We start from the raw sequence: 57,671 nt of genomic DNA on the forward strand, positions 1-57,671 counted from the left end.
GCGATTACTCGCGCGCCGAGCTGCGCCGCCGCCTCGGCCTTGTCTTGCAAGATCCGTTTTTGTTTTACGGGACGGTCAAAGAGAACATTCGCATGTATAATCAGGAACTGGACGACGAAGCCATTCAGGAGGCCGCTCGGCTCGTGCAGGCCGATGCGTTTATTGAGCAATTGCCCGATCGTTACGACCATGTGCTCGCCGAGCGCGGGGCGACGTTATCAAGCGGTCAGCGCCAGCTTCTTTCCTTTGCTCGCACGATCGCTGCTGATCCGAAAATTTTGGTGCTCGATGAGGCGACCGCCCATATTGACACCGAAACAGAGGAAGCGATTCAAGATGCGCTCATGCGCATGCGGAAAGGGCGGACGACGATCGCCATCGCCCACCGTCTATCAACGATTCAAGACGCTGATCAAATTTTCGTCCTCCACTGCGGCGAAATCATCGAGCGCGGTACGCATCAGCAACTGCTGGCGCAAAAAGGGCTTTACTACCAAATGTACTTGCTGCAAAACGGCCTCGTCGATGTCCAAGCGCAACATCCAAAGAACGGACTGTTCGCCCGCCATGAGATGAGATGACCGCTTGCGCAGGCGGCGGGGGCGTGCCGGAAAGAAAAAGCGCCGTTTCCCGTTTAGCGGGAGGCGCTTTGTTTTCGTTGTCGTACTTGTTCGCGCTGATAGGCGTTGAGCAGCGTGTCGAGTTCTTTGCTTACTTTCATTGCGGCTTCAGAGTTTAAACCCGTTTTGGCTACAGTGTCGACAAGTTCCATCCGCTTTTGTTCGATTAAGGTCAACAGATTGCATTTTGGCACGAATAAACCGTCCTTTTCATGAAGTATCGTGTACTGTATTTTATATTATTTTACCAATGAATGCAAAAATGGAAAATAGAAAAATTGACCAAGAAACAGCGGGAAAAACGTTACGGGGAGGAGGATTTTTGCTAAAATAAAAGTAAAAAACAGAGCAGGGGCTGATCCAACAGTGAATGATCTCAATCTCTTTTTAGCGTTCGGCGCCGGGTTTTTGTCGTTTATTTCCCCGTGCTGCCTGCCGCTTTATCCGGCGTTTTTGTCTTATATTACCGGCGTGTCGGTCAGCGAGCTGAAAGAAGAAAACGCCATGCTCAATCGCCGCAGTTTATGGCATACGCTTTGCTTCTTGCTAGGATTCTCGCTCATTTTTATCTCCCTCGGCTTCGGGACATCGTTTCTCGGCCGGCTGTTTGCCGATTATCAAGATGTGATCCGGCAAATCGGCGCGGTCGTGATCGTCGCCCTCGGCCTTGTTGTCGCCGGGCTGTGGAAGCCGGCGTTTTTGCTGAAAGACCGGCGCATTTCGTTTCGTGAGCGGCCGTCCGGCTATTTCGGCTCGGCGCTGATCGGCATGGCGTTCGCCGCCGGCTGGACGCCGTGCATGGGGCCGATTTTGGTGGCGGTCATCGCTTTGGCTGCCGCGAACCCGGGCTCGGGGATGATGTATATGCTCGCGTATACGCTCGGCTTTGCCGTTCCGTTTTTCATTCTCTCGTTTTTTATCGGCAAACTGCAATGGATCCGCCGCCATAGCGCCCCTATCATGAAAGTGGGCGGGTATGTCATGGTGGCGATGGGCGTCGTTTTGTACTTTGACTGGATGACGAAGCTGATCGCTTATACGACGAGCTTGTTTGGCGGGTTTACTGGTTTTTAGCGGCTGTTGTTCGAGGAATATCGTTGAAGAGAGGATGATGAAAAAATGGCGTCCATTTTAACATCTTTCCGAAAGAAGTCTCCCACTTCTAAACGAAGTGAAAGTGGGAGATGAATTTTGGTTAGGTATAGCCTAAAATTGTCTCTTTTCCGTGAAAATCCCCACCACTTGGTGAGTGCGGTATACGCTCCTGATCCGTGAGGGTATACTGAAAATGGCCAAAAAAGGCAATAGGAAAGCAGAGGTGCCCGATTTTAGGCATCTCGTATAACCTGTCTGCCTTTTGGCTAGACTAAATAAGTTGTGGTTGGCGGAACGGCTCTTTGCGGGAGATCATGCAAAAGATGATCACCAACATCCGCCGAGCAATGGCGATGAGGGCTTTTTTCTTCCCGCACCGGGCCGCCAACGACCAAAACTTTCGGGACAAGGGATGCGTCTTGGATCGAGCTGCTGACCATGCCGCCTCGCATAACGCTGATCGGAGATGGGGATTGCCTTTTGTCGTGCGCGTGCTCTTTCGCTTTCCGGCGCTTTCATGGTTGCCGGGGGACAATCCAGTCCATGAAGCCGCCCGTTCCGGCGTTTCAAAGACGCTCATGTCGGTTCCCATCTCGGCGATGATGACGGCGGCGGTTTGTTTTTTCACTCCGGGCATGGTCATCAGCAGGTTCACTTCCTCGCGATACGGCTCGAGCAGGCGGTCGATGTGTTGGTCGACTTCTTCGATGAGCCGCTCCAATTCCTCAACGTGTTTCCACAAGAGGCGAAGGAGACGGAGCTCGTGTTCGGTCAAGGTGCCGAGCAGCGAATCGTACACCGCTTGCTTTTTCTTTTTGAGCCTTCCGCGCAGGCATTCATCCAACTCGTCCTTGTCCACGTATCCCTTCTCCAGCAGCCGGGCGAGGATGTCTTTTCCGGAAACGCCGAAGAGATCGGAGAGGACCGAGCCGAGTTTGACATTGGAAGACTCGAGCACTTTTTGAATCCGGTTTTTCTCCGAAGTCAGCTGTCCGACCCACTTTTTGCGGAGGCGGGTAAAATCCCGCAATTCGCGAATATCCGCTGGGGGGACGAAACTTTTTTCAACGAGTCCATGGCGGAGCAGCTTGGCGATCCACTCGGCGTCCGAGACATCGGTTTTTCTTCCCGGGACATTTTTGATCCGCTGCGGATTGGCCAGTGTCAAGTCGACATAGCCCTCGAGGAAGGCGAAGACCGGTTTCCAATACACGCCGGTGGATTCCATGGCGACATGGGTGACGCCATGTTCTTCGAGCCACTCAAGCAGGTCGCCAAGTCCCTTCGAGAACGTGGAGAAGGTTTGAATGTCCTTTTGAATGTGTCCATCTTCTTCCCATAGCGCGCAGGCGACGATGGTTTCGGCATGAACATCCAATCCTGCGCAGCGAGGATAGATGACATCCATGATGAAAATCCTCCTTTTCGATGATCGAGTGCGCAAACAGTGAATCCACGGGAGACATGCGGCAGTTTTCCGTTCGTCGTCACCTTTCCTCTATCACAGGAAAGGGCGGACAATGGGTGGTGCACCCAGTGGATTCAAACACTTTTCCGTACAGGGTCTAAGCCACCATTAAGCATAACGTCCTGTTAAACTGTTTGCGCCTATTCTTCATTATGGGAAGAAAAGGGGGATTTTCATCCCTGGGTGGAGGGCAAAGCGTGCTGCCCATGGATCTTTTCCGTGAAAATCCCACGTTGGTGAGTGGTGATTTTCATGCCCGAGCGGAGGGCAAACCATTGCCCATGGATCTTTTCTGGCCGCGCTGGATTTCCCAAGTTCAAAAACCGCAAGGCGAAACAGTCGTACACCACAAATGCCGCGTTTTTTGTTATAATGATAGCGTTGTCCATGAATTTTGCCGGAAGAAGGTGATGGCTTTGGCGTTCATTACATCGCTCATCGCCGTTGTAATGGCGTTTTTCATCTTTTTTGTGCGCATGAAGGCGTCAGAAAAGCCGACGAATGCCAAAAAAATTATTTTGCCGCCGCTGTTTATGAGCACTGGGGCGCTCATGTTCATCGATCCAGTCTTTCGCGTCACACGCGGGGAGCTCATTGAGGCGGTCATTCTCGGCCTGTTCTTCTCGCTGTTTCTCATTAAAACGTCGAAATTTGAAATCCGTGGCAACGATATTTATTTGAAACGCTCAAAATCTTTTATTTGGATTTTGCTCGGGTTGATTGTCATTCGTCTTGGCTTGAAAACGTATTTAGGTCGAACGATCGACTATCGCCAGTTAAGCGGCATGTTTTATTTGCTCGCGTTTTCAATGATCGTCCCATGGCGGATTGCGATGTATGTTTCGTATAGAAAACTGGCAGCGCAGCTGAGACCGCCGATTCTTACGTGAAAAGGCGTCCGAGAGAATGTAGACGCCTTTTCTTGCGCCAAGTGCATAAAACGGCCGCGAGGCGTCAAACGTTGCGTTTTCGTTGAGATCCGCCTCTTGTTTGCCGCGCAGCGGCCGCAGCGAGCCGCGAGGCGAAATGGTGAAAAAGCCGCCGTCTCATCTGTCGGTTCGGATGAGCGTCAGCGGCTTTCCAACAAATGTTGATATGGGGCGAGATCGATGTTTTTCGCTTGCAACGTCCGGATCAAAAATTTATGATCGCGCTTGGGGGTTGCGATGATGTAGCCGCGAATGAGCAAATCGCGTGTGATGCGCGGCGCCTGCTCCTTCAAGGCAAGCTCGCCGATTTTGCCGGCGATTTTTTGCCGGGCCACGTCGCGAAACAGTTCGGGCACAGGGCGGACAAGCTCCTCAAGCAGCGCCTTTTCTTCATCCCCCCATAAATGGCGCGTCTGCTCAATATAATACTCCTGCCAGTCGAGTTCCGATTTTCCATCTTCTTTCGGCAGTCGTTTCAAAAATTTGCGGAACATAAAAAAGCCGCCGATCGACATCATGACAAGCAAAAAGACAACCCAAACCAAAATAAACCAAAGAAACCATCCGGTCAGCACGATGACCACCCCAACTACTGATCGAGAGTTTGTCTTCTGCTGTCCGCAACAAGCAGGGCGGCAGAGGACAAGTTTCGTCTATTATTATGTCGAAAAGCGCAAGGCTTGGCAAGCATTGAGAGCGCGTCCAGCATTCTGTTACGGTCCGTAACGCAACTGTAACGCAACTGTAAAGATGCCTGCCCCGTCCTAGAGCGTCAACGGTTTTGAAATAGGCTACCCGCTCGTCTGGAAATGAAAGACAGTGACGCGCCTAGTTTTGCCTGTTAATCTAGTAAGAAAAGAGAAACAGGAAGAACGATGGAGGCAAGGTGGATGATGGAAATGAAGAAAACAATTGCAGCGCTGGCCATAACTTGCAGTCTGGCGCTTGGTTCACAATCGGTGCTGGCGGAAGCGGCGGGCTCCTATACATACTACCAAGTGAAAAAAGGCGATACGCTGTCGAAAATCGCCAAACAATATCATACAACGGTGGCTTCACTAAAATCGCTGAACAGTTTAAAAACGGATACGATCCGCATTGGCGCGAAATTGAAAGTCCCGGCGGCTGCGAAGCGTCCCGCCTTGGCATCAGCCGGCAAAAAGGCGATTTCGCTCACCGCCGCCGACCGAAAGCTGCTTGCTCAGCTCGTGCAGGCGGAGACCGGCTCGCTCGAGCCGTTTGCCGGCAAGGTGGAAGTGGCGCTTGTCGTTTTAAACCGTACAACGCACCCAGAGTTTCCAAAGACGGTGCGCGGCGTCATTTATCAAAAAACGAAATCCGGCTATGCGTTTGTGCCGGTGAAAACGGGGAAATTGACCCGCATTCAGCCGACCAAGCAAGATTACGAGGCGGTCGACAAGGCGCTGGCCTTATTCCCAAACGACCGCCGTGGCTCGCTTTATTTCTACAATCCGAAAATCACAAAAGACAAGTGGATGTTATCGCGTCCGGTGACGATTCGCATCGGGCACCATGTCTTTGCGAAGTGAACAGAGCCGGGACAGGCTCTGTTTCTTTTTGGACGTATGGCTCCATAAGGCAATCGCCGCCGCCAAGCAGGGGAAACTATCCGAAGCGCGCCGGCTGTTGGAGCAGGCTGGGGCAGAACGGCAAGCCGCTCACGAGCTGCAAACGTCGTTGCGACAGCCGGAAGGCAGTCTACGGCTGTGACGCTGCTGATGGTGCGCTCCCAAGACCATTTGATGACAGCGATTGCCGTCAAAGAGTTGGCGGCTGAATTCGTCGATTTGTATGAACACATTCAATCGTAAAGGCCAACCCGCCCGTTTCACTCGGACGAGTTTTGGCAACCAATGATGTAACCATAATTTAATTATGTAAACAAAACGGCATCAAAACAGTTGCTCCAACGTTTGCTGCCGGTTGAACGAGGCGGTGCTCCCCGCTCCTTCTTGGCAAACGGAACGGGGGGCACGCCGCCCTTCAGCCGAGCGGTTTACATATCATGGCTTGTGTTATGTTTTTGCCGCGTGTGATTGCGGTTCTTCACTTTTTTCGAACCGTCAAGCGGCTCCGGCTGCCCAGGATTGTCGCCTTTTGGGGCGTTTTTGCGCATATCTTTGCCGTCGTTTTTGTTCGTCATTTGTTGTCCCTCCTTTATCCGTTAGCATGCGGCGTTGTGCTTTCGCTTATTCGGCGCATAATTTGCGCCCGGTTTGAAACGATAAGTAGTGAACGACCGCGATGACTGCGAAGGAGGGACGAGCCATGGTTTACCATAAAACGAAGCAAGAGGCGTTTCAAGCAGCGCAAAAGGCGACGATGGAAGCGAAAGAATGGCACGATCACTTGGTGCGTGATCAAGCCGACTACGGCCACCAGCTGGCCCATCTTCGGCAAGAAGTAAACGAGGCGTTCGCCCAAATTGAAAACGCGCTCGAAGTTGCCTCGGAAACGCAGCGCGTGCAGCTCGAAAAATTCCGCAGCGATTTGCAGGCGATCGTTGACGAAGTCAATGAAAACGAGTAAGGGAATGCCGGCGGCGGACATTCCCTTTTTTCATGCTATGGCAGTCCGGGATGGAGGAATGGCCGCCACGCTATTGGTTCTTTTTTCGTTTTTTGTTGTTTTGGCGCTGTGCTTCTGTCAGTGGTTCATTGGAAAACTCTTCGTTGTAGCCGGCCCCCATTCCTTGCGCTTTGGCGGCGTTCATGCCAGGGATCACGTGGTTTGCTTTTCGCTTTGCCATTCGTTTCACCTCCGCTTCTAGTTTGCGACGAAACGGGCGCCTTATTCCTCTTTTGCCGCCGTTAAGGAAGCCAGCCCGTGAGACACTGGAAATCATTATTTACAACTTGTGCTGTTCTATAATAAGATAAAGTCGTGCCGAACTTTATGGGGATTGGGAGAATTCATGCTATTTTTTCGACTTTTGTGCGAAAAAATAGTATAGTATTATTGTGAAGTGAAGGGGGTTATACATATGGCGAAACAAGATGTGTTCAACGCCCGTTCTTCATTCGAAGTCAACGGTAAAAAATACAATTATTACCATTTGCAAGCGCTTGAAAAAGCGGGAATCGGCCAGGTGAGCCGCCTGCCGTACTCGATCAAAGTGTTGCTTGAATCGGTGCTCCGCCAAGTCGACGGGCGCGTCATTACGAAAGAGCACGTCGAAAACTTGGCGAAATGGGGAACGCCCGAGATGAAGGACATCGACGTGCCGTTTAAGCCGTCGCGCGTCATTTTGCAAGACTTCACGGGCGTGCCGGCTGTCGTTGATTTGGCTTCGATGCGCAAAGCGATGGCGGATCTAGGCGGCGACCCGTACGAAATCAACCCGGAAATTCCGGTCGATCTCGTCATCGACCACTCGGTGCAAGTCGACCGCTACGGGTCAGACGATGCGCTGGAGTACAACATGGATTTGGAATTCAAACGGAACGCCGAACGGTACAAGTTTTTGAAATGGGCGCAAAAAGCGTTTAACAACTATCGTGCCGTTCCGCCGGCAACGGGGATCGTCCACCAAGTAAACTTGGAATATTTGGCAAGCGTCGTTCACGCGGTCGAAGGGGAGAACGGCGAGTACGAGGCGTTCCCGGATACGCTTGTCGGCACGGACTCGCATACGACGATGATCAACGGCCTCGGCGTCCTCGGTTGGGGAGTCGGCGGTATTGAAGCGGAAGCCGGCATGCTCGGCCAGCCGTCGTATTTCCCGGTTCCGGAAGTCATCGGCGTCCGTTTGACAGGCAAGCTGCCGGACGGAGCGACGGCGACTGACCTGGCGCTTAAGGTGACGCAAGTGCTGCGGAAAAAAGGCGTCGTCGGCAAATTCGTTGAATTTTTCGGACCAGGAGTGGCGACTTTGCCGCTTGCCGACCGGGCGACGATCGCCAACATGGCGCCGGAATACGGGGCGACGTGCGGCTTCTTCCCGGTTGACGCCGAAGCGCTTGACTACTTGCGTTTGACCGGCCGCGACGAACATCACGTTCAAGTCGTCGAAGCGTATTGCAAAGCGAACGGTCTGTTCTACACGCCGGATGCACCGGAGCCGGTGTTTACGGATGTTGTGGAAATCAACTTGTCGGAAATTGAAACGAATTTGTCTGGCCCGAAACGGCCGCAAGACTTGATTCCGCTCTCGAAAATGAAACAGTCGTTCCGCGATGCGGTGAAAGCGCCGCAAGGCAACCAAGGCTTTGGTTTGACGGAAGCGGATTTGGAGCGGGAAATTACGGTCGAGTTAAACGGCGAACAAGTGAAATTGAAAACGGGTGCGGTCGTCATCGCGGCGATCACGAGCTGTACCAATACATCCAACCCGTACGTTCTCGTCGCCGCCGGCTTAGTGGCGAAAAAAGCGGTCGAGAAAGGCTTGCAAGTGCCGAAATACGTGAAAACGTCGCTTGCGCCGGGCTCGAAAGTCGTCACCGGCTATTTGCGCGATTCGGGCTTGCTTCCGTATCTTGAGCAGCTCGGCTTCAACATCGTCGGCTACGGCTGCACGACATGCATCGGCAACTCAGGTCCGCTTGCGCCGGAGCTTGAAAAAGCGCTTGCGGAAAGCGACTTGCTTGTCACAAGCGTCTTGTCCGGCAACCGGAACTTTGAAGGCCGCATCCACCCGCTTGTCAAAGGCAACTATTTGGCATCGCCGCCGCTTGTTGTCGCCTATGCGCTCGCCGGCACGGTCGACATTGACTTGCTTAACGAGCCGATTGGCAAAGACAAAGACGGAAACGACGTCTATTTCCGCGACATTTGGCCGTCGATGGAAGAAGTGAAAGACGTCGTCAAACAGGCGGTCGATCCGGAACTGTTCCGCAAAGAATATGAGCGCGTGTTCGACGGAAACCCGCGTTGGAATGCGATCGAAACGACGGACGAACCGCTCTATCAATGGGATGAAAACTCGACGTACATTCAAAATCCGCCGTTCTTTGAAGGCTTGTCGCCGGATGTGCGCAAAGTTGAACCGCTCACCGGCTTGCGCGTCGTCGGCAAGTTCGGCGACTCGGTCACGACCGACCACATCTCGCCAGCTGGGTCGATCGGCAAAAACACGCCGGCAGGTCAATATTTGATTTCAAAAGGCGTCGAGCCGAAAGATTTCAACTCGTACGGTTCGCGGCGCGGCAACCATGAAGTGATGATGCGCGGCACGTTTGCGAACATCCGCATCCGCAACCAAATCGCGCCGGGCACGGAAGGCGGCTATACGACGTACTGGCCGACCGGCGAAGTGATGTCGATGTACGATGCGTGCATGAGATACAAACAAGACGGCACTGGGCTTGTCGTCATCGCCGGCAAAGACTACGGCATGGGCAGCTCGCGCGACTGGGCGGCGAAAGGGACGTTCTTGCTCGGCATTAAAACGGTCATCGCCGAAAGCTTTGAGCGCATCCACCGCTCGAACCTCGTTTTGATGGGCGTCCTGCCGCTGCAATTTAAAGAAGGCGAAAATGCGGAGACGCTCGGCTTGACGGGTAAAGAAGTGTTCGACATTCACATCGATGAAAACGTCAAACCGCGCGATCTCGTCAAAGTGACGGCAACGAACCCGGATACGGGTGAGAAGAAAGAATTTGAGGTCATCGTCCGCTTTGACAGCGAAGTCGAAATCGACTACTATCGCCACGGCGGCATTTTGCAAATGGTGTTGCGCGAAAAATTGGCGAAAGTGAAACAATAACGACAAAAAGCAGGCTCCCATATCGGGAAGCCTGCTTTTATTTTGTGTTGAGCTTTTTCGCTGCGTTCTCAAGCTTGCTTTTTGGATCCGGGGTGAACGTTCCGTCTTGGCCAAAGCCTTGCGGGTTGACGCCCGGCGCCTTCGTGCCGCGGTTTCGGCCGCCGTTTTTGGTCATTGCTCTCACCTCCGCTCTTTACGGATAGTATGGCCGCCCTTGGTCAAAATATAATCAAAGGAGGAAAGCTTCACTGTTTTTCGCTAAGAGCAATCGTTGCGGCTACGATGGGATGTTCCGCTTTTCCCGCCACCGTCTGCCCCAGAGGCGCATGCTTGGCAGTTCGGCGAAAATCATGCCGGCCAAAATCGCAGCGCCGCCAAGCCAGGCCGATGGCGACAGCCGCTCTCCAGCCCAAAGGTAGGCGGTCAAAGCGGCGAACACCGGCTCCATGGCGAAAATCAGCGCGACATGGGCGGGAGTCGTATATTTTTGCACCGCCGTTTGGATGAGAAACGCCGCGGTCGTCGCCAACAACGATGTCACAGCGAGCGCCCCCCATACTTCCGGGCGGCGGAGCACCGCCATATTCCACATTTGCGCGGCGTCTTCAAACCAAAAGGCAAAGAAGAAACAGAGGATGCCGACGGCAAAAATTTGCACCATGGTCAACAGCATCGTCGAATGCTGAGAGGAATAGCGGCCGGTGACGATAATGTGCATGGCAAAGGAAACAGCACAAAGAAAGACAAAGAAATCGCCCTGATTGAACGACAGCTCCGCTCCCCCTGTCAGCCAATATAGGCCGAACGCGGCAAGTGCCGCTCCAACGACCGCATTCACAGACGGTTTTTGCTTTAAAATCAAAAAGGAAAACAATGGAACGAGCACAACGCTCAGTCCGGTAATAAAGCCAGCTTTCGAGGAAGTGGTATACAACAGTCCGATCGTTTGGAATGCGTAGCCGCAAAACAGCCATAGCCCCATCCACGCTCCAGCGCCGATGACTCGCCATGACAACTGGCCGAAGAGTGGGCGGGAAGCGGTAGCCATCCAAGCGAGAAGCAACAAGCCGGCCAAACTGAAGCGAACGGCGTTAAACGACAACGGCTCCAAAAACGAAATGGCATTTTGGACGACGACGAACGTCGCCCCCCAGACGAACGTCACCATGAGCAGACTCAGATCGGCTATGGTTTGACGCTTCAATTCGAATCCTCCCTCTTCATATGCTTGCGCCTCATCTCATTTTGGGTGCTAGCCGCTAGTGTACCACAAGTAGGCCGAAAAAGATAGATATTTTGGAAAAAAGATGGGCGCCTGCGGCAAAATGGTTGATACAAGAAGAAATTGCGCATAATATTAGGTAATGAACAAGGGCGCAAGTGTGGTAAAATAAAAACCAGCTCCGATCATCGCCACGCGGAAGGGTGATAATGCGTTGGACGTACAAATCCACTGGACGTATATCACGCCGAAAAAACAAGAGGCGTTTCTTGTCTCCGATTGGGTCGATGCCAAAAAGGCGCTCGCTTTGGCGGATGATTTTGCAAAAACCGGGCGAACGAAAACAGTGGAGTTCGTCGATCGAAACGGCACGGTGTGGTCAAAAAAAGAGCTGCAAAAGCTGCTTGAGGAGATCGCCGGCGAGCCGCATGAGATCGTTGTGTATTTCGACGGCGGCTTTGACCATGAGACGTCCCAAGGCGGCGCCGGCGCAGTCGTATACTATAAGCAAAACGATCATCGCTACCGGTTGCGCGCCAACCGCCGGCTCGGCGAAATCAAATCCAATAATGAGGCAGAGTATGCGGCGTTTTGGTTTGTCATGCAGCTGCTCGAGGAACTTGGCGTCCATCATTTGCCGGTGACGTTCCGCGGCGACTCCCACGTCGTGTTAAAGCAGCTGTCCGGCGATTGGCCGTGTTTTGAGGATGATTTCAACATCTGGCTTGACCGCATTGAAGCGAAAATGCGCGAGCTTCACATCGAACCGGCGTACGAGCCGATTTCGCGCAAACAAAATAAAGAGGCGGATTCGCTCGCCCGCCAGGCGCTTGAAGGGCAGATCATCACAAGCCGAACGGAATTGACAGGGAAAGGGTAAGGTCGTATGGGAAAGAAGCGGAACCGACGCAAAGAAATATTGGACCAAATCGCTTGGCTGGAGGAAACGTACTGCGATGGCTGCTTTTTAAAAAGCACGTTCCGGAAAGAGTACGGCAAAACGTACGCCCAATCGTTTTGCATCCAGCAATGCACGGTCGGGGAACAAATGCGGCAGTACGGGGAGATGCTTCTATCAGCGCCGCCGCGTTCGCGTCGGTAATGAAGGAATTTTTTTCAAGAGGCGGTTGGTGCGGGCGATAGGAGCCCCAATCTGCGCTTTCGCGGGCCTGGGGCGGTGCCGGCTGTGACCAGGCAAGCTTTGGCGTTTGAACGGAGGAAGCGGATTCGCTGCGAAGGCCGGTGATTGACAGAACATACGTTTTAACATGGAGAAACCTCAAAAGCAGTTCTTCTTTTCACTCCAAAAGGAAATCGCTTTTTGTCCTCCGCCTTAATAGATGCAATTTAACTTCCCTCCGAAAGAAGTCTCCTACTTCTAAACGTGAAGGTGCGCCAGCACCAGTGAAAGTGGGAGATGAATTTCGGTTGGCGTTAGCCAACGAATAGGATAGAATATGGCTAGAACGGACACCTTCGGAACGAAGGGAAGCGTAAAGGGTTCTTGTGTGTGGCTTACCGTTCAGCGAACACACACAAGTCGCTTGAAGCCCCCACCTCTAAGCGAAGCGTAGGTGGTGGGTAGTTCACATTTGTAGCTTTTACTGAGCATTGGATCGACTGTCGAACGACTGAACAAACACCGCTTTCAGCCCCATGAATGGGTCTTTAAGCGAGTCGTTGTTCGGTCTTCCGTCACGCTAAAGCGTGACGGAGGCAAGCCATAGGCTTGCCTTCGACAGTCAAAAATGGATGAGCCACTTTTCCGTCAAGGATATGTTAAACGATTTCGTTGCATCTATATATATCGTTTTGCTGTTATTGCCGCGCCTCGCGAAGCTGGTGTTCGGCGCGGGCCAATGTTTGTTCGCAACGGGCGAGAAAATCACCGTCGACGCCCGTTGCTTCTTGGCGGGCGCGCGCAAGTTGGTCGCGGGCGTTTTTCACCGCTTGTTCGGCATGGCGAAGCATCTCGGGGTCGAGCTGCATCGTCGCCTGGCCGACCATTTTCTCCGCCGTTTCGACGAACATTTCCACTTGCTTTACATCGTTGTATCCCGTATGTACGTCGGCATCGCGTCTGACCATATGAACACCCCCTTTTCTTTATTGTTTGCTGCTTGGTGAAATTTATGCCAATCAAATGAAAAAGGCATCCTGTGATGGTGCAGGATGCCTTTCTTTCCGCTCCCGTTCTCTCGTCTATGTCAACGAAGTCTTATAATTTGACAACGTTCGCTGCTTGCGGTCCGCGGTTTCCTTGTACGATTTCAAACGAAACTTCTTGGCCTTCTTCCAACGATTTGAACCCTTCACCTTGGATCGCCGTGAAGTGAACGAATACGTCCGAACCGCCTTCCACTTCGATGAAACCATAGCCTTTTTCGTTGTTAAACCATTTTACTTTACCACGTTGCATAATGCTGAATTCCTCCTAATACCTTTAGCCTGTTCGGCTAACCTCAAGATTTTTATCAAATAACAAAATATACTTCACAGCCATCCAAGATGCGTCTTCATGTTGAATGCCTGAAATATATTCTGTTATATGATGACTTTACTATACACTACCGCGGGTGGCCGCGTCAAGCAAAAGAAAGGAAATTTCCGAAAAAAGTTGTTTGCCGGCCCGAAAAACAATGCGTTGAAAAGGAAAACGGGCCGCTGGGGAGAAAAAAGTCATGAGCGGGCAACAACGGCCATACATTGGAATAGGAACGACGAAAAGGGGGAGAAGCGGATGTACCGCGGAAAAATCGCGGGAAAAGAAGTGATCGTTCGATTGGGCAACCGGGTCAGCCTCCGCTATTTCAGCGACAATAAAATTTACCACATGGTTCTTTCGTACGGAGAGTCGGCGTTTCGCAAAGGGCAGGATATGTTTTGCATCTATAATGACCGCGTCGGCTTGATTGTCGCGGAAGTCGAGCAACAGGACGTCCCGGTCATTCGAATCGATTATATTATCGAAAACGAAAATGTGTACGAATAACCAATTGACAGCGGAAGGCGAATGCGGTAATCTCGAATGTAAGCGATAACAAAACAAGCCGCATTCGTCCTTGTTTCTCCCAGGGGCAGACGTGCCGCGCCAGCATCGTCTGTTTATTTTTTGGCTCGCGTTGAAACAAGCGGCTTCGTTTTTTCGTATGATGATATGACAAGAGAGACAAAGAGGTGACTACGGTGTTATTGCGCAAAATGATGTCAAGAGTCGGAGTCGGGTCGGCGCACGTCGACTTGATCTTAAATAAATCGTTATGGCGCCAGGGGGAAATGATTCAAGGGATCGTCCACATTTACGGCGGAACGGTGGAACAAAGGATCGAGCGGCTCGATGTGGAGCTCGTGCAAAAAACAATCGAAAACAGCAAGGAACTGGATGCCATTGTCGCCGTCATTCCGGCGGCCGGAGCGTTTTCGATCAAGCCGAGCGAGAAAAAGGAAATCCCGTTTTCCTACACGATTCCGGAAACCTTTCCGCCATCGCGCCCCGGCCGGTCGTACCGGTTCATCACCCGCCTTCATATCGAAGACGCGGTCGATACGCTCGACTTCGATTACGTGCAAATTTTGCCGAAAAAATATTTTGACAGCGTTTTCAAAAGATGATATGCTAAAAGCAAGTTAATACGTTGTGGTGGAGAAGCGGAGACCCACACATATTCCTCGTTGATGGGCGGGAAGTGTGTGGGTTTTTGCTTTTTCGCCCAACGGTTCACCCTCCGGAGGGGCTGGACAAACAGGAAATGGAAGAAGAAATCACGAAATGAAGAAAAGGGGGAAGAGAACAAATGTCGCCATTTTTAGGGGAGCTCATCGGCACGGCACTGCTCATCATTTTCGGCGCGGGTGTATGCGCCGGGGTCAACTTGAAAAAATCATACGCGGCCAACTCCGGCTGGATTGTTATTACGATGGGGTGGGGGTTGGCGGTGGCCGTGGCCGCATACGCTGTCGGCCAGTATAGCGGCGCCCATCTCAATCCAGCGCTGACAGTCGCGTTGGCGCTCGCCGGTGATTTTCCGTGGAAAGACGTGCCGGGCTATATTACGGCGCAAGTGCTTGGAGCCGTCATGGGAGCGGTCATTGTCTACCTCCACTATTGGCCGCATTGGAAAGAAACGGACGACCCGGGCGTCAAGCTTGGCGTGTTTGCGACAGGTCCGGCCGTGCCGAATGCGGCTGCCAACTTGCTTAGCGAGATCATCGGCACGTTTGTGTTGGTGTTGGCCATCTTGGCCATTGGCGCCAACCAGTTCGCCGATGGGCTTAATCCGTTTGTCGTTGGTTTTTTGATCGTGGCGATCGGCCTGTCGCTCGGCGGCACTACGGGATACGCCATTAATCCGGCCCGCGACTTTGGGCCTCGGTTGGCCCACTTTTTGCTGCCCATCCCAGGGAAAGGATCATCAAACTGGTCGTACGCATGGGTGCCGATCGTCGGACCGCTGCTTGGCGGCGCGCTAGGCAGTTTGGTGTATAAAGCTGTTTTCTTGGGAAAACCGTCAGGCGCATTATGGGGAGTGCTGGCGGCAACGGCAGCCGTTTTGGCGGCGGCGAAGATGACAAACGGAAAGACAGTGAGCGCCACAAGCCGCCGTTCTCTGTAGCTGGCATATGGGGATTGCAAGCTCATCAAGGAGAAGGGGGAAGAAGGTTATGAATCAATACATGTTAGCCATCGACCAAGGCACAACGAGCTCGCGCGCGATTTTGTTCAATCAAAAGGGCGAAATCGTCCATATGGCGCAAAAAGAGTTTACGCAATATTTTCCGCAGCCCGGCTGGGTTGAGCACAACGCCAATGAAATTTGGGGATCGGTGCTTGCGGTCATTGCCAGCGTCTTGTCCGAAGCGCAAGTGAAGCCGGAACAAGTGGCAGGGATCGGGATTACGAACCAGCGGGAGACGACGGTGGTGTGGGAGAAAGACACCGGCAACCCGATTTACAACGCCATCGTCTGGCAGTCGCGGCAGACGGCCGGCATTTGCGATGAACTGAAAGCGAAAGGGTATGACCCGCTATTCCGCAAAAAAACCGGCTTGCTTATTGACGCCTATTTTTCCGGGACAAAAGTGAAATGGATTTTGGATCATGTCGACGGAGCGCGCGAACGGGCGGAGCGCGGCGAATTGCTTTTCGGCACGATCGATACGTGGCTCATTTGGAAGCTGTCTGGCGGCCGCGTCCATGTAACCGATTACTCGAACGCGTCGCGCACATTAATGTTTAACATTCATACGCTCGAGTGGGATGACGAGCTGCTTGATATCCTAGGCGTACCGAAGGCGATGCTTCCTGAGGTTCGGCCGTCGTCGGAAGTGTACGCGAAAACCGCCCCTTATCACTTCTTTGGCGTCGAGGTGCCGATCGCGGGAGCCGCAGGCGACCAGCAGGCGGCCTTGTTCGGGCAGGCGTGCTTTACGGAAGGGATGGCGAAAAATACGTACGGCACCGGCTGCTTTATGCTCATGAACACCGGGGAAAAGGCGGTCGCGTCAAAACACGGGCTGCTCACGACGATCGCTTGGGGAATAGACGGCAAGGTCGAATACGCCCTTGAAGGCAGCATCTTCGTCGCCGGTTCGGCCATTCAATGGCTGCGCGACGGCTTGCGGATGATCAAAACGGCGGCGGACAGCGAAGCGTATGCCGAAAAAGTCGAGTCGACCGACGGGGTGTATGTCGTACCGGCGTTCATCGGGCTTGGCACGCCGTATTGGGACAGCGAGGTGCGCGGGGCGGTGTTTGGCCTCACGCGCGGCACAACGAAAGAGCATTTCATCCGGGCCACCTTGGAATCGCTTGCTTACCAGACAAAAGATGTGCTCGCCGTCATGGAAGCCGATTCCGGCATCTCGCTGACCACGTTGCGCGTTGACGGCGGGGCGGTGAAAAACAATTTCCTTATGCAATTCCAGAGCGATTTGCTTGCCGTTCCGGTCGAACGTCCGGTTGTGAATGAAACGACGGCCTTGGGTGCGGCGTATTTGGCCGGGCTGGCGGTCGGCTACTGGAACAGCCGAGATGACATCGCCGCCCAATGGCAACTCGAGCGCCGGTTTGAGCCGAAGATGGATGACGACAAGCGAACGATGCTCTACGATGGCTGGAAAAAAGCGGTGCGGGCGGCGATGGCGTTTAAATAACTATAGGGAACAAAGCAATAATCGATCGTAAATGGGCGGCCGCGGTCAAGCTGTGTCCTTTTCCACTTTTTTGTTCATTGCTTAGGCAGATGTTCCTTTCGTGGAGCATCTGCTTATTTATTGTCCAAAAAATAGTGGTTGAAACGAACAGACGAAATCATATCGTGCATTTTATCCCCTTATTCAAATGGGAAAATGGAGGGAACAAATAACAAGATCAAGCTGATGAAACGTCGGGGATACGGATACAGAAATATCCGGCGTTTTGCATGGCGGGTTCGGCTAGAAACAGCTAACATACTTTCATGACAGGTGCAAGTACAACTTTTGGTGATGAACCTTTCTATAAATATTGAATTTACGAAAAAAAATGATAGAATACTAATTGAATTTACAAAAAAAAATGATAGAATATTATCTAAATATTATATATAGCCTAAAATCTAGTAATACTAACAAAAGGGAGAAGGACACATTGGCAAAGCAAACGTTATTGGAAATTGAGGAGCTGCGAGTCTCTTTCCGCATCGGTGATGACTATTATGCGGCGGTCGACGATGTTTCGCTGGCGATCGGAGAGAACGAAGTCGTCGCTCTCGTCGGGGAGTCGGGTTGCGGCAAAAGCGCACTCGCTTTGTCGATCATGGGTCTCCACCCGCCCGAAAAGACAAAAATTGAGGGGCGCCTGCACTTTAAAGGGACAAATTTGCTGTCGCTCTCCGTTGCCGAACTCAATCGCATCCGCGGCAAAGAAATCGGGATGATCTTTCAGGATCCGTTAACGGCGCTCAATCCGCTCATGACGGTCGGCCGGCAGATCGAAGAAAGCATGGATTACCATCTGCGGCTGTCAGCAGCCGAAAAAAAGAAGCGAACGATCGTCTTGCTTCGCAAAGTCGGCATTCCGGAGCCGGAAAAGGTGTACCACCGTTATCCGCACGAGTTGTCCGGGGGGATGCGGCAGCGGGTCGTCATCGCGATCGCCATCGCCTGCGAACCCGCCCTGCTCATCGCCGATGAACCGACAACGGCGCTTGATGTGACGATTCAGGCGCAGATCATAGGGCTGCTCAAAGAGTTGCAGCAGCAAATGAAAACGAGCATTATTTTAATCACGCATGATTTGGGGGTGGTGGCGGAAATGGCGGACCGTGTGGCGGTCATGTATGCTGGGGAAATCGTTGAGTTAGCGGACGTCGATACCATTTTTCACCGTCCGCTTCATCCATACACTCGCTCATTGTTGCAGTCGATCCCGTCTGCGCAGACGAAAAAGGAACGACTCCACGTCATCCAAGGGATCGTTCCGCCGCTGCATAAACTGCCGCGGCGCGGCTGCCGCTTCCAGCCGCGCATCAGCTGGATTGGGGCGGATAAGCACGAATCGGATCCGAAGTTGCGGGAAGTGGAGCCGGGGCACTGGGTGCGTTGCACATGTTACCAACATTTTTATTTTCCCGATGATCAAACGGTAGGTGGAATCGGCTATGGCGCTTCTTAACGTCAACCATTTGAAAGTATACTATCCGGTGCGCGGCGGTTTTTTTCGCCGGGTGGTCGACCATGTCCGCGCGGTGGACGATGTCAGTTTCACGCTGAACAAAGGGGAAACGTACGGGCTCGTCGGCGAGTCCGGCTGCGGCAAGACGACGACAGGGCGCACGATTATCGGTTTGATCCGCGCCACGGCCGGGGAAGTGCTGTTTGAAGGGACGGATTTGACAAAGCTTCGCCGCCGCGAGTTTCATCCGTATCGGAAAGACATCCAGATGATTTTCCAAGATCCGTATTCTTCGCTCAATCCGCGCAAACGTGTGCTCGACATTGTCGCCGAGCCGCTCCGCAATTTTGAACGCCTGTCCCCGCAAGAGGAGCGGCAGAAGGTGCAATACGTTTTAGAGCGGGTCGGCTTGAGCGCGGAGTCGATTTACAAATATCCGCATGAATTTTCCGGCGGACAGCGCCAACGCATCGGCATTGCGCGGGCGCTCACGCTCAATCCGAAGCTCATCATCGCCGATGAGCCGGTGTCGGCGCTTGATGTGTCGGTGCAGGCGCAAGTGTTGAATTTCATGAGAGAAATCCAGCAGGAGTACGGGCTGACGTATTTGTTCATCAGCCATGATTTAGGGATCATTCGGCATATGTGCGACCGCATCGGCATTATGTACCGCGGCCGGCTCGTGGAGGAAGGGACGAGCGAGGAGATTTTTACGAATCCTCAACATATTTATACGAAACGTCTGCTCTCCGCCATTCCGAACGCCGATCCGCGCGAACGCGGCCGGCAGGAGGCGCTTCGCCGCGAAGTGGAAAAAGAATATGAGCAGTCGTATTCCCGCTATTTTGATGCAAACGGCCGGGTTCACCCGCTCAAGCCGATTTCGCCGACGCACTCGGTGGCCATTCCGTAAAGAGGGGAAGACGGGAAGATGCTGAAATTTATTTTACGGCGAATCCTTATTATGATTCCGCAATTGTTTTTGCTGAGCGTCCTCATTTTCTTGCTGGCGAAGGCGATGCCGGGCGATGCGCTGACGGGGCAGCTGGCGGCCAACCCGAAAATGGATCCGCAGACGCTTGAGGAAATGCGGGAAAAACTTGGCTTGAATGATCCGGTACATATTCAATACATCCGTTGGGTGAAAAACATGCTGCAAGGGGATCTCGGCCTTTCCTATACCCACCAGCAGCCGGTCACTGATCTGCTGGCCGGACGGATCGGGAATACGGTGTTGCTGTCGGCGGCGATTTTAATTTTGACGTACCTGATTGCCATTCCGCTTGGCATCGTGTCGGGGCGATGGACAGATACATGGGCTGATAAGCTGATCGTCGGCTACAGCTATCTCGGGTTTGCCACGCCGCTGTTCATTTTTGCTTTGATCATGCTGTTTATTTTCGGCTTTCACCTTGGCTGGTTTCCAACCGGCGGCAGCGTGGACGTTCAGGTCGAGGAAGGGACGCTCGCTTACTATTTAAGCAAATTGAACCATCTCATGCTTCCGGCGTTGTCGGGAGCGCTCATCAACACGGTCGTTACGATTCAATATTTGCGCAGCGAAATCGTCGATACGAAAGTGAAAGATTTCGTGAAAACGGCGCGGGCGAAAGGCGTGCCGGAGCGGCACATCTATTGGCGCCATATTTTGCGCAATTCGTTTTTGCCGATCGCGGCGTTTTTAGGGTATGAGATCACCGGGCTTGTCGGCGGTTCCGTGTTTTTGGAGTCGATCTACAGCTATCCGGGGCTTGGCCAGCTGTTTTTGCAGTCGATTATGCAGCGGGATTACAGCGTCGTGACGGCGCTCGTCATGATTTCCGGCCTGGCGACGCTGGTGGGCACGCTGTTGTCGGACATCATTTTGAGTGCGGTCGACCCGCGCATCCGGATTGAGTAGGGAAGGAGGAAGGCAGCTGACATGAAAGCGGAAATCAGCGGCCCAACGCCGGCCGGAGCGAACATCGAGAAAAGCCCTTCCGCCTTTTCGATCATGTGGCGGGAGGTGGTTCGGGATCGGCTCGCGCTTGGTTCGCTCATCATTTTAGGAATCCTTTTGTCGATCGTCTATGGCGTGTCGCTCTTTTTGGATCAAGAGGAAATCGTGAAAGTGGATTTTCTTTCCATCTATTCTCCGCCGTCAGCGGAACACTGGCTTGGCACAGACTACGGAGGGCGCGACGTGTTTGGCCAGCTCATCATCGGCGCCCGCAATTCGTTTACGATCGGGCTGGCCATTACGCTCATCACTGGGGCGATCGGCCTCATTGTCGGATTGGTGGCCGGCTATTTCGGCGGCTGGATTGACAATGTCATTATGCGCATCATCGATTTTATTCTCGTTCTGCCGTTTTTGATGCTCGTTATTGTTTTTGTCGCCATTGTGCCTAAATATAATGTATTGACGTTCATTTTGATCATGAGCGCGTTTTTGTGGACGGGCAAAGCCCGGCTGATCCGCGCCAAAACGCTGGCCGAGCGCGAGATGGATTATGTCAGCGCGTCAAAAACGCTCGGCACGCCAGATTGGAAAATCATTATTTTTCAAATTTTGCCCAACCTCAGCTCGATCATCATCGTCAATTTGACGTTAAATTTGGCGGGCAACATCGGCATCGAGTCCGGGCTCACGTATCTTGGCTTCGGGCTGCCGGAGAGCACGCCGAGCTTAGGGACGTTGGTCAGCTATGCGACCAACCCGGATGTTTTGCAAAACAAATGGTGGGTTTGGTTGCCTGCGTCATTGCTTATTTTAGTGATGATGCTGTGCATAAATTTCATCGGCCAAGCGCTGAAACGTGCGGCTGATGCAAGACAACGACTAGGATAAGGGGGAAGAAAATGTGAAGAGAAAATGGCTGGCGGCTCTCGCCGCGCTCTTGCTCGTGCTCGCCGGGTGCACGGGCAAATCCGACACAACGAGCGGAAAGGGCAACAATAACGAAAAACCGGCGGCTCAGAAGGAAGACATCAGCAAATTCCCGATGACGGTGAAAAACGACGGGAAAATCATCGATGGCGGCGTGTTGAAATACGGCCTTGTGTCCGATACGCCGTTTGAAGGGACGCTCAGCTATGCATTCTACACCGGAGCGCCCGACGCAGAGATTTTGCAATTTTTTGACGAGTCGCTTTTCCGGACGAACGGTGACTATGAAATTACAAATGATGGGGCTGCCACGTATGAGTTGTCGGATGATAAAAAGACGATGACAATCCGTATTAAAGACAATGTGAATTGGCATGACGGCCAGCCGGTGACCGCTGAAGACTTGGAGTATGCGTATTTGGTCATCGGCCATAAAGATTACACCGGCGTCCGTTATGGCAATGCGCTCATCCAAGGGATCGTCGGGATGGAAGAATATCACAGCGGCAAAGCGGATAAAATTTCCGGCATTAAAGTCATCGACAAAAAGACGTTGACGATCACATGGAAACAGGCCAATCCGTCGGTGTTGACTGGCATTTGGGCGTATCCGCTGCCGAAGCATTACTTGAAAGACATTCCGATCAAAGACTTGGCGAAATCGGATAAAATCCGGAAAAACCCGATCGGGTTCGGTCCGTTTAAAGTGAAGAAAATCGTTCCGGGCGAGTCGGTAGAGTTTGTTCGCAATGATGACTACTGGGCTGGCAAACCGAACTTGGAAGGCGTCATTTTGAAAGTCGTCAGCCCGCAAGTCGTCCTGCAAGCGCTGAAAAAAGGCGAAATTGACGTCGCTGAGTTCCCGACTGACCAATATTTGAACGCGAAAGGGACGAAAAACATTCAGTTTATCGGTAGAGTGGATTTGGCGTACAACTATATCGGCTTTAAACTCGGCCATTGGGATGCGAAAAAGCAGGAAAACGTAATGGACAATCCGAAATTCCAAAACAAAAAACTGCGCCAAGCCATGGCGTACGCCATCAACAACCAAGAGGTGGCCGACCGCCTGTATCATGGTTTGCGCTTCCCGGCGAACACGCTCATTCCGCCGTCGTTCCCGGGCTATCATGACAGTTCCATCAAAGGGTATACGTACAATCCGGAAAAAGCGAAACAATTGCTGGATGAAGCGGGATATAAAGATGTGGATGGCGATGGCCTCCGCGAAGATCCAAACGGCAAAAAATTCAAGGTCAACTTCTTGGCGATGAGCGGTGGGGACATCGCTGAACCGCTGGCCAAATTTTATATGCAATGCTGGAAAGATGTGGGCCTCGATGTTCAGCTTGTAGACGGACGCTTGGCGGAGTTCAACTCCTTCTACGATATGGTCGAAAAAGACGATCCGAAAGTGGATGTCTACGCCGCCGCTTGGGCAACTGGAACGGACGTCGACCCGTACGGATTGTACGGCCGCAACGCCATGTTCAACTACTCGCGCTGGGTGAATGAGAAAAACGATGAACTGTTGGAAAAAGGCCATTCCGAACAGGCGTTTGACAAGGAGTATCGCCGGAAAATTTACAGCGAGTGGCAAAAGCTAATGAACGAAGAAGTTCCGGTCATCCCGACGTTGTATCGTTCGGTCATTTATGCCGTCAACAACCGCGTTGCCAACTTCACGGTCGATCCGAGCTCGAAACTGACGTGGAAAGATGTCGGCGTCACGTCCGAGCAACCGGAAGTCGAACAATGACGATTGTTGCCTTTGATGATGTACGATAAGATAGAAGATAAATTGCATACGTCTTATCAAGAGTGGGCGAGAGAACGGGCTTGATGACCCCACAGCAACCTGCCGCAGGCAAGGTGCTAACACCCGCAAAGCGGTTTCGCTTTGGATGATAAGAACGGCTCATGACCCCTTTCGCCTCATTCCGAGGCGAAGGGGGTTTTTGTCGATGGGAGGTGAAGGAGAAACAGTGGAGGAGGCGGTTTCGCTCCGTGCTTGCATGGCCGCTCATCTCCCTGCCGCAGCGTTCGCCGTTTGTGTCATGCGCTGTGTGCAGGCGGAGCTCATCCGGTTTGACTCTAAGGCGGCGGCTGACAAGCATCTTGGCACAAATCCGCCGGTTTATGAAAACATACGGCCTTGACCGCGGCGGAACCGAGCGGGAGTATATGCGCATTTTTCAAGACATTTTGTACAATCCCGTCTTGTATCGCATCGTTCAAGAATTGATTTTATTTTTATATCGGTTGTTCCACTTGCCAGGCACCGCCTTTTTCTTAATGACAAAAGCCGCCGATGCCCGCCGTTTGATCGACGCCGTCGCTTCCTTTGTCGGCAGCTACTCGATCGGTCTATTGATCACCAATAAAGTGTTCAAAGAAGGCAAATATACCGTGAAAGAAGCGGCGATCATCGCTACCGGCTTTTCCACCGTATCGGTGACATTTATGGTCGTTGTGGCGAAAACATTGGGGCTCATGCCAATCTGGAATGCGTATTGTTTTTGCCCGCTTTGCTTGTCACCGAAGCTCCGCTTGTCACAAAATTCATTATTGCGGTCGTATCCGTCTCGGCGATCCTATTCTTTTCCGCTGTCATTCTATGCATTTTATCTACAGAAATTCCGCTCAGCTTGCCGAGGCTGCTGGTCATCTGGTTCGAACGCACCGTCTTGACGCTCATCCTCACCGCGCCGCTCGCATATTGGCTGCTTTGACGGGAGCGCGGCGCTTCGATGAAAACGGACATCGATGGGGTGGCTGCGATTTTCAGGTTCGCCGCCATTCCATCAACCCGATTGAGAAGTTTCAGCGCCATGAAAGCCTGTCCACCTCCGAGACAGGCTTTCACAGCGTTTCCCGCTGCTGCTTTAACAAATCGCGAATCTCTGTCAATAGCTCCTCCTCTTTCGTTAGCGTCGGCGCGGTTTCCTTCACCTCTTCCTGCTTTTTCACCCGTTCATACAGCGTGTTGATCAATTTCACAAACAGGAAAATCGAAAACGCGATGATCAAAAAATCGACGACCGTTTGGATAAACGCCCCATATTTCACTTCCGCTTTGCCGACTTTCCACGACAGGCCGCTGAAATTGATGCCTCCCAACAATAAGCCGACGAGCGGCATGATGATGTCATTGACGAGCGAAGAAACGATTTTGCCAAATGCCCCGCCGATAATGACCCCGACGGCCAAGTCGATGACATTGCCGCGGACGGCGAATTTTTTAAACTCGTTCCACATGGTCATCTCCTTCCGAAGAAAATGTTCGTCTGCTATTATACACGACCGGCCGCAACATTGAAACTTTTTAGTTTAAATCGTAGCAAATCAATTGGTTTTATAGTATTATAGAATACGTTCATCAACCAAAACAAAAGGGGGAACGCATCGTGGAAATGACCGCACAACAACGAGACGTTCGCGCGAAACAAGCAGCGAACGCCCCGAAAAATCCAACCGCATGGATCATTGCGGTCTCCTGTTTTGTGTTAATCGGCGGAGCACTGTTCTTATATAGCCGCGTGTCTTGGCAACAGGCGCTTTTGTACGTGCTGGGTGCGTTTGGTGGCTTTGTGCTTTATCAAGCCCATTTCGGTTTTACTTCGGCCTGGCGGAAATTCATTTTGTACCGTCAAGGGGAAGGCATTCGAGCACAGATGGTCATGATGGCGGTGGCAAGTGCGTTGTTTTTGCCGTTGCTGATAAAAGGATCGATATTCGGCCATTCCGTTGCTGGGAATGTGCATGAAGTCGGCATTGCTGTCATGATTGGTGCCTTTATTTTCGGGATCGGCATGCAGCTGGGTGACGGCTGCGCGTCCGGGACGCTGTACCATATTGGCGGCGGTGATACGAACGGTGTCGTCACCTTGATCGGGTTTATCGCTGGATCGGTCATTGCGACGACGCATTTTGATGTTTGGATGCGTATGCCGCACGTCGATCCGATTTCGCTTATTGCTTCGTTTGGTGCATGGGGCGGCTTTCTGCTGCAACTTGTTTTGCTGGCGGTTGTCTATTATGTCGTGACGGTGATGGAAAAGCGGCGCCACGGCAAGCTGTTGACGACACCGCTTGAACACCGCCACGGATGGAAAACCATTTACAAAGGCCCATGGTCATTGTTGGTTGGCGCGTTATTATTGGCGCTGATGAACGTGCTTGTTCTCATGTTCAAAGGTTCGCCGTGGGGCATCACATCCGCATTCGCCTTGTGGGGAGCGAAGTTTGTCCAGCTGTTTGGTGTCGATCCGACGGCTTGGGCGTATTGGCAAGATGAGGCGAAACGGCAGGCGCTCGCCAATCCGCTCTACTACGATACAACGACGGTCATGGACATTAGCTTAATGTTCGGCGCCTTATTGGCGGCGGCGCTCGCGGGCCGCTATACGAAGCCCGTGCAATGGAAGCGTCCGACGCGCATGACAATCGGTGCACTCATCGGTGGATTGATGATGGGATACGGTGCCCGGTTGGCGTTCGGCTGCAACATCGGCGCGTATTTCAGCGGCATCGCTTCCTTCAGCGTCCATGGTTGGATTTGGTTTGTGTTTGCTTTCCTTGGCAGCTTGATCGGTGTCAAGTTGCGTCCGTATTGTGCGTACAAAAACTAAACGTTCGAACATCGGCATCCCGTCATGTTGGCGGGATGCTTTCGTTATGCCGGACGGAATATGATACAATGGCCGTAGTGCTTTGACATACCCCGCGTCCGCTTTTTCGAAACCGTTTTCTTTTTGATGGCAGAGGAAAGGGCGCAGCGGTGCTTATTGGAAGGAGGGAAAAGGCATGCGGCAAGCGGCCTCGATCGTCTGCATCGGCGGGGCGAATGTCGATCGGAAAGCGCGGTTGCTTGCGCCGTTTCAGCTTGGCACGTCCCATCCCGTCACCACGACGCAAACGGCGGGCGGGGTGGCGAGAAACGTGGCGGAAAACTTAGGGCGGCTTGCTCAACCTGTTTCACTCGTCAGCACCGTTGGCGATGATCGCGATGGACAGTGGCTCATTGACGTGACGAGCCGATATGTCAATACGAGCTTCATCGTGCGAACGCCAAAAGCGAACACCGGGACGTATACAGCGGTGCTCGATGAACGCGGCGAGATGGTTCTCGCCTTGGCGGATATGGCCATTTATGATACAGTGGGGGAAGAATGGCGAAAGCAGCAATGGACTCGGCTCGGTCCGATTTCTGCGGTCGTGCTTGACACGAATTTCCCGAAGGCTGTCATTCGTTCGGTGATTGCACAATGCCGCCAAGAGGACATCCCGCTTTGTGCCGTGACGGTGTCGGTTCCAAAAGTGAAGCGATTGCCCAGCGATTTGTCTGGTGTGACGTGGTTTGTCACGAATGAAGCGGAGGCTAAGGAATTTGTGGGACGCGACGGATATACGGACGACATCATGGAAGTGATCCTTCACGACGGCGCCCAGAACGTTGTCATCACGCGCGGCGCAAACGGCGTCGCGTACGCCGCCAAGCAAGGGGAAACAGGAGCGATTGCGGCGCCGAAGGTTGAGGTCACCGACGCCACCGGAGCGGGCGACGCCTTTGCGGCTGGATTTTTGTACGGCGTCTTAGGCGGACATACGGTGGAAGACGCCTGCCGCTTTGGGATGAGCAACGCAGCGCTTACGCTGCAAACGGCCGAAACGGTGCATCCCGCTTTGAATGAACACCTGTTGCAAGCCGCCTATGCGCGGTATTTTCGCGAAGGGGGAACGAAGTGATATGAATGATTTTCTCGTCTTTTCCGAAGAAGTCGCTCAAGCGAAGGCCGAAAAAAAGCCGATTGTCGCCTTAGAATCAACGATCATCTCGCATGGCATGCCGTATCCGGAAAACGTGCAGACGGCGAAAGACGTCGAGCGGATCATCCGCGACCGCGGCGCTGTGCCGGCGACGATCGCGATCATCGATGGAAAGATTAAAATCGGGTTAACGGATGACGAACTTGAATTGTTAGGGACAAGCCACGATGTAGAAAAAGTGAGCCGCCGCGACTTGCCGTATGTCGTCGCCATGAAGAAACACGGGGCGACGACCGTGGCGGGGACGATGATTTGCGCCCAGATGGCGGGCATCCGCGTATTTGCGACCGGCGGCATCGGCGGCGTGCACCGCGGCGCCGAACAGACGATGGACATCTCTGCTGACTTGCAGGAACTCTCGCGCACCAACGTCGCGGTCGTCTGCGCCGGGGCAAAATCAATTTTGGATTTAGGCTTGACGCTTGAATACCTCGAGACGCATGGCGTTCCGGTCATCGGCTATCAGACGGACGTCCTGCCGGCGTTCTATTCGCGGACGAGCCCGTTTCGCGTCGACTATCGCCTCGACAGCGCAGAAGAAATCGCTCAGTTCATCGAAACGAAATGGAAGCTTGGGTTAAACGGCGGTGTTGTGATCGCCAATCCTGTCCCAAAAGAAGAGGAGCTCGAGGAGTCGTATATCACCGCCATCATCGAACAAGCGCTTAAGGAAGCAGAAAAGCAGCACATCACCGGCAAAGCGGTCACCCCGTTTTTGCTTGACCGTGTGAAAACGTTAACCGGAGGCAAAAGCTTGCAAGCAAACATCGCCTTAGTGAAAAACAACGCCGCCTTGGCGGCCGACCTTGCCCGAGAGCTTTCTTGATGCGAACGCCCCCGCCTTGATGGAAGGGCGGGGGCATGATGGAGTTCACGGGAAAGGAAAACGGTTTTCAAATCGGGCGCGATTTCGTCTAAAGTGTTGTGGAAATTAAGCTCCCGTACTTTGACCTAAAAAACAACCCGCCCCATGCGTTGAAGCAGGGAGCGGGCTTTCCGCTTAAAACGCCACCGCCATCAAGCTTAAGCTCCCATACTGGTACTCACGGAACAACACGCGCGGCGCCCCGCCGCGATCGCCGGCCCCGTAGGCGATCCAGTACGGCGCGAGATGCTCGGGCGTCGGCACAGCCTGCTTGGCGTACGGCGCCTTGTTCTCATACTCGAACACCTCTTCACTATGGGCGGCGGATCGGCTGAGAAGCCAATCATCAAATGCGACGGCCCATTCGTCCGCCTCCGCATGCCCTTCCCAACGGAGCGCCATCAAATTGTGCACCGTCCCGCCGCTGCCGATGACCATCAATCCTTCGTCACGCAATGGACGCAGCGCCTCACCAAGCTGGAACAATTGCTTCGGCGTCCACCACGGCACGACCGACGCCTGCACAACCGGAATATCCGCTTTCGGAAATAAGCGGTAGAGTAGCACCCACGAACCGTGATCCAACCCCCGGGTCCGATCGACGGCCACTTCCGCCACACCGCCTAGGCGCTCCCGCACGCGCTCCGCCCACTCGACCGACCCGCGCGCCGGATACACCACTTCATACAACTCGCGCGGAAACCCGGAAAAATCATAAATCATGTCATACGTCCCCTCAACCACCGAAACCGTCGGTTGGCGCGTCATCCAATGGGCGGTAAAGACGACGACCGCCTGCGGGCGAATTCCTTCCCCGAGTTTGCCCAAAAGCGCCGTGTACGCATTGTCTTCGATTGCCAACATCGGCGAACCGTGAGCGAGAAATAGGGTGGGGGGTCTCATCGTTCCATTCCTCCCTTGAGTCATATTGACGGATCAACACTTTGCAGCCTGATGCCGCCTTTAGAAAGCTGGTGAAAAATTTGTTTTTTGCTTGAACCGGTGGCAGTTCATCAGAAAGGGGGACAGATCTGACAAGGCTTCCCTAATTGAAAAAAATAATGGGGATGAGCTGCCTTTTTCATTCCTCGTCGGCCTTTCTAGACGATTCGACGAAAAACGGTGTATGGGCCGCTTCCCTTGCCAATCCCCTTACCCTTAGTGCAGTATAAGCATCCTTTGCCATTCTATGCACTTGCAAAACTTTTCCTTGTCCATTTAACCTTTTAAAACAGCAAAAAATCAGTTATAATATACCCGTCTGACACGCCATAAACGGTATGCATCAACAAACATGACTAGAGCCTGCCCCCAGTTCACTGGCAACCAAACAATGAACATATTCTCAAACTGGCCGCGCGTTTGATCGGTTGCACAGCGCCAAAGGCAAGGAGCGGTCTCGTTTCGATGTTTTTCCTCAAAAAACCAGGAACGGATCAAACAATCGGAATTCTCGACGTCTCGAGGGGATGGAGTCTCTCCCCTAGCCGTCCCAGCGCTTAGGTGTACATTCTTATCATGGCCCCGTAGCTCAGTGGATAGAGCGTCGGTTTCCTAAACCGTGCGTCGGAGGTTCGAATCCTCTCGGGGCCGTTCCAACGATCCGACTAGTTCGGATTAAAATTCTTAAACCCCTTGATACGACTGCGTTTGCAGTCATTTTCTATTTTTTGGAATCCGAAAAAATACGATAGAATTTGAAAAAATTTTGCACGAATTTTGCACGGCTATTTGGCATGATGCAGTTCCTCCATTGCCAGATCAACTTGGCGGAATCCTTTTTGCTTCATTCCCTTCTATTCTAGAAACAGTCAAGTACCACTTTTGGCGAAGATCCAAAATGACATGTATAAGATAAAACGGGTTTGGTGTATGCACATCGGATTTTGCACGATTTAGACGTCGAGATTAAATGGAACTCAAACACATAAATTCAGGATGAGTTCATACGATCACGGTGGAGAAAATCGTCCAAAGCTATGGGAATATATAAAAAATGGTCGAGAGCGACCGACGATATTGGAATAAACGAAAGGGATAAGAGGCGGCAATCAAAGACATCATTGTTACGCTTGCGGCTTTGGCGGCGCTAATCAAAAATGTCCTCGACATCCTAGACTGGTTCGACCGCCGCCGCAAGCGACAGTAAGCGGACGAGGGGGTGGGGTTCTCCCCAACCTCACCCTCTCACAACTATTATATCCGTTCTTCCACACAAATTCCATATGAAATGGTTGAAAAAGACAGATGCAACAGACTGGTTTTTCCTTATGCTGTATCTCTCCTGGCTTAGTGAAATTGATTTTGATGACATGACGTTTTTAAGATGGATCACATTGGGATTAGGGATCGTCTGGATCGTGATCGTCGTCATCAAATACAAACTGAAATTCGAAGGGGATGAATGATGGAGTATCATTTAAAAAATCGGAGAGAGGTAGAGGACTTCATTCGAAATGAAGTCCTCACGACTTCTGAAGTAGTTGAAATTCTTGGTGTCACACGTCAAAGAGTGAGTCAGATGATTGCGGGCGGCAAGTTAAATCCGATCAAAAAGCTACGCGGCGACAGTTTGTTTTTAAGAAGCGACATCGAGGAAAAGAAAAAAGAATTGGAGGCGTTGCGCAAGAAATACCGGCCGTATGATATGGAATGATGATTACGAATCTCCACCTTTAGAGTGGGGATTTTTTTATTTTAATACAAAATTCGACAATCTTTTTGATCAAAATTGATTACTATTGAAATTAATGGATAAAGCTTTGAAATGGGGGCTCAATGATGTACGTTGTAGATGGGACTAGCAGAATCATCTATTATCCATCAAATTATACAAATTATCTATGGAGTGGGCAAACGCTGAAAAGAGGTGATCGAAATGATTATGTGAAGACATTGCAATCTTGGCTTTATAAAGCCGGATTTAATCCCGGGGGAATTGATGGAGTTTACGGAGCAAATACAGAGAAGGCTGTGAAGGAATTTCAGAAGAAGGTTGGAATCACGGCCGATGGAATTGCGGGGAAACAAACGTACCAAGCTCTACAAGAGTATGTGAGAACACAAACAACAGTGTCCCGATCAAACTCATCAGGTAGCGATGATCGTTGGACAGGTCAGACGCTTAGGGAAGGAGATCGGGGACAAGCCGTAAAAGATTTGCAGGCTAAGCTTCAACGATTGGGGTATAACGTCGGAGCTGTTGATGGTATTTACGGTAAACAAACAGCAGAGGCAGTGAAAAGCTTTCAAAAAGCGCATGGGTTGACAGCGGATGGCTTGGCGGGAAAAAGCACTTATCATGCTATCGAGCACGCCATGCAGCAAAAAATTTATTATAATCAAAAAACGATTGTTGAGAATAAGTATAAAGCATTGGAAAACAAGGTTCATTCTAAAGATTCTACATGGGAAGAAGTGGTGAAATCTTTAAAAGAAATTGCTAAATTAGGATTTGATTTCATCATTGGTGATGATATTAAAACTTTATTGGATGGCAATGCTAGTACAATAGATAAATTGATTGCTTCCCTAAGCTTTATTCCAGGTGGTAAAGTTGTAAATGAGGGTGTTAAACTGAGTAAAATGGGGAGTAAAGTATTGTTGAGGCTTGATTTGCAATTTTTTGCTAGAGAAGCAGTACATTCTGTTATTAGATCTTTACCGGAAAATCCTAAAGATTTATTGAAGAGGGGATGGCAGGATGTAACTGATCCAAGAATGAAAGCAAATACTAAAATGAGAGAATATAAAGACCCTGTAACGGGTCTAAAAGTTAGATTTGACCCAGCAACGCCAGGAGCAAGTGGTTATGAAGGGAAAGATCATTATCATATATATAATCCTAATGCCACAGGAAAAAATGATATGTATTTGGACATAAATGGTAACCCGGTGGCAAAGGGATCAAAAGCTTCGCATATTGTGATTAATAGGGGGAAGAAATGATGAGAATATCTGATTTTCTTAAAAGATATAATTTACATGGGAGTTTAATTAATAATGTGGAATATGATTCCACTACAAAAAGAGTATCTATTGAAACTGAGTTATGTAAATGGCAGCAATTTGATTATGACGAAACTAAAGATCCTGAAATGATTGAGGGATTCATTGTTTTTGAAGATGTAACATATTTTGAAACAGATTGCGTTAAAGACTTTGATGCTGATGAAATATTGGAAGCGGTGCTTATTTCCGAAACTCCATCGCTTGAAAAAGTTAAAATAGTAACCGATGGGGTGAACATCATCATTATTGAGGCAGGGAATGTAGAGTGGCACTCACTTTGAGTTCAATGCTTGAGGAAAAGAACATTAAAATGTATACAGCGCATACAGTTGTATCGAACGATATTGCTTCATACAGTTTCGAGAAACAAAGGGAGGATGACATCACATATGAAGATGAACCGCCTCGCGAAATAAAGCTGGTGAAGGTGGATGGTACGTATGGAACGTATCGCGTCGAGGAGAAGATGAAGCCGAGTGATGTGGTGGGGTGTGCTTTGTTATCGTTTTACTTATAGCTTATTTTAGCTAAACAAAAGGCGGATCTCTCCGCCTTTTCGCACGAGATAGCAACTCAAAAGAATTTTGCACAAATTTTGCACAACACAAAAGAATGTGTCGCTCAAACATTAAAATATCAATACTTTTCGGTAAATGGTTATTATCCTCTCGGGCCGCTAGTGAAAACCCTTGCGATGCGGGGGTTTTTTCTTTATCTCCCGCCATATTCGCCGCAGCTCACCCCGATCGAGCGTTTGCGGAAATGGCGGAAAGATCCTGTCATGGCGAATGTATTTCATAAAGAACGAAACGATATCATGCAAGCCTTTGATCGATGGCTTATATCCATGAACATCCGGAGAAGGTGCTGCAGCGCTTGGGGGATGGGGCGTGATGAGAAGTCCACTCTTCATGTTGCATGTATATACATAAAAGGTAACTATTCAGCCACATCATAAAGTGAGCTGAATATTTTCTTCTTTCCTTGTCTATGATGTGAATATTGATAGACAAGGAGGTGAATCGCATGTTGACGGTACAACAAGCTGTATTTACAGTTGAGAGCTTAATCGGCAAAGTTCAACAACAAAAACAGCTCATTCATCAACTCATTCAAGAAAATGAACATTTGCGTCACGAAAACAAACAGCTACGCAAAGAAAATGAACAACTGAAGTACCGTGTTCAAGAGCTGGAAGCACGCACGAAAAAAAACAGCTCCAATAGCCATTTGCCCCCATCTTCTGACCGTTTTGAGAAAAAGCGTTCCTCCCGCGAGCCGTCTGGCAAAAAGCCTGGTGGGCAAGAGGGACATGAGGGGAAGACGCTCCGTCAAGTGGAACATCCACATCATCGTGTCGTCCACCGTGTGCATACGTGTCAAGGATGTGGAGCTTCTTTGCGTGAAGTCAAACCGTTCAAAGTCGATATCCGTCAAGTGTTTGATGTCCCTCCTGTGGCGATCGAGGTGACACAACATGAACGTGAAGTGAAATCGTGTCCACATTGTCGATGCGTGCAACAAGCCGAATTCCCATCCCATGTCACGAATCATGTGCAATACGGTCCACGGCTCACGGCGCTCGTTGTTTATTTACATCATATCCAATTGATCCCGTACAAGCGTTTAAGTGATACAATCGAAGCGTTATATCAACACTCGATTAGTACAGGAACCCTTGCCAATATGGTGAAACGAGGACGCGAAGCGCTGGAATCAAATATGGACATCATCGAAGACGCCTTACTTGAATCCAACATCCTGCATGTCGATGAAACGAGTTTGCGCATCAATGGGAAACTCGCATGGGTGCATGTCGCGTGTACATCGAGATATACATACTTGGCTCCTCACGCTTCTCGTGGAAAAAAAGCGACCGATGAGATCGGGATTCTTCCCCGATATGAAGGGACGATGATGCACGATGCGTTCGGTACGTATCCGAAATACACACATGCCACCCATGCCCTTTGTCATGCCCACCATTTGCGTGAGTTAAAAGGATTCATCGAACAGGGGCATACGTGGGCGATGCGCATGACCACGTTTCTGTTAGCCGCCAAGCAAGCCGTCGAAGCCCATCACGGTGCACTTTCCGAAGAAGAAGCGAGACGGTGGGAACGAGTGTATGATCGCATCCTAGAAAGAGCACAACACCGATTAGAAACGATGACGCCTCTTCCGAAAAAAGCACTCGCTTTTGTTCGACGCCTTCAAAAACGAAAGGAAGAAGCGCTGCGTTTCTTACGTGAAGTACATGTTCCCTTTGACAACAACCAAGCCGAACGCGATCTTCGCATGGTTAAAGTCAAAGAGAACATTTCGGGTACATTTCGCGAAGAAACATTCGCGCAGTCGTTTTGCATCGCAAGAAGCATCGTTTCCACACTGACGAAACACGAAAAAAACGTGTGGGATTCGTTATGTCTTCTGTTGGCAGGCGAAACGATCGATCGAGTTCTTTCCGCTACCTAGGGCATTTTCTATGACCGAAATGCCCTATTTGTGCTGGGCTTTTTTATACACTAGCACTGGGGTGAATAGTTACATATAAAGGTTGAACCTATCTGGGATGACGGGTACGAGGGATGTTGGACGTGGGATAAGTCAAAAGCTCTAGAAGATATTCACTTATTGGTTGCTAGAAAAACTAACAAGGGTAAATGGAAAATTTATAGAAAAAACTATGCTAATGGCGCGAAAAAAATGTTAAAAACAATTTTTTTAGATAAGTTATTCTATACAGAAAAGGGACAGGCAGTATTTTCTTCCTTGTTCTCAACAAAATCTAAGTTGTTTCCATCACCTAAATCTGTAGATTTAATTGCTCAATTGCTTCTCACAGCTACTCAGAATGATGATATAGTTCTTGATTTCTTCTCCGGCTCCGCCACCACCGCCCACGCGGTAATGCAGTTAAACGCTGAAGACGGCAGCAATCGCAAGTTTATTATGGTGCAGCTGCCTGAGAAAACGGATGAAAAATCGGAGGCGTACAAAGCGGGGTATAAAAATATTTGTGAAATCGGCAAAGAACGCATCCGCCGCGCTGGTGAAAAGATCGTTGAGGAAACCGGAAAAACGGATTTGGATATCGGCTTTAAAGTGTTTAAGCTCGATTCTTCCAACGTGAAAGCGTGGGATCCTGATTTCGAGAACTTGGAGCAAACCCTTTTCGATTTGCAGGATAACATTAAAGAAGACCGCACGAAAGAAGATTTGTTGTATGAGATTTTACTGAAAATCGGCCTGCCGCTCACCACACCGATTGAAGAAATTGATTATAACGGCAAAACGATTTATAACGTTGCCTATGGTTCCGTGTTAGTATGTTTAGAAGATGACATCGATTTGGATATCGTTCAGGAGATGATGAAATATCAATCCGAGCATATGCCGCCGAAAGTCATTTTCAAAGAGTCTGGCTTTATTAGCGACGCCGTGAAAACGAACGCGATTCAAACGTTGAAGAAGCACGGAATCACGGATGTTAGGAGTGTGTAACCGATGAAGCTGAAGTTTATCGCGGACTTGGATTATCAAAAGCAGGCGATTGATTCCGTTGTGCAAATTTTTAAAGGGCAAGAAATGAGCCAGTCCAACTTCACCGTTTCGTATGGACCAAACGCGGGAATGATTCAAACGGATTTAGGCGTAGGGAATCGGCTCGACCTTACGCCGGAAGAAATTTTAAAAAACGTGCAGGACATTCAAATGAAAAACGGCCTGCCGCGCAGTGAGCGGCTTGATGGCATGCATTTTACCGTTGAAATGGAGACAGGTACGGGGAAGACATATGTCTATTTACGAACGATTTACGAATTGCATAAACATTACGGATTTACGAAATTTGTCATTGTCGTTCCGTCCGTGGCGATTCGCGAAGGGGTGTACAAGTCGCTGCAAATTACGAGAGACCATTTTAATGAACTGTATGACCATACGCCAGTAGAATACTTTATTTACGATTCGCAAAAACTCGATCAAGTCCGTAACTTTGCGACAGCGACAACGATTCAAATCATGATCATTAATATCGACGCGTTCCGTAAAAGCTTTGAAGATCCTGATAAAGAAGATAAAGCGAACGTTATCCACCGTCCGAACGACCGTTTGAATGGCTATCGCCCGATCGAATTTATTCAACAGACGAATCCGATTGTTATTATTGACGAGCCGCAAAGCGTCGATACGACGCCGAAATCGAAGGAAGCGATCGCTTCGCTCCATCCGCTTTGCACGCTGCGTTACTCGGCGACGCATGTGGAAAAATATAATATGGTGTATCGCCTCGATGCAGTCGACGCGTATAATCAAAAACTAGTGAAAAAAATTGAAGTCATGTCCGTTCGTTCCGAGCCGTCTTTTAACGTACCGTATATAAAACTAATCGAGGTAAAGGAAGGAAAAGCGAAGATCGAACTGGACGTCGAGTCGCGCGGAAAGGTGAAACGGACGACGAAAACGGTGAAATACGGAGACGATTTGTACGATATTTCCGGGGAACGAGAATTGTATCGTGGCTATATCGTCGAGCAGATTGATTGGACGGAAGGAAACGAAGCGATTGAAGTAAATGGCTATCGTCTGCGGGTCGGTGATGCGATCGGCGATATTGACGATGATGCGATAAAGCGGTATCAAATCCGCAAAACGATCGAAGAGCATTTGAACAAAGAGCTGCAGCTTCGCCCGCGCGGAATTAAAGTGTTAAGCCTTTTCTTTATCGACAAAGTCGCCCATTACCGTGATTATGATAAAGATGGCAATCCGATTAAAGGAAAATATGCGGTGATGTTTGAGGAAGAATATAAGGATTTGATCCAAAAACCGAAATACCGCCCGCTCTGGGATGACCCAGGCATTGATAAGGACGTGGAAAAAGCGCACAACGGGTATTTCGCACAAGATAAAAAGGGGCGTCTGAAAGATACAAAAGGAAATACAGAAGCGGACACCGATGTGTACAACCTTATTATGAAAGACAAAGAACGGCTGCTCAGCCTCAATGAGCCGCTTCGCTTCATTTTCTCCCATTCGGCGCTTCGTGAAGGATGGGATAACCCGAACGTCTTTCAAATTTGCACGTTGAAAGATTCCGCTGGCACGTATGTATCGAGACGCCAGGAAATCGGGCGCGGATTGCGGTTGGCTGTCGATCAAAACGGAGAGCGGGTGCATGACGATCATGTCAACATATTAACGGTGATGGCGAATGAGTCGTATGAAGAATTCGTCGCTACGTTGCAAAAAGAGATTGAAGAGGATACGGGCATTCGGTTCGGCAAAATTGAAAAACATATATTTGCTAAACTTGTCTATGTCGATGAGAAGACGGAAGAGCCGATGCAAATGGGCTATGACTTATCGGTAAAATTATATGAAGAATTAAAGCGAAACGGTTATATCGATAAGCATAGCATGGTCACCTCTGAATTAAAGAAAGCAATAGAAAACTATGACTTGCGCTTAAGTTCGGAGTTTCAGCCATGGCTTCCAGCGATCGTAAAAGAAATAAAACGCCACTTGCAAGCATTGCCGATCAAAGATGGGACGAAAAAGAAAAAAGTCAATGTCAATATGGCGGTTCTCAATCAAGAAGAGTTTCGGCAATTGTGGGACAAAATCAAATACAAAACCGTCTATTCGGTCGATTTTGACAGCGAACAGCTCATTGACTTGTGCATCGCCGCCATTCAGGAAATGAAGCCCATTGAAAAAATCCGCATTGTCAGCCGGAAAGGACGGGTGGAAATTGATCATGTGACAGGCGTACAGGCTCAGGTGGTCAGCGAAAAAGTGGAGGATTACGTGAGCTTGCACCATACGCTTCCGGATGTCATCACCGAGCTGCAAAACCGCACGAATTTAACACGCAAGACGATTGTCCGCATCTTAACCGGCTGCAAACGGCTCGATGATTTCAAAAACAATCCGCAGAAGTTCATCGAAGAAGTGGCAAACATCATCCAGCGCCAAATGAGGCTGTTGCTGAAAGATGGCGTGAAATATTACAAAATTGGTGATGATGCGTATTACGCGGTTGAGCTGTTCCAAAACGAAGAGCTGCTCGCCTATTTGAACGACAACGCCATCCCGAGCGAAAAATCGCCGTTTGACCATATCCTTTACGATTCCGATGTGGAAGAGCGGTTCGCCAAACGTTTTGAACACGATGAGAACGTGAAAGTGTACGTCAAACTGCCGAGTTGGTTTAAAATTGACACACCGATCGGCTCCTACAATCCCGACTGGGCGCTTGTCATCGAAAAGGATGGAGAGGAAAAACTGTACTTCGTCCTCGAGACGAAAGGACAGGAATGGGAGGACGAACTGCGTCCCGGTGAAGCAGCGAAAATTGCCTTCGCCCGCAAACACTTCCAAGCCATCGGAACAGACGTGGAATTCATCGGACCGGAGAATGATGTCGAGCGGTTTATGTTACGAGCCTTAAGCCGTTGAAGGTGGGGACAAAACAGAAGCCGCGGGCTTCTGCTTTGTCTTAGCATCACATTATGAATTGACCCGGTTGAATGCAAAATCTTTGAGACATCCAAGAGCACATTCCCGAGCAGCAACAGGGCGCTAGTGTATTGCACACTTAGAGAAATAGGAGTTGATAAAAAATGAGCTTCAAAGCGGAAGCGTTGCGAGTTTTCATCGCTTCGCCATCGGTGTAGAAAAGAGAGCGGCATCGCACCGCTCTTTTTGTATTTTTGATCGGTCGACAAAGTTCGATGGCAATGTTTTACAAAAATTGATACAATCAAATTGAACGTGTTGCCTATAGTGGGGAGCTGATTCATTGTTTCAGCTCCTGTTTTTGGAAGAATGGTTGCTTCACAGAATGAATCCTTGACACGCAAGGGGAGCAAAGAGGGTTGCACCTATGGACATCCGCATTCGTAAGATCTTGGTCTTCCACCATTGATTGACCGGCTGGGTGCGGTGGACTCTCAATGCCAGCCTCCTGCTGGTGCTGGCGTTCAGTGGCTCACAAAGTCCTTTGTTCTTCCTCTTGTTAAGGTGCGAAATGTGAGTTGGAAAGTCGGTGAGTATATGGCTGCCTAATTACCTTTTGCCTTGGGAAAACTGATGGGTGACCAGCTTTTGATATAAACGATGGGTAGCCAGCAATAATTCATGGTTTCCCTGTCCAGTAATGCGCCCGTCTTCGACAACGAAGATCGTGTCTGCATCGGTGACGGTAGAAAGCCGATGGGCAATAATCAACGTCGTTCGACCTTTCATCACGTTTTTCAGCGCTTCTTGCACTAGGCTTTCTGAGTCGCTGTCCAAGTTAGAAGTGGCTTCATCTAATAGCAGGAGTTTTGGGTTTTTTAAGATGGCTCGAGCAATCGCAATACGTTGTCTCTGCCCTCCTGAAAGCTTGATCCCTCGTTCGCCGACTTCTGTTTCATAGCCATTCGGCAATTTTTGAATAAATTCGTGAGCGTTGGCCAGCCGAGCGGCCTGTTCGATTTCTTCATGCTCAGGCATGCTTTCGAATCCATAACAAATATTTTCTCGAATAGTGCTTGACAAAATGGGAATATCTTGAGAAACGTAGCCAATCGCTTGTCGCCATTTTTGTAAATCGATTTCATGGATAGGTATGTTTCCTAACAAGATTTGTCCCTCGTCTGGCAGATAAAAGCGTTCAATCAGTGAAAAAATGGTGGTTTTTCCGCCGCCGCTGGGGCCAACAAAAGCGTAAATTTTGCCTGGCTCAATGGTAAAATGAATGCCTTTTAGCACCGGTTTATCTTGATGATAAGAAAAGGAAACATGTTTGAACTGCAATGTTTGATTGAAGTCGGGTTCTTTTTGTGAGCCCAGCAGTTCCCGTTGCTCTTGAAAGATTTCATTAATCCGCTCTGTAGCCCCCAATGCTTTTTGAAAGGTGGTGAAAAAGGAAGCTGTAGCAGTGAAAGGCATGACAATTTGAAAAATATAAATGATGATGGCCGCAAGCTCTCCCGCCGTCAAATGCCCAGATGCAACCTGGGCGCCGCCATAACCGACAATGATCACGACAACGAGCATCATGACGGTGGCAATCATCGGTGAGATGACGGCATAGACTTTCGCTTCTTTCAAACCGAAGGTCATTAAATTTTTGATCTCTTGATCTCCTTTTTCTGCTTCCATGTGTTGACCGTTATAAGATTTCACGAGACGGATATCTTGCAAGATCCGGCCAAGATGTCCCGAAAACTTGGCCAGTTCATCTTGCGTGCGCAAAGAAATTTGATGCATCTTTCTTCCCAACGGCATGATGATGAGCATAGCAGCGGGAACGGCCAAAAAGATAAAGAGAGTAATTCGCCAATCAATCATAATCAGTAAAATGATGGAACCAATCACAGAGACGATGCCACTAAAAAATGTGACGAGATGGTTGGAAATAAGCAATTTGATGACTGCTGTATCTTGAGTAATGCGGCTCATCGTTTCCCCCGATTCATAGCGGTCAAAAAAGGAAACAGGCAAATGAAGGATGTGGTTCCATAATCGACTTCGAATCTGGGCTACTAGAGCTTCTCCGGCATACGACATGAGATAAAACGAGATGCCGCCTGCCGCCGTTTGAACGAGAAAAGCAGATAAGAGCCAAAAAATTTGTTGCCACTTCATTCCGCCATGGGCTAAGAGATCAATAAAGTCTTTCGCAAACAGGGGGATGATCAACCCAGCCCCGCTTTCAATCAATCCAAGAATGAGGGCGAAAGCAATGAGCGATTTGTTCAATTTTCCTTGTTTGAGCAAATACCAAAATGGTTTTGGACTGCCTTGTTTCGTTTCGATCCTATTTTTCATATCCACTGTTCTCTCCTTCCTTTGATTCCTTCATATCTATACCCATGTGCTCAAGACGTTGCATGTAGTCATCCATCGCTTGTTCAAGCCACTGCGTCTCTTCTTTGGAAAAGGGGAGGGGACTAAGAACATCCCATTCTTCTTTCCACTCAAAAGAATCCCATTGGTTCTGGTTAAGTAGCTCGGTAATCTTTTCAACGGTCTCCAAGCTCAAAAGACCAAAAGTAGAGCGCAGGAACGTTTCAATCATGTGCTGTACGTCAGGGTGGTCGGCGGGGAGTCCGTACAGTTCGTGAACTTGTTTGACGAATTGGGCATAGGATTTGATCATTTCGTTCTCTTTTTGCTTGAGTTCTTCATTATGGAAGATGGCATCAACCGTTTCTTGGTCTAGGTAATGTGTCATCAATCGTTTTTGATCATCTTCTGTTTGAATGCTGCGGATTAAGCTCATCAAGAGAAGGCTGTCAATTTCTCCTTCTTCCTCTAAAAGGGTGATGGCATATTCAATGGCTTGAATGGATCTTTCTAACTGTCTTCGTTTCTGTTCTAGCATGTTTTTTTCTAGCATCAACGTTTCTTTTAAGGTAAGGTCGTATGTTGGTTGGTGAATATATTGTCGAATCTCTTCCAAGCTAAGCCCAATAAACTTCAAACTCATAATTTTGTGCAATTGAAGAATGTCCTCTTCCGTATAGATTCGATGTCCTGATGACGGATCTTTCGTTGGCTGCAGCAGTCCAATTTCATCATAATACCGCAATGTCCGGATGGATACACCTGTCTTTTTGGCGATTTCGCCGATCGAATACGTCTCCATGACAGTTGTCCTCCTTCTTTCTTTTGCTAGTCTCTCCCTTATCATACACCCTAACGCAACTGGAGGTTCAAGAGGGAATTGCTTAAAGGAAGGCGGATCGCTCTGCCTTTGTGAATGGATTGATACACTGGAGATCATGTTGCACGATATAAAATACCTGAATCCGTGATAAAAACGCGTAACTTGATCAATGTCGGAATTTGACGAAAAAACGATGTAGGAAAATTCCTCCTTTTGTCGAAGTAAGTAGAGAGAAGGAGGAATGTTATGTGCAAGGTACATATTTTTTGGGATAATAGTAATATTCACCCGTGGTGCTAGATAAACTTGATCAAGCATAAAAATAGCCCTTGCTGGCGGATCTCCAGTAGAATGAAAGTGTCACCCAACATTCGAAAGGAGAGATCCCCCATGCAAGAGCACTTTCATTTTACTACAGATCCAGCCAAACTTCAAAAACAATATGCCGCTATTTTCTGTTTTGTTTCTGCCCAACTGTCGTTGATTCAAATGTATCTTCATCGCCGCAACCGTCACTTGGTCAAGCAAGAAGACGAAGTGGTCATGGCGGTTCACCTTTTGGGGAAGCTGCTGGGCTTTTCTTCCGAACGAGCCTGGCATCGTTTTGTCACGGGAAATTTGTTCACAAACGGCTCGTTTCTTGAACGCTCCCGATACAACCGCCGCTGCCGGGCGCTTGGTTTCGCCATCAAATGGATCCGTCATGAGCTGGCGAAACGTGGCCAACACCATGCTTATGCGGTCGTCGACAGCTTGCCTCTTCCGTTGTGCCATCCCGCAAGAATGCAGCGCGTCAAGCGATTTCGAGGGATCGCGGATATGGGGTATTGTGCTTCCAAAAAGCAATGGTACTACGGTTTCAAGCTGCATCTTCAAGTGACCAATCAAGGGCTGGCCATGGGCTATGTCGTGACGGAAGCGTCCTGCCACGACGTCAAAGCCGCTGAAACGGTGATGACTCAAATCCCTCATCCCTACAACTTTGGGGACAAAGGGTACATCAGCCGCGCTCTTCGAGAAAAGCTGTACGAAGAACACCAAGCTGCGTTCTGGACACCGTCTCGACACAATCAAAAGCACGGCCCATCCAAAGCATGGGAAGAATGGATCCGAAAAAAACGCAAAGTCATCGAGACGGTGTTTTCGATTCTCGTAGACCAATACCGGATCACCGACATTCGAGCGAATTCCATGGCCGGGTTTGAAGTGGCACTCGATGGCATCTTGTTGGCGTATTCCTTGGTCACACTAGGGCTGGTTGAGCGCTGACACTCAACTAGCACCACGGGTATTACAAGATTTTATCGATACCGACCCATCGTTACTCAAAGAAGGGATGGAGGTCGTCGATCCATTTAATAGGCGGGCATACTATTACACATTTGTAGAAATTGCCGACTATACAGCCGGGCAAAAAAGTCCGTTTCTCCAACAAAGTGTTATTGATTATTATTTGGAAAAAAATGAGCGATGGAAGCTAAAAAGCGTTCATGAAAAAACACCGGTCGTACATGTAAAAAGCAGAGACGGTCATCTTCTTCCTTATTTGCCCCATTTATTAAAGTTAACTTGTTTTCCCCGAAATGTACGAGTATATTGATTTTCAGCATTTGTCCTTTTTATCCGAAGAACTGTTCACCGATGTAACGGCAGGGGAGAAGTATCGCGTCGATTTGTTAGTCGAAACGAAATTAAAAGGGGAAGATGGGCTGATCATCGTCCATATCGAAAACCAAAGCTATGTGCAGCCGTCGTTTCCTGAACGGATGTTCATTTACTTCAGCCGCTTGTTTGAAAAATACCGCACGAACATCGTTCCGATTGCCGTTTTCAGCTACGATGCCATCCGCGACGAACCCTCTTCGTTTACGCTTCAACTTCCTTTTGGCAACATCCTTCACTTCCGCTTTTTCACCGTCGAACTGCGCAAACAAAATTGGCGCAACTATATTCGCATTGACAACCCGATCGCCGCTGCGCTGTTAAGCAAAATGGGTTATACTGAAAGTGAACGAATCGAATTGAAAAAACAGTTTTTACGCATGTTAGTTCGTTTAGAGCTGGATGAAGCAAAGCAGCGATTGTTAATCGGCTTTTTTGAAACATATGTGAAATTGTCGGATGAAGAAGAACAACGATTGCGAAACGAGGTGAACCAAATGGAAACGAAAGAAAAAGAGCAAGTGTTGGAATTGTTGATTTCGTATGAACAAAAGGGAAAACGTGAAGGAGCTAAGCAAAAAGAGCGAGAAATGATGCGAAAAATGATTGCAAAAGGAATGAGCATTGCCGATATTGCACATATATTTGACCTAACGGAAGAAGAAGTTCATAAAAGGGTAAAAGATGAGTAGGAAGGGGCAGTGCTTGGCATCTGCTAGCTCCTGAAATAGCGTTTTTACATTTAGCGATAAACTCACAATAAGGATGTGATTCCAATGATGACAAATAAAGATTATCAAGAAATCGTAGAAAAAAAGTACGGTAAGCCGTTGAAAGAGATTATGTATGAACTTTGCGTGATTAGAGATGTTGTTCCTTGGGAAGGGGCAAGCGAGTTAGGCGTGCCTAAAAGTACATTTTTATCATGGAGAAATAAATTTCGTTTTGGTCCGATTCAAAGAAGAGCTGATTTTGCAAGACAAATGCGTGATAACACGATTAACAAATATAAACAGGAATTAGAGGATATTGATTTCGAACGTGATTTTATTTATAAGGATGAAAAGACGATTAGAGGATTTAAAGAAATAATGGAGCGCCTTTTGGAACTGGAGAGATACAAGAGAACATTATTAGATGACGAGGATACTTCTTCCGATATATTAATAACAATGAAAATAGCAACCATTGAGCAGACATTAAATTATTTGATGGAATACGAACAAGGGAAGTTGCATGAAGAATTTAACCGGGAGCGAGAACGTATACATTATGGGAGGAAATAAAGAGATTTCAAACGATATTTTGCATGTGGAGTGAAATGTATAACGATTGACCACGACCGCTTGTTTAAATAAAAAGATGGCACAGCGTTTTTTAATGGTTTTATTCTTCGCTTTTTCCCGAATATGTATTGGCCTGGTACCTGTTGTTACCCGCTAAAGGAGAAAGCTACCCTAAGATGATGGGGTAGTTTTTTGTTGTGATCGCCCGATTTTTCAGTCGGCATATTAGTTGATTACGTATAGGAAATTTGTAAATAATTTGACAATATTCGACAGCATTTTTCTGCAAATATTAGTACAATCGAGTTAAATGAGCTTTTTTGGATTTAGGAATAAGGGAGGGGAATACAATGACAACGATTTGCAAAGCCGACTACTATTACGGGGCGTTGCTTTCTGCGTTGGTCAACGGGGGACTTGCACCGGCTTTGTTTGAAAAAGAAAACGATAACCGGCAAATATACGAAGTCTCGACGAATAAAGCGAGTTATATCATTTATACGAAGTACAATACCACTCCATCAGGTTCCAAGGATTTCACTTGGTCTTTTTCGTTTAGCGACAATGAGATCGAAGAAATTACTAAGATTCATCAGGAAAACAACAAAGAAAAAGAATTGATCTTTGCCTTTATTTGCAGCCAGAAGCAATTAAGCGACTACAATCAAGTCATTGCCATCGTCTACTGGGACGAATTTCTCGAGTGCGTGGATATCGAAAAAGAACAGATTCGTGGAACGGCGCGGCTGTCAGTGAAAGCAGTCAAAGGTTCCCCGTGGCTTCGCATTTACGGCAGCAAGCGTGCTGATATGCTAGACGGAAAAGTTCCATGAGCAATTTTTGCTCTCCACCCGGGCATGAAAATGACCGCTGAAGGCGCATGTATTTTCACGGAAAAGATCCATGGGCAATGGTTTGCCCTCCACCCAGGGATGAAAATCCCCCTTTTCTTCCCATAATGAAGAATAGGCGCAAACAGTTTAACAGGACGTTATGCTTAATGGTGGCTTAGACCCTGTACGGAAAAGTGTTTGAATCCACTGGGTGCACCACCCATTGTCCGCCCTTTCCTGTGATAGAGGAAAGGTGACGACGAACGGAAAACTGCCGCATGTCTCCCGTGGATTCACTGTTTGCGCACTCGATCATCGAAAAGGAGGATTTTCATCATGGATGTCATCTATCCTCGCTGCGCAGGATTGGATGTTCATGCCGAAACCATCGTCGCCTGCGCGCTATGGGAAGAAGATGGACACATTCAAAAGGACATTCAAACCTTCTCCACGTTCTCGAAGGGACTTGGCGACCTGCTTGAGTGGCTCGAAGAACATGGCGTCACCCATGTCGCCATGGAATCCACCGGCGTGTATTGGAAACCGGTCTTCGCCTTCCTCGAGGGCTATGTCGACTTGACACTGGCCAATCCGCAGCGGATCAAAAATGTCCCGGGAAGAAAAACCGATGTCTCTGACGCCGAGTGGATCGCCAAGCTGCTCCGCCATGGACTCGTTGAAAAAAGTTTCGTCCCCCCAGCGGATATTCGCGAATTGCGGGATTTTACCCGCCTCCGCAAAAAGTGGGTCGGACAGCTGACTTCGGAGAAAAACCGGATTCAAAAAGTGCTCGAGTCTTCCAATGTCAAACTCGGCTCGGTCCTCTCCGATCTCTTCGGCGTTTCCGGAAAAGACATCCTCGCCCGGCTGCTGGAGAAGGGATACGTGGACAAGGACGAGTTGGATGAATGCCTGCGCGGAAGGCTCAAAAAGAAAAAGCAAGCGGTGTACGATTCGCTGCTCGGCACCTTGACCGAACACGAGCTCCGTCTCCTTCGCCTCTTGTGGAAACACGTTGAGGAATTGGAGCGGCTCATCGAAGAAGTCGACCAACACATCGACCGCCTGCTCGAGCCGTATCGCGAGGAAGTGAACCTGCTGATGACCATGCCCGGAGTGAAAAAACAAACCGCCGCCGTCATCATCGCCGAGATGGGAACCGACATGAGCGTCTTTGAAACGCCGGAACGGGCGGCTTCATGGACTGGATTGTCCCCCGGCAACCATGAAAGCGCCGGAAAGCGAAAGAGCACGCGCACGACAAAAGGCAATCCCCATCTCCGATCGGCGTTATGCGAGGCGGCATGGTCAGCAGCTCGATCCAAGACGCATCCCTTGTCCCGAAAGTTTTGGTCGTTGGCGGCCCGGTGCGGGAAGAAAAAAGCCCTCATCGCCATTGCTCGGCGGATGTTGGTGATCATCTTTTGCATGATCTCCCGCAAAGAGCCGTTCCGCCAACCACAACTTATTTAGTCTAGCCAAAAGGCAGACAGGTTATACGAGATGCCTAAAATCGGGCACCTCTGCTTTCCTATTGCCTTTTTTGGCCATTTTCAGTATACCCTCACGGATCAGGAGCGTATACCGCACTCACCAAGTGGTGGGGATTTTCACGGAAAAGACAATACGATAAGAATTGAAAGAAGTCGATTGAGTAGTTTGTAACAATAACATTTGGGGGCGGGGAGGGGAATTGTGAATATGGGTCTTTTCTATACATTGCTTCTTTTGCTCTTGCTTGTTTTGCTGGCAAGATGGATCAAGTCAAAAGAAGCGGAATGGATTGGATCGTATGGAGAATATAAAGTCCGTAAAGCAATTAAAAATATAGAAGCAACATCATCTGGAAAATACAAAGCTTTTCATAACCTGTATATTCCTAGACAGGATGGCTCCACTTCACAAATTGATCATATTATCCTTTCCGATCAAGGACTGTTTGTCATCGAAACGAAAAATTACAGCGGCTGGATTTTCGGAGATGAAACGTCAAAATATTGGACGCAAGTCATTTATAAACGAAAAGAAAAATTTCCTAATCCTATTTTGCAGAACAAAGGGCATATCAAGGCGTTAAGAGACTGGCTTGGGGAGGAGTTTGCGCATATTCCGATTCACTCGGTTGTCGTGTTTTTGACGCGGGCAAAGTTTAAATCAAATGCTCATTTTGCCCATGCTTATGTGGTTTATCCGAAACAATTGAAACAAGTGCTCGAGCAACATCAAACAAAAGTGATCGATAGGGAAACAAAGGAACGTTTAGCTCAAAAATTAGAAACAGTGCTTGCCAAAGATAAGACACAAGAAAAAGAAATGAAAAAGTGGCACATGCAAGCGATTCGAACGAAGCAAAAGCAGACGGAACAACATATACAGCAAAACCGTTGTCCAAAATGTGGCGGTGTTCTAATCGTTCGGAAAGGGAAATACGGAACATTTAAAGGTTGCAATAATTATCCGAAATGCAAGTTTACGCAGTCGATTGGCTGAACTTGCAACACGGCCGTTTGGGCAGCAACTATAGATAAGGGAAGGAGGAAAATGATGTTTTCTATTCACGAGGAATTGGAACGCCTATCGCAAAAGTATCGATTTTTTGCTTCAAAAGAAGCGTTTAAACAGTCATTAAAATTTCAGCTTCAAGAAAAATTCCGCGTCGAGGAGAACAAACGCTTTCATGATTATCTGATCGATTTGTGGGTGGAAGAACCGGAAAGCGGGCGCCAATACGCGATTTGTTTAATGAACAAGCTCGCTCGGGTCACGATAAAGCAAAACGGGCAAACGATTGAATTGAAGCACCACGGTGCTCAGGATCAGGGTCGTTATGATTTTTTGGCGCAAGTGGAAAAGTTAGAACGAATAACAATGGGGAGAAGGAATGTATACGGGATCGTTGTGCTGCTAACGAATGACCATTTGTATTGGACCGAGCCGATGCGACCAAATACGGTGGACTGCGAGTTTCGCATTCATGAAAACCGGATCATCACCGGGGAGTTAAAATGGCAGGAACGTGCATCAGCAGGGACGAAAAAAAACCGTGATGCGCCGATCTTTATTAAAGGGAGATATCAATTGAAATGGCATCATTATTCTACTATCAACCAAGATAAACATGGCGAGTTCCGATATGTAGCCGTTCATGTTGGGGACGTATATAGTTGAGAGAAATAGTTTTAGTGTCTGTTGTCACCTATCGAAGAAAAGCTGTGTCAGGAACGAAAACGTCTCGGGCAAGACTTGATTAACCCGGATTTATCTGTTGTGATGAAGAAGTGTTATGAGAAGCAATTAAAAAATTAGAGTGCGACAGGAGAAGCTTCGTTGCACGCGGATCCTGTCACTTGTCGAATGTATGGGCACAGACAGGGGGGAGAAAGTTTGTTAGCTGAAATACATGGAAAAATATCATCAGACGGTTCGAATTTAAGCGAGCGGCTTGAGGATCAGTTGACAGCGAACGTATTTGGCACGTTGCGTTATCTCCCTTTTCACAAAGGGATTCAGCCGATTTTCAGCAAGGCCGTATTTTTTTCTCAAACTGATCAAACGGTGTTCATAAACGGTTTGGCGGCGCAAAAAGACGAATTTATAGGGGATAAAGTTAATTTTTGGGTCAAGGGGGAAAGAAGTGAAATCGATGTTTTGCTGGAATTGGATCATTTGACCATAGGAATCGAAGTGAAATACCATAGTCCTTTATCATCAGACGATCAATTGGAGCGAGAAGCAAGCGATTTATTAAACGGTAAAGGACAAACGCCAAAGTTTTTGCTCTTATTAGGAACGGAACCAGAAGTGAATATGATGGCTAAAAAGGTGATGGAAGACAGAAAACTGCCAAGCGGTGTTCATTTCGGGTATTTATCGTGGCAAGAAGTGCTCCATCAAATGGTGTACGTGCAAAAAAATGAAACATTCAATGAGTTTCAAAGGTTAATATTGGAGGATTTGGTTGCTTTATTGAGAAAAAAGGGATTTGCGCGTTTTCAAAACTTTCAAAGCCTTGCTTGTCCTTTAGTTGACCACTGCTCCTACTTTCATTTTTATACAGATGAACAGTTTTTTCATTTAAGTGCCAACCGTATTGAAAAGGAGGGGTATTATGAATTCTGTTAGCGTACAGGAAAACATAGAAAACGCTTTCGAGGTTATGCGAAAAACGTACGAGAGTGTCGATAAACTGTTGGTGGAAATGGACCGTCAATCGGTTGAATGTGGATTTGTTCCGGTGATCCCACAATTTTTACGTCAGAAATCTGACCGCGAGTATCAAGGCTGGTTCATTCAATCTTTTATCAAGCTATATCAGAGAGATTCTGCGCCTCCTTGCCAATCGGGAAATGGGTTGAAAAACGACCCAATCTATGCGGTTGAAATCTCATTCAAAGAAGAACCACGAATGACGTTGTGCAAATACGTGTATTCAACACTTGAACATTGGGATAAACCACCGAGCGTTTCTGAGCATTGGTTTTTCTACTGGCCTTTATATGATGGCGATAATTTTACTGACCATGAACTTGAAAATGGAGTGTTTAGAACCGTTCCGAATGACGAAAAAACTTCGGAAAAATATGGTAAAATTCAAGAAGTTATTTCAAAGAAAATTGATTTATTATCCATTACATCAACGAACATTAAGGATAGGGTGTTTGATGAGTTGCATCGTTTGTGACAGATAAACTGGAATTAGGGAAATGAAAACAGTTGACAGACTGAGGAGGGCGGTGCGTAGGGATCAAAATAGAAATGTCTCTTCGGATGGTAATATTCCGTCTAGCGGAGTTGGATAAATGGAGAAACGGGGGAAAGAAAAAACGGTAAAGATTTTTTATTGAAGAAAACCGTCTAGAAGGCTGGTGAAAAACGACTGATTTCGCCGAACCCATTGTTTTCGGTCGAAAGAGAAGCGTTGATTTTGCAAGACTTCTCTATTTGAGAAAAAAGTCCGTTTTTCCGCGATTTTTCACTAAATCACCGGCCTTCCAGAACAAAAGGATTTGGAGGAACCTGGATGTCAAAATGGTGGATGATCCGCGCGGGCGACCGCAATGAACTGATTCCGCTTTGGCTGGAAAAGGGCATCGCATCGATCGGTTGGGCGAGATTGGGCGATCCGAAGCGCTTTCGGTCGAAAGAACAGCTGCAGCGAAAGGCGGATGAAGTGTTTGCCGAGTCAAAACCAAAATCGAGAACGAGTTGGGTGAATCAAGTATGGCGGTTTGCCCATGAAATCAAAAAGGGCGATCGAGTGATCACATATTCAAAAGAGAAAAGGGAGTACATTGTTGGAACCGTGACAGAAGAGCATCGTTACGATCCCTCCATCGGGCATCCCTATTATCCGAACATCATCCGGGTAAAATGGGAAAATGCGACAGTTCCAAGGGATTCGCTGTCAGACGGAGCGAAGAACAGTTTAGGTTCGACGCTGACGGTGTTTCGAGTGGACGAATGGGGCGATGAAATCGAGCAGCGTTTACACAGTGAACCATTCTCAAAACCTCAACATGAAGAGGGGGAAACGGAAGAAATCGTTGAAGACCTTGTTGGAAAAGCGTTGATGATGATCCAAGACAAAGTGGACAAGCTTGATCCGTGGCAAATGCAAGATTTAGTGGCAGGCTTGCTTCAAGCGATGGGGTACAACGTGCAAGTAAGCCCGAAAGGCCCTGACGGCGGTGTGGATGTGCTCGCCTATAAGGACGCGTTTGGCTTTGAAAAACCTGTAATCAAGGTGCAAGTGAAGCATCGCAAAAGCGCCGCCTCGGCCCCGGAAATCCAGCAGCTTCTCGGGGCCAACCCGATTGATGCCAATTGCCTGTTCGTCTCCACAGGCGGTTTTACGTCCCACGCAGAGGCAGTCGCCAAACATAATTCCGTGAAACTGATTGATTTGGAAGAGCTGGTCAACTTGATTGTTCATTGGTATGAGAACATGCCTAGCGATGCGAGAGCGCTGCTTCCGCTGCAGAAAATGTATGTGCCTGAATAAAAGCCGTTTGGGGCCGATTTCCTAGTTGCTCGAGGTTTTCCCGATTAAGCGAGTTGATGTTTGTTGAGCCTTTATGCCAAGGCAGGGATTTCGCCGTATTGGCTTGGATGGAACACACAAGCGAAAAACGGAGAGCTTTCCCCAGCTCTCCATTTTTTCATTCATGCAGGATTTCGACCTTATGTTCACGAATGGTATTCCTTATGTTGGTTTCTTTCGTGAGGAACCGTTCTTTCCACGTGGGGGACGATTCGGCCAAGGATGTTGATGATGATAAACGGCCAACCGTTCGTCGTGCGGATGGTGCTCCCTAAGAACGCTGATCAAGTTGCGGTGTTTGCAAGGGCGGTGGCGCGAGAAGGTCGTCATGCCTGCGATCAGGGAAGCAGCGGTTCAAGGCTGCGGCGAATCCCATCGCTTCGCGTTGCCGTGCAGACGGGGCGTCTAAATGCAAGGGCAATGGCGGTGTGTGGCTGTAAAGATGGTGTTTTTGAGAGGGGATGAATGTTGCAAATCGTCACTTATACGTTCTATTCCATTGTGTCGGAACGAAGCGGGATTCGGCTGATCGATGCGGATTGGAGCGATCGGTGCGGATGGATCGTTGTGCAAAGAAACCGCCGACGGTTGGAGTGCGTCGTGAATGGAACTGTTCTTCATCCGGACGTCTCTGTTCGCTTTCCCATCATTCGCTGGGTCGACAGTGAGCGCTTTTTGCTGGCGGATGCGAGAAGTGACGGAATCAGCCATAATGTGTTTTTGGTAGATCTGCATGGAAATGTACAACATTCCTTTTGCGGCGGCGATGGGATTGAAGACATAGCGATTGGAAAAGAAGGGATCTGGATCGGCTACTTTGATGAAGGCGTGTTCGGCAAAGGAATTTCGACGGAAGGATTGGTTTTGTTTCGATTGGACGGTTCTCCGGCATTCAAGTATCATTCCCATCTGACGGATCGTCCAATGATCGTGGACTGCTATGCGATGTGCAAAGGAAAATCATCGACCTTGTGGCTTTTTCCTTACGACGATTTTTCGCTGATTCAGGTGGATCCTTGCAAAAAGACGGTGCGGAGATACAAAGCACCCGAGCAGCTGCGCGGATCGACCGCTGTATGTGTGAGGGGGAACTATGCGTATTTTGGCCACAGCTATCATGCAAAGGAGGAAGTGTACAGCTGGGACATCGGAAACGGAACGCTGGAGAAAATCGGGCGTCTTCATGGGGCGGTTCGAGGACTGGGGCCGAAGGAAACGAACCACTTTGTGAGTGTCGAGGATGATGCCGCGAGGGTGCATAGGATTCTCAATCCAGACGAATACGGGACGTCATGGTAAGATGATCGTGGCTGTTTTTCCGCATCGGGCAAGACGTTTTGGGCAGGCGATTTGAACGTTCCGCGGGAAAACGTGGGTCGATCCAAGCTGACGAATCCAAATTGCTGGGAGCGAAGAGCGAACTTTGGAGAGATCGGGGGTGGAGTTCTCTATTTTGTTTGTCTATCAGCTATTGAATTTTTAGGTGCAGATGGATAGAATGAAAAAGGAGCCATATGGCCCCGTAGCTCAGTGGATAGAGCGTCGGTTTCCTAAACCGTGCGTCGGAGGTTCGAATCCTCTCGGGGCCGCCATCTACATACGATTCGTTCGGGTTGAGATTGCCGAACCCCTTGATATGACTGCGTTTGTGGTCATTTTTCATTTTTTAGGAATCCCCAAAAAAACGATAGAATCCGAAAAAATTTTGCGCGAATTTTGCACGGCTATTTGGCATGATACAGCTCCTCCATTGCAAGGTCAACTTGCCGAGACTCTTTTTGTTCCATCTCATCTAAAATGTGCGAGTACGTTTGTAAAGTGGTTACAATATCTTTATGCCCCAGCCGCCGGGAAACGTATTTGATATTCACTCCCTCTAGAAATGTTGATTTATCAAGGCTTTTCGGCCCCTCAGGGGTGTCCAAAAAATATTTTTCGACAAAATCCCTTACATCCTTTTTCAGTTTTGTGGATATCTTACAGACCTAGGGTGCGCTTCGCGGCCACGGCTGGGGATATTTTCCTTCCGTGGGGAGAAGCGTATTCGATGCCCCCTTTGGATCTCCGCGTCGCTGATGAGGACGAACCCTCCCATGTCTCCGGGCGTCTTGGCGCCAACATTCCCTCGTTCGGTCTCGTCATCAGGCGGAGGCCGGCCAAGCTCCTTTGGGACTCAAGGTCGAATGGATAAAATCACGCCAGCTTCTCCGGTGTCATCTGGTTGTCCAACGATTCTTCCGTTCGCAGGGGGAGGCCTTAGGCCGCCCGTTGCACTTGGGACAAGACGTCCTGCTTCATTCGCTCCGCGTCAAACGCTTGTTTCTTCGTACAAATCGCAAACAGCACATTCAACAGCTTCCGGCACAAGGCGACGATGGATTGCTTTCCGGTCAGCGGGTTGACGGGGCGGGTCGTGTAATATTCATGCAGCTCGCGAAACGCCTCGTTGCGCCGGATCAGCGGAATCATCGCCCGAAACAGCACCGAGCGCAGCCGTTTCCGTCCCCGTTTGGAGATGTGCTTTTGCCCTTTGCGCTGGCCGGAGGAGTTCTCCTTGAGCGTCAGGCCCGCCAACTTCACCAATTGGCGCGGGTCCCGATAATGGGCGAAGCTGCCGATCTCCGCCAGCAGATCGATGATCGTGGCGTCTCCCAACCCATCGACCGTTTTCAACCATTGATACTCCATCGTCGTTTGAACCAATGCCTTCAACTCGGCGTCCAGTGCAGCGATCTCCGCCTCCAATTGGCGGTATCGGCGGACGAGCGCGGCGATCTCAAACCGGGCCATCGCTGTCCCTTTCGTCCCCCCAATGGAGTCCTTCGCGGCGTTGATCAACGCCTGAATTTTGGCCTTCTGCGGGCATTTCAGCCCTTCGCTTTGCCGGTACACCTCGATGAGCTCCTCGGCGGTCCGACCCGCCATATCGGCCGGAAGCGGCGTCCACTCCAACACCGAAAGCGCCGTTTTCCCCAAGTCACGAAACACGGTCCAAAACTCTGGAAAATACCGATCCGTCCAGCGGACGAGCGCGTTTTTCACCGCCGTCTGTTCCTTGCGGAGCTTCTCTTTGAGCGTGCTTCCCACGCGCAAATCGGCTTCGATCTCGTGCAGCAGCCGGGGAACGAGGAATCGTCCGTCTTTTGCCAGTCTGGCAATGACCAGGGCGTCTTTGGCGTCGTGTTTCGTCGGCAGGTTGTCATCGAGTTCTTTCGACCGGCACACATGCGCCGGGTTGACCATGACCAACGGGATCCCGTGCTCCTCGAGGAAGTAGGCCAGGTTCAACCAGTAGTGCCCGGTCGGCTCCACCGCGACGATCACCTCTGACTTCCCAAACGCTTGCATCGCCCCCTGAATCGCTTTATACAGCTGTTGAAACCCCTCTTTCGACTGGAAGATCGGGAACGATTTGCGAAGCACGCGCCCCCGGTCATCCACGAAGCAGGCGTAGTGGGTTCGTTTCGCGATATCAATACCCACGACAAGCGTTTGTTCGGTGACTTGATCAATTTTATAGTTTTGTGTACAATTCATCTGAAGTCCTCCTTGGTATGGTGAGAGATGTGGTTGACACCCCTGCATCATACCAAGAGGGCTTTTTTTGATCAAGTCCCCGGAAAAGCTCCTAACGGGAATGCTCCCTTGAGGGAAGCACGCAGGATAGAATGCTTGAACAAAGGCTGCTGCACCAGCTGTTTTTGAGAACGAAGCAGGGAGGAAGACCGATGCGCGTCTTGTATGAACGCTGTTGCGGATTGGACGTGCATAAGCAATCGATTACGGCTTGCGCCCTTACCCCTGAAGGAAAAGAGATTCGCACGTTTGGTACGCTGACCGACGATCTCGAGGAGTTGGTGGATTGGCTGAAAGAAAAAAAGGTGACGCACGTTGCCATGGAGTCGACGGGCGTATATTGGAAGCCAGTGTATAATCTCCTCGAAGCAGAGCCGATCGAAGTGCTTGTCGTCAATGCCCAACACATCAAAGCGGTTCCCGGGCGAAAGACCGATGTCAAAGATGCCGAATGGATCGCGGACTTGCTTCGCCATGGATTGCTAAAAGGGAGTTACATCCCTCATCGGGCTCAGCGGGAGCTCCGGGAACTGGTCCGTTATCGGCGCAGTTTGATCGAGGAACGGGCACGGGAGCTCAACCGCATCCAAAAAGTGCTGGAAGGAGCCAATATCAAGCTTTCTTCGGTCGTATCCGACATCAACGGGATGTCGGCCCGGCTCATCATTCGCGCCCTTATCGAAGGAAAGGACGATCCGGCGGCCCTCGCCCAGCTCGCCAAAGGGCGGCTGAAACAAAAAACGGAAGAGCTCCGGCGCGCGTTGAAAGGAGTGATGGGGCCGCATCAACGCATGATGCTGGCCGAGCAATGGCGTCATGTGGAGTATTTAGATGAAGCGATTGCCCGGTTGGATCGGGAAATCGAGGAACGAACGAGCCCTTTTCATGAAGCGCTGGAGCTCATCGATACGATCCCGGGAGTGGGGCGGCAAAGCGCGGAACAAATTGTAGCGGAAATCGGGACGGATATGAGCCGGTTCCCTACCGCCGCGCACTTGGCCTCATGGGCCGGAATGGCTCCCGGGAATCATGAGAGTGCAGGGAAACGGTTGTCAGGTCGAACGAGGAAAGGGAACAAGAAGCTGAGGTCGTGCCTCGTGGAATGCGCCCGTGCCGCCGCCCGAACGAAGAACACGTACCTATCGGCCAAGTATCATCGGATCGCCAAACGAAGAGGAGCGAATCGAGCGAGTGTCGCGGTCGGGAGAACGATTTTAGAAATGATCTATTACATCTTAACTCGAAAGGAACCGTATAGAGAGTTGGGAGCCGACTACTGGGATCGGCAGCGAGAAGCGAGCATCGTGCGTCAAACGGTGAAACGATTAGAGGGGTTAGGGTACGAAGTGAAACTGGAAAAAACGAGTGCATAGCACTTATTAACCATATATATACTGAAATACCTTCCTTTGGAATCCGATTCCGAAGGCTAGGTGGGCTCCGTTTTTTTGTCTTAAATGGTGTTTTCAGGATAGATGCAACAAAGAAGTTTAACATATCCTTGACAGAAAAGTGGTTTGCCCATTTTTGACTGTCGAAGGCAAGCCTATGGCTTGCCTCCGTCACGCTAAAGCGTGACGGAAGACCGAACAACCACCCGCTTCACAGATCCATACATGGGTCTGAAAGCGACGTTGTTCGGTCGCCCGACAGTCGATCCAATCGCTCTGTAAAAACTACAAATGTTAAAGATTCAAATTGCACCTATATAGTTCCCTATTCATTCCAAATCCATTTCAGAGAAACCCTACCCCCATTATATTACACAAAATTCTTGACGGTACCTAGCAATTTCCTATAAACTCTTTCATACGATAAATAAAGCTCACTTTACATATCGGTTTTTAATCATTAGAGTAATTTTACGTGTCAGGAGGGATTGACGATGAATGTTTACCTAATCATTTTCAACGTTGCTATATTGCTATTATTGATTGGTGTTCTGGCCTATATGCAAAAGAAACACGTTTCCTTCTCCAAACGGGTATTTACTGCTCTTGGACTCGGAATCGCCTTTGGGTTCGCATTGCAGGCAGTGTATGGGGCTGGTTCCGCTATCGTCCAGCAGTCCACCCAATGGTTTGACATTGTCGGCACAGGCTATGTAAAACTGTTGCAAATGATTGTTATGCCATTAGTTTTCATTTCTATCGTTATGGCGTTTACCAAACTTTCTATATCTAATAATTTAGGAAAAATCGCCACGCTCATTATTGGGCTATTATTGGGCACTACGGCGATATCTGCTTCTATCGGCATCATGGCCTCATTAGGCTTTCAATTAGAGGCGGTGGACATTCCTTCGGGAGAGGCGGAACAGATACGT

At 49.4% G+C, this 57,671-nt stretch carries 53 protein-coding genes, 2 tRNA genes, 6 pseudogenes and 1 riboswitch (2 of these 62 running past the window's edge); of the genes and pseudogenes, 46 read left to right on the top strand and 15 right to left on the bottom strand.

The genetic code is table 11. The annotated features are described in order from the left end of the window. Positions 1 to 581: the final stretch of an ABC transporter ATP-binding protein gene (locus tag QSJ10_RS06050; RefSeq protein WP_287135373.1), read on the top strand. It extends 1,240 nt beyond the left edge of the window; only the last 581 of its 1,821 coding nucleotides appear in the window; the start codon falls outside the window, past its left edge; its stop codon occupies positions 579 to 581. 53 nt (positions 582 to 634) lie between these two features. On the opposite strand, the gene QSJ10_RS06055 is transcribed toward QSJ10_RS06050, so the two are convergent. Continuing rightward, on the bottom strand, positions 635 to 814 hold the full coding sequence (locus QSJ10_RS06055) for an aspartyl-phosphate phosphatase Spo0E family protein (RefSeq protein WP_033017305.1): 180 nt from the start codon (positions 812 to 814) through the stop codon (positions 635 to 637). 172 nt (positions 815 to 986) lie between these two features. Between QSJ10_RS06055 and QSJ10_RS06060 the strand changes: the two genes are divergently transcribed. Next, a complete protein-coding gene (locus QSJ10_RS06060) occupies positions 987 to 1,694 on the top strand; it encodes a cytochrome c biogenesis protein CcdA (RefSeq protein ID WP_033017306.1) in 708 nt (235 codons plus the stop codon). A 292-nt stretch (positions 1,695 to 1,986) separates the two neighbouring features. Here QSJ10_RS06060 and QSJ10_RS06065 read toward each other — a convergent pair whose 3' ends face one another. Further along, a complete protein-coding gene (locus tag QSJ10_RS06065) occupies positions 1,987 to 3,123 on the bottom strand; it encodes an IS110-like element ISGka2 family transposase (RefSeq protein ID WP_064213609.1) in 1,137 nt (378 codons plus the stop codon). Between the two features lie 476 nt (positions 3,124 to 3,599). On the opposite strand from QSJ10_RS06065, the gene QSJ10_RS06070 reads away from it, so the two are divergent. Beyond that, complete coding sequence (locus QSJ10_RS06070) at positions 3,600 to 4,073, top strand: CcdC family protein (protein ID WP_053532615.1); 474 nt, start codon at positions 3,600 to 3,602, stop codon at positions 4,071 to 4,073. A 179-nt stretch (positions 4,074 to 4,252) separates the two neighbouring features. On the opposite strand, the gene QSJ10_RS06075 is transcribed toward QSJ10_RS06070, so the two are convergent. Further along, positions 4,253 to 4,687, bottom strand: a complete 435-nt coding sequence (locus QSJ10_RS06075) for a DUF2621 domain-containing protein (protein ID WP_033015157.1) — start codon at positions 4,685 to 4,687, stop codon at positions 4,253 to 4,255. Positions 4,688 to 5,011: 324 nt separating this feature from the next. Here QSJ10_RS06075 and QSJ10_RS06080 point away from each other — a divergent pair, with 324 nt between their 5' ends. Together QSJ10_RS06080 and QSJ10_RS06085 are read left to right on the top strand one after the other, a co-directional pair. Then, complete coding sequence (locus QSJ10_RS06080; RefSeq protein ID WP_053532613.1) at positions 5,012 to 5,662, top strand: cell wall hydrolase; 651 nt, start codon at positions 5,012 to 5,014, stop codon at positions 5,660 to 5,662. Beyond that, a pseudogene (locus QSJ10_RS06085) lies at positions 5,646 to 5,944 on the top strand (PTS lactose/cellobiose transporter subunit IIA). Before QSJ10_RS06080 ends, QSJ10_RS06085 begins: the two are co-directional and overlap by 17 nt. A gap of 185 nt (positions 5,945 to 6,129) precedes the next feature. Here QSJ10_RS06085 and QSJ10_RS06090 read toward each other — a convergent pair. Further along, a complete protein-coding gene (locus QSJ10_RS06090; RefSeq protein WP_011230843.1) occupies positions 6,130 to 6,276 on the bottom strand; it encodes a small acid-soluble spore protein P in 147 nt (48 codons plus the stop codon). Positions 6,277 to 6,401: 125 nt separating this feature from the next. On the opposite strand from QSJ10_RS06090, the gene QSJ10_RS06095 reads away from it, so the two are divergent. Next, positions 6,402 to 6,662, top strand: coding sequence for a hypothetical protein (locus QSJ10_RS06095; RefSeq protein ID WP_011230844.1), 261 nt, complete (start codon positions 6,402 to 6,404; stop codon positions 6,660 to 6,662). Positions 6,663 to 6,732: 70 nt separating this feature from the next. Here the strand turns inward: QSJ10_RS06095 and sspO are convergent, their stop codons facing one another. After that, a complete protein-coding gene (gene sspO / locus QSJ10_RS06100; RefSeq protein ID WP_008879509.1) occupies positions 6,733 to 6,882 on the bottom strand; it encodes a small acid-soluble spore protein SspO in 150 nt (49 codons plus the stop codon). Between the two features lie 234 nt (positions 6,883 to 7,116). Between sspO and acnA the strand changes: the two genes are divergently transcribed. Then, positions 7,117 to 9,837 (top strand): aconitate hydratase AcnA, encoded by a 2,721-nt coding sequence (gene acnA, locus QSJ10_RS06105; RefSeq protein ID WP_049625437.1) that lies wholly within the window; start codon positions 7,117 to 7,119, stop codon positions 9,835 to 9,837. Between the two features lie 37 nt (positions 9,838 to 9,874). Here the strand turns inward: acnA and sspL are convergent, their stop codons facing one another. After that, the gene (gene sspL / locus QSJ10_RS06110) at positions 9,875 to 10,012 is read right to left on the bottom strand and encodes a small, acid-soluble spore protein L (protein WP_011230846.1); all 138 of its coding nucleotides are present in this window, start codon (positions 10,010 to 10,012) and stop codon (positions 9,875 to 9,877) included. A gap of 102 nt (positions 10,013 to 10,114) precedes the next feature. Next, positions 10,115 to 11,041, bottom strand: a complete 927-nt coding sequence (locus tag QSJ10_RS06115; RefSeq protein WP_033015154.1) for a DMT family transporter — start codon at positions 11,039 to 11,041, stop codon at positions 10,115 to 10,117. A gap of 232 nt (positions 11,042 to 11,273) precedes the next feature. Here QSJ10_RS06115 and QSJ10_RS06120 point away from each other — a divergent pair, with 232 nt between their 5' ends. Beyond that, positions 11,274 to 11,939, top strand: a complete 666-nt coding sequence (locus QSJ10_RS06120) for a ribonuclease H family protein (protein WP_033015152.1) — start codon at positions 11,274 to 11,276, stop codon at positions 11,937 to 11,939. Positions 11,940 to 11,945: 6 nt separating this feature from the next. Beyond that, on the top strand, positions 11,946 to 12,161 hold the full coding sequence (locus QSJ10_RS06125) for a zinc-finger domain-containing protein (protein ID WP_011230850.1): 216 nt from the start codon (positions 11,946 to 11,948) through the stop codon (positions 12,159 to 12,161). 716 nt (positions 12,162 to 12,877) lie between these two features. On the opposite strand, the gene QSJ10_RS06130 is transcribed toward QSJ10_RS06125, so the two are convergent. Further along, the gene (locus tag QSJ10_RS06130) at positions 12,878 to 13,147 is read right to left on the bottom strand and encodes a DUF2564 family protein (RefSeq protein ID WP_033015548.1); all 270 of its coding nucleotides are present in this window, start codon (positions 13,145 to 13,147) and stop codon (positions 12,878 to 12,880) included. 130 nt (positions 13,148 to 13,277) lie between these two features. Then, positions 13,278 to 13,478: a cold-shock protein CspD gene (gene cspD / locus QSJ10_RS06135; protein ID WP_033015550.1), complete on the bottom strand. Its 201-nt coding sequence runs from the start codon at positions 13,476 to 13,478 to the stop codon at positions 13,278 to 13,280. A gap of 321 nt (positions 13,479 to 13,799) precedes the next feature. Between cspD and QSJ10_RS06140 the strand changes: the two genes are divergently transcribed. The 12 genes and pseudogenes from QSJ10_RS06140 to QSJ10_RS06195 all read left to right on the top strand — a co-directional run. Beyond that, positions 13,800 to 14,051, top strand: a complete 252-nt coding sequence (locus QSJ10_RS06140) for a hypothetical protein (RefSeq protein ID WP_033015581.1) — start codon at positions 13,800 to 13,802, stop codon at positions 14,049 to 14,051. Between the two features lie 194 nt (positions 14,052 to 14,245). After that, positions 14,246 to 14,671, top strand: coding sequence for a sporulation protein (locus QSJ10_RS06145; RefSeq protein ID WP_053532456.1), 426 nt, complete (start codon positions 14,246 to 14,248; stop codon positions 14,669 to 14,671). A 182-nt stretch (positions 14,672 to 14,853) separates the two neighbouring features. Further along, positions 14,854 to 15,672, top strand: a complete 819-nt coding sequence (locus QSJ10_RS06150) for an MIP/aquaporin family protein (protein ID WP_033015552.1) — start codon at positions 14,854 to 14,856, stop codon at positions 15,670 to 15,672. A 49-nt stretch (positions 15,673 to 15,721) separates the two neighbouring features. Next, positions 15,722 to 17,212 carry a glycerol kinase GlpK gene (gene glpK, locus QSJ10_RS06155; RefSeq protein ID WP_033015553.1) on the top strand — a complete coding sequence of 497 codons (1,491 nt, stop codon included), beginning with the start codon at positions 15,722 to 15,724 and terminating at the stop codon, positions 17,210 to 17,212. Positions 17,213 to 17,350: 138 nt separating this feature from the next. Then, positions 17,351 to 17,521 (top strand): annotated as a pseudogene (locus QSJ10_RS06160) (transposase); the annotation flags it as partial. Between the two features lie 166 nt (positions 17,522 to 17,687). After that, positions 17,688 to 18,713: an ABC transporter ATP-binding protein gene (locus QSJ10_RS06165; RefSeq protein ID WP_033015554.1), complete on the top strand. Its 1,026-nt coding sequence runs from the start codon at positions 17,688 to 17,690 to the stop codon at positions 18,711 to 18,713. Beyond that, positions 18,700 to 19,626, top strand: a complete 927-nt coding sequence (locus QSJ10_RS06170) for an ABC transporter ATP-binding protein (protein WP_053532455.1) — start codon at positions 18,700 to 18,702, stop codon at positions 19,624 to 19,626. The genes QSJ10_RS06165 and QSJ10_RS06170 overlap by 14 nt, the downstream gene beginning before the upstream one ends. An 18-nt stretch (positions 19,627 to 19,644) precedes the next feature. Continuing rightward, a complete protein-coding gene (opp4B, locus tag QSJ10_RS06175; protein ID WP_014195525.1) occupies positions 19,645 to 20,613 on the top strand; it encodes an oligopeptide ABC transporter permease in 969 nt (322 codons plus the stop codon). Positions 20,614 to 20,634: 21 nt separating this feature from the next. Further along, on the top strand, positions 20,635 to 21,543 hold the full coding sequence (locus QSJ10_RS06180) for an ABC transporter permease (RefSeq protein WP_033015557.1): 909 nt from the start codon (positions 20,635 to 20,637) through the stop codon (positions 21,541 to 21,543). A gap of 13 nt (positions 21,544 to 21,556) precedes the next feature. Further along, a complete protein-coding gene (gene opp4A / locus QSJ10_RS06185; RefSeq protein WP_033015567.1) occupies positions 21,557 to 23,341 on the top strand; it encodes an oligopeptide ABC transporter substrate-binding protein in 1,785 nt (594 codons plus the stop codon). Positions 23,342 to 23,391: 50 nt separating this feature from the next. Beyond that, positions 23,392 to 23,496: riboswitch (SAM riboswitch) on the top strand. Positions 23,497 to 23,546: 50 nt separating this feature from the next. Beyond that, the gene (locus QSJ10_RS06190) at positions 23,547 to 23,741 is read left to right on the top strand and encodes a hypothetical protein (protein WP_033015568.1); all 195 of its coding nucleotides are present in this window, start codon (positions 23,547 to 23,549) and stop codon (positions 23,739 to 23,741) included. A gap of 157 nt (positions 23,742 to 23,898) precedes the next feature. Further along, positions 23,899 to 24,314, top strand: a pseudogene (locus tag QSJ10_RS06195) (YjiH family protein); the annotation flags it as partial. 130 nt (positions 24,315 to 24,444) lie between these two features. On the opposite strand, the gene mscL reads toward QSJ10_RS06195, so the two are convergent. After that, a complete protein-coding gene (gene mscL / locus QSJ10_RS06200; RefSeq protein ID WP_015374498.1) occupies positions 24,445 to 24,840 on the bottom strand; it encodes a large conductance mechanosensitive channel protein MscL in 396 nt (131 codons plus the stop codon). A gap of 149 nt (positions 24,841 to 24,989) precedes the next feature. On the opposite strand from mscL, the gene QSJ10_RS06205 reads away from it, so the two are divergent. The 3 genes from QSJ10_RS06205 (at position 24,990) to QSJ10_RS06215 (ending at position 28,237) form a co-directional block, all read left to right on the top strand. Then, complete coding sequence (locus QSJ10_RS06205) at positions 24,990 to 26,213, top strand: YeeE/YedE family protein (protein WP_171698271.1); 1,224 nt, start codon at positions 24,990 to 24,992, stop codon at positions 26,211 to 26,213. A 175-nt stretch (positions 26,214 to 26,388) separates the two neighbouring features. Next, the gene (locus QSJ10_RS06210) at positions 26,389 to 27,330 is read left to right on the top strand and encodes a carbohydrate kinase family protein (protein WP_033015573.1); all 942 of its coding nucleotides are present in this window, start codon (positions 26,389 to 26,391) and stop codon (positions 27,328 to 27,330) included. Between the two features lies 1 nt (position 27,331). Continuing rightward, complete coding sequence (locus tag QSJ10_RS06215) at positions 27,332 to 28,237, top strand: pseudouridine-5'-phosphate glycosidase (RefSeq protein WP_033015574.1); 906 nt, start codon at positions 27,332 to 27,334, stop codon at positions 28,235 to 28,237. 174 nt (positions 28,238 to 28,411) lie between these two features. Here the strand turns inward: QSJ10_RS06215 and QSJ10_RS06220 are convergent, their stop codons facing one another. Beyond that, the gene (locus tag QSJ10_RS06220; RefSeq protein WP_033015576.1) at positions 28,412 to 29,179 is read right to left on the bottom strand and encodes a DODA-type extradiol aromatic ring-opening family dioxygenase; all 768 of its coding nucleotides are present in this window, start codon (positions 29,177 to 29,179) and stop codon (positions 28,412 to 28,414) included. A 617-nt stretch (positions 29,180 to 29,796) separates the two neighbouring features. Here QSJ10_RS06220 and QSJ10_RS06225 point away from each other — a divergent pair. From QSJ10_RS06225 to QSJ10_RS06260, 8 genes and pseudogenes are all read left to right on the top strand, one after another. Then, a tRNA-Arg gene (locus QSJ10_RS06225) sits at positions 29,797 to 29,869 on the top strand. A 632-nt stretch (positions 29,870 to 30,501) separates the two neighbouring features. Next, a complete protein-coding gene (locus tag QSJ10_RS06230) occupies positions 30,502 to 30,684 on the top strand; it encodes a hypothetical protein (RefSeq protein WP_014195546.1) in 183 nt (60 codons plus the stop codon). After that, on the top strand, positions 30,684 to 30,932 hold the full coding sequence (locus QSJ10_RS06235; RefSeq protein ID WP_075261456.1) for a helix-turn-helix domain-containing protein: 249 nt from the start codon (positions 30,684 to 30,686) through the stop codon (positions 30,930 to 30,932). Before QSJ10_RS06230 ends, QSJ10_RS06235 begins: the two co-directional genes overlap by 1 nt. Before the next feature lie 125 nt (positions 30,933 to 31,057). After that, entirely contained in the window at positions 31,058 to 32,224 is a 1,167-nt protein-coding gene (locus QSJ10_RS06240; RefSeq protein ID WP_269208237.1) for a peptidoglycan-binding domain-containing protein, read from the top strand. Continuing rightward, positions 32,224 to 32,568, top strand: coding sequence for a hypothetical protein (locus QSJ10_RS06245; RefSeq protein WP_230581431.1), 345 nt, complete (start codon positions 32,224 to 32,226; stop codon positions 32,566 to 32,568). Before QSJ10_RS06240 ends, QSJ10_RS06245 begins: the two co-directional genes overlap by 1 nt. A gap of 745 nt (positions 32,569 to 33,313) precedes the next feature. Next, positions 33,314 to 34,762 (top strand): IS66-like element ISBst12 family transposase, encoded by a 1,449-nt coding sequence (locus tag QSJ10_RS06250; RefSeq protein WP_076611637.1) that lies wholly within the window; start codon positions 33,314 to 33,316, stop codon positions 34,760 to 34,762. A gap of 72 nt (positions 34,763 to 34,834) precedes the next feature. Further along, positions 34,835 to 35,791, top strand: a pseudogene (locus QSJ10_RS06255) (DNA methyltransferase); the annotation flags it as partial. A 3-nt stretch (positions 35,792 to 35,794) separates the two neighbouring features. After that, a complete protein-coding gene (locus QSJ10_RS06260; protein WP_053532789.1) occupies positions 35,795 to 38,749 on the top strand; it encodes a type III restriction-modification system endonuclease in 2,955 nt (984 codons plus the stop codon). 609 nt (positions 38,750 to 39,358) lie between these two features. On the opposite strand, the gene QSJ10_RS06265 is transcribed toward QSJ10_RS06260, so the two are convergent. Beyond that, on the bottom strand, positions 39,359 to 41,107 hold the full coding sequence (locus QSJ10_RS06265; RefSeq protein ID WP_033008847.1) for an ABC transporter ATP-binding protein: 1,749 nt from the start codon (positions 41,105 to 41,107) through the stop codon (positions 39,359 to 39,361). Then, positions 41,097 to 41,927 carry a MerR family transcriptional regulator gene (locus QSJ10_RS06270; RefSeq protein ID WP_033004934.1) on the bottom strand — a complete coding sequence of 277 codons (831 nt, stop codon included), beginning with the start codon at positions 41,925 to 41,927 and terminating at the stop codon, positions 41,097 to 41,099. The genes QSJ10_RS06265 and QSJ10_RS06270 overlap by 11 nt, the downstream gene beginning before the upstream one ends. A gap of 411 nt (positions 41,928 to 42,338) precedes the next feature. On the opposite strand from QSJ10_RS06270, the gene QSJ10_RS06275 reads away from it, so the two are divergent. From QSJ10_RS06275 to QSJ10_RS06330, 12 genes and pseudogenes are all read left to right on the top strand, one after another. Then, positions 42,339 to 43,217, top strand: coding sequence for an IS982-like element ISGsp1 family transposase (locus tag QSJ10_RS06275; RefSeq protein WP_289493462.1), 879 nt, complete (start codon positions 42,339 to 42,341; stop codon positions 43,215 to 43,217). Between the two features lie 299 nt (positions 43,218 to 43,516). Continuing rightward, positions 43,517 to 44,302, top strand: a pseudogene (locus QSJ10_RS06280) (Rpn family recombination-promoting nuclease/putative transposase); the annotation flags it as partial. Positions 44,303 to 44,386: 84 nt separating this feature from the next. Next, positions 44,387 to 44,896 carry a hypothetical protein gene (locus tag QSJ10_RS06285; protein WP_021322736.1) on the top strand — a complete coding sequence of 170 codons (510 nt, stop codon included), beginning with the start codon at positions 44,387 to 44,389 and terminating at the stop codon, positions 44,894 to 44,896. A 350-nt stretch (positions 44,897 to 45,246) separates the two neighbouring features. Continuing rightward, entirely contained in the window at positions 45,247 to 45,729 is a 483-nt protein-coding gene (locus tag QSJ10_RS06290; protein ID WP_049626058.1) for a hypothetical protein, read from the top strand. Positions 45,730 to 46,065: 336 nt separating this feature from the next. Next, positions 46,066 to 47,202, top strand: a complete 1,137-nt coding sequence (locus QSJ10_RS06295; protein ID WP_064213609.1) for an IS110-like element ISGka2 family transposase — start codon at positions 46,066 to 46,068, stop codon at positions 47,200 to 47,202. 228 nt (positions 47,203 to 47,430) lie between these two features. After that, positions 47,431 to 48,219 (top strand): NERD domain-containing protein, encoded by a 789-nt coding sequence (locus tag QSJ10_RS06300; RefSeq protein ID WP_033015517.1) that lies wholly within the window; start codon positions 47,431 to 47,433, stop codon positions 48,217 to 48,219. 54 nt (positions 48,220 to 48,273) lie between these two features. Beyond that, on the top strand, positions 48,274 to 48,897 hold the full coding sequence (locus tag QSJ10_RS06305) for a hypothetical protein (RefSeq protein ID WP_080706524.1): 624 nt from the start codon (positions 48,274 to 48,276) through the stop codon (positions 48,895 to 48,897). A gap of 216 nt (positions 48,898 to 49,113) precedes the next feature. Next, a complete protein-coding gene (locus QSJ10_RS06310) occupies positions 49,114 to 49,851 on the top strand; it encodes a hypothetical protein (protein WP_053532735.1) in 738 nt (245 codons plus the stop codon). Continuing rightward, on the top strand, positions 49,838 to 50,410 hold the full coding sequence (locus QSJ10_RS06315; RefSeq protein ID WP_053532736.1) for a hypothetical protein: 573 nt from the start codon (positions 49,838 to 49,840) through the stop codon (positions 50,408 to 50,410). The genes QSJ10_RS06310 and QSJ10_RS06315 overlap by 14 nt, the downstream gene beginning before the upstream one ends. A 339-nt stretch (positions 50,411 to 50,749) precedes the next feature. Next, the gene (locus tag QSJ10_RS06320) at positions 50,750 to 51,730 is read left to right on the top strand and encodes a restriction endonuclease (protein WP_033015505.1); all 981 of its coding nucleotides are present in this window, start codon (positions 50,750 to 50,752) and stop codon (positions 51,728 to 51,730) included. Between the two features lie 507 nt (positions 51,731 to 52,237). After that, positions 52,238 to 53,068, top strand: a complete 831-nt coding sequence (locus tag QSJ10_RS06325; protein ID WP_196332694.1) for a TetR family transcriptional regulator — start codon at positions 52,238 to 52,240, stop codon at positions 53,066 to 53,068. A gap of 217 nt (positions 53,069 to 53,285) precedes the next feature. Next, positions 53,286 to 53,361, top strand: a tRNA-Arg gene (locus tag QSJ10_RS06330). A 132-nt stretch (positions 53,362 to 53,493) separates the two neighbouring features. Here the strand turns inward: QSJ10_RS06330 and QSJ10_RS15555 are convergent. Both QSJ10_RS15555 and QSJ10_RS06335 read right to left on the bottom strand, forming a co-directional pair. Further along, positions 53,494 to 53,643: pseudogene (locus tag QSJ10_RS15555) on the bottom strand (site-specific integrase); the annotation flags it as partial. A 382-nt stretch (positions 53,644 to 54,025) separates the two neighbouring features. Further along, positions 54,026 to 55,306 (bottom strand): IS110 family RNA-guided transposase, encoded by a 1,281-nt coding sequence (locus tag QSJ10_RS06335; RefSeq protein WP_289493463.1) that lies wholly within the window; start codon positions 55,304 to 55,306, stop codon positions 54,026 to 54,028. Between the two features lie 191 nt (positions 55,307 to 55,497). Between QSJ10_RS06335 and QSJ10_RS06340 the strand changes: the two genes are divergently transcribed. After that, positions 55,498 to 56,718: an IS110 family RNA-guided transposase gene (locus QSJ10_RS06340; protein ID WP_049624520.1), complete on the top strand. Its 1,221-nt coding sequence runs from the start codon at positions 55,498 to 55,500 to the stop codon at positions 56,716 to 56,718. Between the two features lie 512 nt (positions 56,719 to 57,230). After that, on the top strand, positions 57,231 to 57,671 hold the start of the coding sequence (locus tag QSJ10_RS06345) for an L-cystine transporter (protein WP_049625340.1). The gene runs 945 nt beyond the window's last position; the window shows 441 of its 1,386 coding nt (coding positions 1–441); its start codon is at positions 57,231 to 57,233; the stop codon falls past the right edge of the window.

The sequence above is a fragment of the Geobacillus stearothermophilus ATCC 12980 genome (genome assembly GCF_030369615.1).
GTDB classification, from domain to species: domain Bacteria; phylum Bacillota; class Bacilli; order Bacillales; family Anoxybacillaceae; genus Geobacillus; species Geobacillus stearothermophilus.

Excerpts from the sequence above, each read along its gene's own strand:
- QSJ10_RS06275 (WP_289493462.1), top strand. The coding sequence starts at position 42,339 with ATGCAAGAGCACTTTCATTTTACTACAGATCCAGCCAAACTTCAAAAA.
- QSJ10_RS06215 (WP_033015574.1), top strand. The coding sequence starts at position 27,332 with ATGAATGATTTTCTCGTCTTTTCCGAAGAAGTCGCTCAAGCGAAGGCC.
- QSJ10_RS06080 (WP_053532613.1), top strand. The coding sequence starts at position 5,012 with ATGAAGAAAACAATTGCAGCGCTGGCCATAACTTGCAGTCTGGCGCTT.
- QSJ10_RS06210 (WP_033015573.1), top strand. The coding sequence starts at position 26,389 with ATGCGGCAAGCGGCCTCGATCGTCTGCATCGGCGGGGCGAATGTCGAT.
- glpK (WP_033015553.1), top strand. The coding sequence starts at position 15,722 with ATGAATCAATACATGTTAGCCATCGACCAAGGCACAACGAGCTCGCGC.
- QSJ10_RS06180 (WP_033015557.1), top strand. The coding sequence starts at position 20,635 with ATGAAAGCGGAAATCAGCGGCCCAACGCCGGCCGGAGCGAACATCGAG.
- QSJ10_RS06300 (WP_033015517.1), top strand. The coding sequence starts at position 47,431 with ATGGGTCTTTTCTATACATTGCTTCTTTTGCTCTTGCTTGTTTTGCTG.
- QSJ10_RS06140 (WP_033015581.1), top strand. The coding sequence starts at position 13,800 with ATGTACCGCGGAAAAATCGCGGGAAAAGAAGTGATCGTTCGATTGGGC.
- QSJ10_RS06315 (WP_053532736.1), top strand. The coding sequence starts at position 49,838 with ATGAATTCTGTTAGCGTACAGGAAAACATAGAAAACGCTTTCGAGGTT.
- QSJ10_RS06340 (WP_049624520.1), top strand. The coding sequence starts at position 55,498 with ATGCGCGTCTTGTATGAACGCTGTTGCGGATTGGACGTGCATAAGCAA.
- QSJ10_RS06235 (WP_075261456.1), top strand. The coding sequence starts at position 30,684 with ATGGAGTATCATTTAAAAAATCGGAGAGAGGTAGAGGACTTCATTCGA.
- QSJ10_RS06170 (WP_053532455.1), top strand. The coding sequence starts at position 18,700 with ATGGCGCTTCTTAACGTCAACCATTTGAAAGTATACTATCCGGTGCGC.
- mscL (WP_015374498.1), bottom strand. The coding sequence starts at position 24,840 with ATGTGGAACGAGTTTAAAAAATTCGCCGTCCGCGGCAATGTCATCGAC.
- QSJ10_RS06265 (WP_033008847.1), bottom strand. The coding sequence starts at position 41,107 with ATGAAAAATAGGATCGAAACGAAACAAGGCAGTCCAAAACCATTTTGG.
- QSJ10_RS06240 (WP_269208237.1), top strand. The coding sequence starts at position 31,058 with ATGTACGTTGTAGATGGGACTAGCAGAATCATCTATTATCCATCAAAT.
- opp4B (WP_014195525.1), top strand. The coding sequence starts at position 19,645 with ATGCTGAAATTTATTTTACGGCGAATCCTTATTATGATTCCGCAATTG.
- sspL (WP_011230846.1), bottom strand. The coding sequence starts at position 10,012 with ATGACCAAAAACGGCGGCCGAAACCGCGGCACGAAGGCGCCGGGCGTC.
- QSJ10_RS06285 (WP_021322736.1), top strand. The coding sequence starts at position 44,387 with ATGATGACAAATAAAGATTATCAAGAAATCGTAGAAAAAAAGTACGGT.
- QSJ10_RS06190 (WP_033015568.1), top strand. The coding sequence starts at position 23,547 with ATGGGAGGTGAAGGAGAAACAGTGGAGGAGGCGGTTTCGCTCCGTGCT.
- QSJ10_RS06090 (WP_011230843.1), bottom strand. The coding sequence starts at position 6,276 with ATGACGAACAAAAACGACGGCAAAGATATGCGCAAAAACGCCCCAAAA.
- QSJ10_RS06250 (WP_076611637.1), top strand. The coding sequence starts at position 33,314 with ATGTTGACGGTACAACAAGCTGTATTTACAGTTGAGAGCTTAATCGGC.
- QSJ10_RS06095 (WP_011230844.1), top strand. The coding sequence starts at position 6,402 with ATGGTTTACCATAAAACGAAGCAAGAGGCGTTTCAAGCAGCGCAAAAG.
- cspD (WP_033015550.1), bottom strand. The coding sequence starts at position 13,478 with ATGCAACGTGGTAAAGTAAAATGGTTTAACAACGAAAAAGGCTATGGT.
- QSJ10_RS06335 (WP_289493463.1), bottom strand. The coding sequence starts at position 55,306 with ATGAATTGTACACAAAACTATAAAATTGATCAAGTCACCGAACAAACG.
- QSJ10_RS06290 (WP_049626058.1), top strand. The coding sequence starts at position 45,247 with ATGACAACGATTTGCAAAGCCGACTACTATTACGGGGCGTTGCTTTCT.
- QSJ10_RS06125 (WP_011230850.1), top strand. The coding sequence starts at position 11,946 with ATGGGAAAGAAGCGGAACCGACGCAAAGAAATATTGGACCAAATCGCT.
- QSJ10_RS06270 (WP_033004934.1), bottom strand. The coding sequence starts at position 41,927 with ATGGAGACGTATTCGATCGGCGAAATCGCCAAAAAGACAGGTGTATCC.
- QSJ10_RS06130 (WP_033015548.1), bottom strand. The coding sequence starts at position 13,147 with ATGGTCAGACGCGATGCCGACGTACATACGGGATACAACGATGTAAAG.
- QSJ10_RS06305 (WP_080706524.1), top strand. The coding sequence starts at position 48,274 with ATGTTTTCTATTCACGAGGAATTGGAACGCCTATCGCAAAAGTATCGA.
- acnA (WP_049625437.1), top strand. The coding sequence starts at position 7,117 with ATGGCGAAACAAGATGTGTTCAACGCCCGTTCTTCATTCGAAGTCAAC.
- QSJ10_RS06320 (WP_033015505.1), top strand. The coding sequence starts at position 50,750 with ATGTCAAAATGGTGGATGATCCGCGCGGGCGACCGCAATGAACTGATT.
- QSJ10_RS06245 (WP_230581431.1), top strand. The coding sequence starts at position 32,224 with ATGAGAATATCTGATTTTCTTAAAAGATATAATTTACATGGGAGTTTA.
- QSJ10_RS06220 (WP_033015576.1), bottom strand. The coding sequence starts at position 29,179 with ATGAGACCCCCCACCCTATTTCTCGCTCACGGTTCGCCGATGTTGGCA.
- QSJ10_RS06230 (WP_014195546.1), top strand. The coding sequence starts at position 30,502 with ATGAAATGGTTGAAAAAGACAGATGCAACAGACTGGTTTTTCCTTATG.
- sspO (WP_008879509.1), bottom strand. The coding sequence starts at position 6,882 with ATGGCAAAGCGAAAAGCAAACCACGTGATCCCTGGCATGAACGCCGCC.
- QSJ10_RS06065 (WP_064213609.1), bottom strand. The coding sequence starts at position 3,123 with ATGGATGTCATCTATCCTCGCTGCGCAGGATTGGATGTTCATGCCGAA.
- QSJ10_RS06260 (WP_053532789.1), top strand. The coding sequence starts at position 35,795 with ATGAAGCTGAAGTTTATCGCGGACTTGGATTATCAAAAGCAGGCGATT.
- QSJ10_RS06295 (WP_064213609.1), top strand. The coding sequence starts at position 46,066 with ATGGATGTCATCTATCCTCGCTGCGCAGGATTGGATGTTCATGCCGAA.
- QSJ10_RS06150 (WP_033015552.1), top strand. The coding sequence starts at position 14,854 with ATGTCGCCATTTTTAGGGGAGCTCATCGGCACGGCACTGCTCATCATT.